The 44,390-nt window shown below is 35.2% G+C and carries 55 protein-coding genes and 1 tRNA gene (1 of these 56 only partly in view); 28 read left to right on the top strand and 28 right to left on the bottom strand.

Annotated features, from left to right (window positions below; all coding sequences use genetic code 11):
• Window positions 1-3: 3 nt before the first annotated feature.
• Window positions 4-76 (bottom strand) — tRNA-Asn (locus N3C60_04795).
• A gap of 188 nt (window positions 77-264) precedes the next feature.
• Here N3C60_04795 and N3C60_04790 point away from each other — a divergent pair.
• Both N3C60_04790 and N3C60_04785 read left to right on the top strand, forming a co-directional pair.
• Window positions 265-1,224 carry a lytic murein transglycosylase gene (locus N3C60_04790; protein ID MCX8084220.1) on the top strand — a complete coding sequence of 320 codons (960 nt, stop codon included), beginning with the start codon at window positions 265-267 and terminating at the stop codon, window positions 1,222-1,224.
• 6 nt (window positions 1,225-1,230) lie between these two features.
• On the top strand, window positions 1,231-1,995 hold the full coding sequence (locus N3C60_04785) for a DUF4384 domain-containing protein (protein ID MCX8084219.1): 765 nt from the start codon (window positions 1,231-1,233) through the stop codon (window positions 1,993-1,995).
• A gap of 1 nt (window position 1,996) precedes the next feature.
• Here N3C60_04785 and N3C60_04780 read toward each other — a convergent pair whose 3' ends face one another.
• The 8 genes from N3C60_04780 to N3C60_04745 form a co-directional block, all read right to left on the bottom strand.
• Complete coding sequence (locus tag N3C60_04780; GenBank protein ID MCX8084218.1) at window positions 1,997-2,356, bottom strand: gamma-glutamylcyclotransferase; 360 nt, start codon at window positions 2,354-2,356, stop codon at window positions 1,997-1,999.
• Window positions 2,343-2,780: a dUTP diphosphatase gene (gene dut, locus N3C60_04775; protein MCX8084217.1), complete on the bottom strand. Its 438-nt coding sequence runs from the start codon at window positions 2,778-2,780 to the stop codon at window positions 2,343-2,345. Before dut ends, N3C60_04780 begins: the two co-directional genes overlap by 14 nt.
• Window positions 2,780-3,208 (bottom strand): FKBP-type peptidyl-prolyl cis-trans isomerase, encoded by a 429-nt coding sequence (locus tag N3C60_04770; GenBank protein MCX8084216.1) that lies wholly within the window; start codon window positions 3,206-3,208, stop codon window positions 2,780-2,782. Before N3C60_04770 ends, dut begins: the two co-directional genes overlap by 1 nt.
• Before the next feature lie 81 nt (window positions 3,209-3,289).
• Window positions 3,290-3,871 carry an HAD family hydrolase gene (locus N3C60_04765; protein ID MCX8084215.1) on the bottom strand — a complete coding sequence of 194 codons (582 nt, stop codon included), beginning with the start codon at window positions 3,869-3,871 and terminating at the stop codon, window positions 3,290-3,292.
• A complete protein-coding gene (locus tag N3C60_04760) occupies window positions 3,846-4,724 on the bottom strand; it encodes a lysophospholipid acyltransferase family protein (GenBank protein MCX8084214.1) in 879 nt (292 codons plus the stop codon). The genes N3C60_04765 and N3C60_04760 overlap by 26 nt, the downstream gene beginning before the upstream one ends.
• The gene (locus N3C60_04755) at window positions 4,711-5,928 is read right to left on the bottom strand and encodes a 3-deoxy-D-manno-octulosonic acid transferase (protein MCX8084213.1); all 1,218 of its coding nucleotides are present in this window, start codon (window positions 5,926-5,928) and stop codon (window positions 4,711-4,713) included. Before N3C60_04755 ends, N3C60_04760 begins: the two co-directional genes overlap by 14 nt.
• Entirely contained in the window at window positions 5,909-6,541 is a 633-nt protein-coding gene (locus tag N3C60_04750; GenBank protein ID MCX8084212.1) for a lysophospholipid acyltransferase family protein, read from the bottom strand. Before N3C60_04750 ends, N3C60_04755 begins: the two co-directional genes overlap by 20 nt.
• Window positions 6,534-7,634: a DegT/DnrJ/EryC1/StrS family aminotransferase gene (locus N3C60_04745; protein MCX8084211.1), complete on the bottom strand. Its 1,101-nt coding sequence runs from the start codon at window positions 7,632-7,634 to the stop codon at window positions 6,534-6,536. Before N3C60_04745 ends, N3C60_04750 begins: the two co-directional genes overlap by 8 nt.
• Before the next feature lie 183 nt (window positions 7,635-7,817).
• Between N3C60_04745 and N3C60_04740 the strand changes: the two genes are divergently transcribed.
• The 13 genes from N3C60_04740 to N3C60_04680 all read left to right on the top strand — a co-directional run bounded on the left by N3C60_04740 (window position 7,818) and on the right by N3C60_04680 (window position 17,349).
• Window positions 7,818-8,216, top strand: coding sequence for an Rrf2 family transcriptional regulator (locus N3C60_04740; GenBank protein ID MCX8084210.1), 399 nt, complete (start codon window positions 7,818-7,820; stop codon window positions 8,214-8,216).
• 160 nt (window positions 8,217-8,376) lie between these two features.
• Entirely contained in the window at window positions 8,377-10,668 is a 2,292-nt protein-coding gene (locus N3C60_04735; GenBank protein ID MCX8084209.1) for a vitamin B12-dependent ribonucleotide reductase, read from the top strand.
• A 119-nt stretch (window positions 10,669-10,787) separates the two neighbouring features.
• The gene (locus tag N3C60_04730) at window positions 10,788-10,958 is read left to right on the top strand and encodes a 4Fe-4S binding protein (protein MCX8084208.1); all 171 of its coding nucleotides are present in this window, start codon (window positions 10,788-10,790) and stop codon (window positions 10,956-10,958) included.
• Between the two features lie 68 nt (window positions 10,959-11,026).
• Entirely contained in the window at window positions 11,027-11,674 is a 648-nt protein-coding gene (gene cysE / locus N3C60_04725; GenBank protein ID MCX8084207.1) for a serine O-acetyltransferase, read from the top strand.
• Entirely contained in the window at window positions 11,671-12,084 is a 414-nt protein-coding gene (locus N3C60_04720) for an RrF2 family transcriptional regulator (protein MCX8084206.1), read from the top strand. Before cysE ends, N3C60_04720 begins: the two co-directional genes overlap by 4 nt.
• A 2-nt stretch (window positions 12,085-12,086) precedes the next feature.
• On the top strand, window positions 12,087-13,244 hold the full coding sequence (locus N3C60_04715; GenBank protein MCX8084205.1) for a cysteine desulfurase: 1,158 nt from the start codon (window positions 12,087-12,089) through the stop codon (window positions 13,242-13,244).
• A gap of 5 nt (window positions 13,245-13,249) precedes the next feature.
• Entirely contained in the window at window positions 13,250-13,492 is a 243-nt protein-coding gene (locus N3C60_04710; protein ID MCX8084204.1) for a hypothetical protein, read from the top strand.
• Window positions 13,493-13,495: 3 nt separating this feature from the next.
• Complete coding sequence (locus N3C60_04705; GenBank protein MCX8084203.1) at window positions 13,496-14,149, top strand: endonuclease III; 654 nt, start codon at window positions 13,496-13,498, stop codon at window positions 14,147-14,149.
• Window positions 14,150-14,152: 3 nt separating this feature from the next.
• On the top strand, window positions 14,153-14,611 hold the full coding sequence (locus tag N3C60_04700; protein MCX8084202.1) for an Lrp/AsnC family transcriptional regulator: 459 nt from the start codon (window positions 14,153-14,155) through the stop codon (window positions 14,609-14,611).
• Window positions 14,612-15,391 carry a glycosyltransferase gene (locus N3C60_04695; protein MCX8084201.1) on the top strand — a complete coding sequence of 260 codons (780 nt, stop codon included), beginning with the start codon at window positions 14,612-14,614 and terminating at the stop codon, window positions 15,389-15,391. It abuts the gene before it with no gap.
• Window positions 15,392-15,434: 43 nt separating this feature from the next.
• On the top strand, window positions 15,435-16,055 hold the full coding sequence (locus tag N3C60_04690) for a cysteine hydrolase (protein ID MCX8084200.1): 621 nt from the start codon (window positions 15,435-15,437) through the stop codon (window positions 16,053-16,055).
• A gap of 14 nt (window positions 16,056-16,069) precedes the next feature.
• Window positions 16,070-16,570: a rubrerythrin family protein gene (locus N3C60_04685; protein MCX8084199.1), complete on the top strand. Its 501-nt coding sequence runs from the start codon at window positions 16,070-16,072 to the stop codon at window positions 16,568-16,570.
• 164 nt (window positions 16,571-16,734) lie between these two features.
• On the top strand, window positions 16,735-17,349 hold the full coding sequence (locus N3C60_04680; protein ID MCX8084198.1) for a DUF4405 domain-containing protein: 615 nt from the start codon (window positions 16,735-16,737) through the stop codon (window positions 17,347-17,349).
• 34 nt (window positions 17,350-17,383) lie between these two features.
• Here the strand turns inward: N3C60_04680 and N3C60_04675 are convergent, their stop codons facing one another.
• Complete coding sequence (locus N3C60_04675; protein ID MCX8084197.1) at window positions 17,384-18,478, bottom strand: branched-chain amino acid aminotransferase; 1,095 nt, start codon at window positions 18,476-18,478, stop codon at window positions 17,384-17,386.
• A 133-nt stretch (window positions 18,479-18,611) separates the two neighbouring features.
• On the opposite strand from N3C60_04675, the gene N3C60_04670 reads away from it, so the two are divergent.
• Complete coding sequence (locus N3C60_04670; GenBank protein MCX8084196.1) at window positions 18,612-18,863, top strand: zinc ribbon domain-containing protein; 252 nt, start codon at window positions 18,612-18,614, stop codon at window positions 18,861-18,863.
• A 32-nt stretch (window positions 18,864-18,895) separates the two neighbouring features.
• Here N3C60_04670 and N3C60_04665 read toward each other — a convergent pair whose 3' ends face one another.
• Window positions 18,896-19,888 (bottom strand): NAD(P)-dependent glycerol-3-phosphate dehydrogenase, encoded by a 993-nt coding sequence (locus N3C60_04665; protein MCX8084195.1) that lies wholly within the window; start codon window positions 19,886-19,888, stop codon window positions 18,896-18,898.
• A gap of 47 nt (window positions 19,889-19,935) precedes the next feature.
• On the opposite strand from N3C60_04665, the gene N3C60_04660 reads away from it, so the two are divergent.
• A complete protein-coding gene (locus N3C60_04660; GenBank protein MCX8084194.1) occupies window positions 19,936-20,217 on the top strand; it encodes a late competence development ComFB family protein in 282 nt (93 codons plus the stop codon).
• 16 nt (window positions 20,218-20,233) lie between these two features.
• Here the strand turns inward: N3C60_04660 and N3C60_04655 are convergent, their stop codons facing one another.
• Window positions 20,234-21,862 (bottom strand): bacteriohemerythrin, encoded by a 1,629-nt coding sequence (locus N3C60_04655; protein MCX8084193.1) that lies wholly within the window; start codon window positions 21,860-21,862, stop codon window positions 20,234-20,236.
• 123 nt (window positions 21,863-21,985) lie between these two features.
• Between N3C60_04655 and N3C60_04650 the strand changes: the two genes are divergently transcribed.
• Genes N3C60_04650 through N3C60_04630 form a run of 5 tightly spaced genes read left to right on the top strand, consistent with a single transcriptional unit; the run spans window position 21,986 to window position 26,056 of the window.
• Window positions 21,986-22,579 carry a sigma-70 family RNA polymerase sigma factor gene (locus N3C60_04650; protein MCX8084192.1) on the top strand — a complete coding sequence of 198 codons (594 nt, stop codon included), beginning with the start codon at window positions 21,986-21,988 and terminating at the stop codon, window positions 22,577-22,579.
• Entirely contained in the window at window positions 22,557-22,997 is a 441-nt protein-coding gene (locus N3C60_04645) for a zf-HC2 domain-containing protein (protein MCX8084191.1), read from the top strand. The genes N3C60_04650 and N3C60_04645 overlap by 23 nt, the downstream gene beginning before the upstream one ends.
• 8 nt (window positions 22,998-23,005) lie before the next feature.
• Window positions 23,006-23,725: a MucB/RseB C-terminal domain-containing protein gene (locus N3C60_04640; GenBank protein MCX8084190.1), complete on the top strand. Its 720-nt coding sequence runs from the start codon at window positions 23,006-23,008 to the stop codon at window positions 23,723-23,725.
• A gap of 14 nt (window positions 23,726-23,739) precedes the next feature.
• The gene (locus tag N3C60_04635) at window positions 23,740-25,110 is read left to right on the top strand and encodes a Do family serine endopeptidase (GenBank protein MCX8084189.1); all 1,371 of its coding nucleotides are present in this window, start codon (window positions 23,740-23,742) and stop codon (window positions 25,108-25,110) included.
• A gap of 37 nt (window positions 25,111-25,147) precedes the next feature.
• Window positions 25,148-26,056 (top strand): metal-dependent hydrolase, encoded by a 909-nt coding sequence (locus N3C60_04630; protein ID MCX8084188.1) that lies wholly within the window; start codon window positions 25,148-25,150, stop codon window positions 26,054-26,056.
• On the opposite strand, the gene N3C60_04625 is transcribed toward N3C60_04630, so the two are convergent.
• Together N3C60_04625 and N3C60_04620 are read right to left on the bottom strand one after the other, a co-directional pair.
• The gene (locus N3C60_04625; protein ID MCX8084187.1) at window positions 26,053-27,534 is read right to left on the bottom strand and encodes a DegQ family serine endoprotease; all 1,482 of its coding nucleotides are present in this window, start codon (window positions 27,532-27,534) and stop codon (window positions 26,053-26,055) included. The genes N3C60_04630 and N3C60_04625 overlap by 4 nt on opposite strands.
• A 13-nt stretch (window positions 27,535-27,547) precedes the next feature.
• A complete protein-coding gene (locus N3C60_04620) occupies window positions 27,548-27,958 on the bottom strand; it encodes an HIT family protein (protein ID MCX8084186.1) in 411 nt (136 codons plus the stop codon).
• Between the two features lie 141 nt (window positions 27,959-28,099).
• Between N3C60_04620 and secG the strand changes: the two genes are divergently transcribed.
• From secG to N3C60_04600, 4 genes are all read left to right on the top strand, one after another.
• On the top strand, window positions 28,100-28,420 hold the full coding sequence (gene secG, locus N3C60_04615) for a preprotein translocase subunit SecG (protein ID MCX8084185.1): 321 nt from the start codon (window positions 28,100-28,102) through the stop codon (window positions 28,418-28,420).
• Between the two features lie 114 nt (window positions 28,421-28,534).
• Window positions 28,535-30,043 (top strand): peptide-binding protein, encoded by a 1,509-nt coding sequence (locus N3C60_04610; GenBank protein MCX8084184.1) that lies wholly within the window; start codon window positions 28,535-28,537, stop codon window positions 30,041-30,043.
• Window positions 30,044-30,045: 2 nt separating this feature from the next.
• The gene (locus N3C60_04605; protein MCX8084183.1) at window positions 30,046-31,029 is read left to right on the top strand and encodes an ABC transporter permease; all 984 of its coding nucleotides are present in this window, start codon (window positions 30,046-30,048) and stop codon (window positions 31,027-31,029) included.
• A complete protein-coding gene (locus tag N3C60_04600) occupies window positions 31,013-31,825 on the top strand; it encodes an ABC transporter permease (protein ID MCX8084182.1) in 813 nt (270 codons plus the stop codon). Before N3C60_04605 ends, N3C60_04600 begins: the two co-directional genes overlap by 17 nt.
• A 3-nt stretch (window positions 31,826-31,828) precedes the next feature.
• Here the strand turns inward: N3C60_04600 and N3C60_04595 are convergent, their stop codons facing one another.
• The gene (locus N3C60_04595; protein ID MCX8084181.1) at window positions 31,829-32,434 is read right to left on the bottom strand and encodes an XRE family transcriptional regulator; all 606 of its coding nucleotides are present in this window, start codon (window positions 32,432-32,434) and stop codon (window positions 31,829-31,831) included.
• 176 nt (window positions 32,435-32,610) lie between these two features.
• On the opposite strand from N3C60_04595, the gene serA reads away from it, so the two are divergent.
• Entirely contained in the window at window positions 32,611-34,233 is a 1,623-nt protein-coding gene (gene serA / locus N3C60_04590) for a phosphoglycerate dehydrogenase (GenBank protein ID MCX8084180.1), read from the top strand.
• A 25-nt stretch (window positions 34,234-34,258) separates the two neighbouring features.
• Here serA and N3C60_04585 read toward each other — a convergent pair whose 3' ends face one another.
• The gene (locus tag N3C60_04585) at window positions 34,259-35,260 is read right to left on the bottom strand and encodes an inorganic phosphate transporter (GenBank protein ID MCX8084179.1); all 1,002 of its coding nucleotides are present in this window, start codon (window positions 35,258-35,260) and stop codon (window positions 34,259-34,261) included.
• A complete protein-coding gene (locus N3C60_04580; GenBank protein ID MCX8084178.1) occupies window positions 35,253-35,870 on the bottom strand; it encodes a DUF47 family protein in 618 nt (205 codons plus the stop codon). The genes N3C60_04585 and N3C60_04580 overlap by 8 nt, the downstream gene beginning before the upstream one ends.
• A 157-nt stretch (window positions 35,871-36,027) precedes the next feature.
• Here N3C60_04580 and N3C60_04575 point away from each other — a divergent pair, with 157 nt between their 5' ends.
• Window positions 36,028-36,939, top strand: coding sequence for a selenium metabolism-associated LysR family transcriptional regulator (locus tag N3C60_04575; protein ID MCX8084177.1), 912 nt, complete (start codon window positions 36,028-36,030; stop codon window positions 36,937-36,939).
• A gap of 24 nt (window positions 36,940-36,963) precedes the next feature.
• Here the strand turns inward: N3C60_04575 and N3C60_04570 are convergent, their stop codons facing one another.
• From N3C60_04570 to N3C60_04520, 11 genes are all read right to left on the bottom strand, one after another.
• A complete protein-coding gene (locus tag N3C60_04570) occupies window positions 36,964-37,080 on the bottom strand; it encodes a rubredoxin (GenBank protein MCX8084176.1) in 117 nt (38 codons plus the stop codon).
• Window positions 37,080-37,307 (bottom strand): NifU family protein, encoded by a 228-nt coding sequence (locus N3C60_04565; protein MCX8084175.1) that lies wholly within the window; start codon window positions 37,305-37,307, stop codon window positions 37,080-37,082. Before N3C60_04565 ends, N3C60_04570 begins: the two co-directional genes overlap by 1 nt.
• 14 nt (window positions 37,308-37,321) lie before the next feature.
• Window positions 37,322-37,762 carry a Fe-S cluster assembly scaffold protein NifU gene (nifU, locus tag N3C60_04560; protein MCX8084174.1) on the bottom strand — a complete coding sequence of 147 codons (441 nt, stop codon included), beginning with the start codon at window positions 37,760-37,762 and terminating at the stop codon, window positions 37,322-37,324.
• A 14-nt stretch (window positions 37,763-37,776) separates the two neighbouring features.
• On the bottom strand, window positions 37,777-38,961 hold the full coding sequence (locus tag N3C60_04555; GenBank protein MCX8084173.1) for a cysteine desulfurase: 1,185 nt from the start codon (window positions 38,959-38,961) through the stop codon (window positions 37,777-37,779).
• 76 nt (window positions 38,962-39,037) lie between these two features.
• Window positions 39,038-39,886, bottom strand: a complete 849-nt coding sequence (locus N3C60_04550) for a DUF4115 domain-containing protein (protein MCX8084172.1) — start codon at window positions 39,884-39,886, stop codon at window positions 39,038-39,040.
• A complete protein-coding gene (locus tag N3C60_04545) occupies window positions 39,883-40,623 on the bottom strand; it encodes a tetratricopeptide repeat protein (protein MCX8084171.1) in 741 nt (246 codons plus the stop codon). The genes N3C60_04550 and N3C60_04545 overlap by 4 nt, the downstream gene beginning before the upstream one ends.
• Entirely contained in the window at window positions 40,607-41,377 is a 771-nt protein-coding gene (locus N3C60_04540; protein MCX8084170.1) for a type III pantothenate kinase, read from the bottom strand. The genes N3C60_04545 and N3C60_04540 overlap by 17 nt, the downstream gene beginning before the upstream one ends.
• Entirely contained in the window at window positions 41,374-42,105 is a 732-nt protein-coding gene (locus tag N3C60_04535) for a biotin--[acetyl-CoA-carboxylase] ligase (protein ID MCX8084169.1), read from the bottom strand. Before N3C60_04535 ends, N3C60_04540 begins: the two co-directional genes overlap by 4 nt.
• Window positions 42,095-42,451 carry a response regulator gene (locus N3C60_04530; protein ID MCX8084168.1) on the bottom strand — a complete coding sequence of 119 codons (357 nt, stop codon included), beginning with the start codon at window positions 42,449-42,451 and terminating at the stop codon, window positions 42,095-42,097. The genes N3C60_04535 and N3C60_04530 overlap by 11 nt, the downstream gene beginning before the upstream one ends.
• 12 nt (window positions 42,452-42,463) lie before the next feature.
• Window positions 42,464-43,837 carry a GAF domain-containing protein gene (locus N3C60_04525; GenBank protein MCX8084167.1) on the bottom strand — a complete coding sequence of 458 codons (1,374 nt, stop codon included), beginning with the start codon at window positions 43,835-43,837 and terminating at the stop codon, window positions 42,464-42,466.
• 62 nt (window positions 43,838-43,899) lie between these two features.
• On the bottom strand, window positions 43,900-44,390 hold the 3' portion of the coding sequence (locus tag N3C60_04520) for a lactate utilization protein (protein MCX8084166.1). 154 nt of this gene lie beyond the right edge of the window; the window shows 491 of its 645 coding nt (coding positions 155-645); its start codon lies beyond the right edge, outside the window; its stop codon occupies window positions 43,900-43,902.

Genomic DNA, 44,390 nt, shown 5'->3' with positions numbered 1-44,390 from the left:
AAACTCCCCGAGACGGACTCGAACCGCCAACCTAGTGGTTAACAGCCACCCGCTCTGCCGATTGAGCTATCGGGGATCATCAACTGCGGACTGAACATATACCATATTTAAAAAAAATGTCAACAAAAATTTTCTTACTGGTACCCCTTGTTTACTAAATAACCAAAAATAAAAAAACATCATCCAAATACTGTATAAAACTATCGAAAAATGTTGCTTTTTTTATTTTCTTCCCTATAATGTATCAAAAAAGTGGTGAAATAGATGAAAATTATATTCATATTTTTCATAATATATCATATTTTTGCCGTACTAGCTATCGCAAATGACAATCTTACCAATAACTATATCGATAATTTAAGCAAAATAATAGAACAAAGATACTATATACCTTATGATTTTAGCAAAAAGATTCTCTCTTCTCTCAATATTGATAATAAAACCCTTGAAAAGATAGTGGCTCCCAAAGAAGCACTTATATGGGGTAAATACAAAGACATCTTCGTGACAGAAAAAAGGATAAACGATGCTAAAGCTTTTTTGAAAGAGCATTTAGACATATTAAGAAAAATAGAAAACGAATTTAAGGTGGACAAAGAGATAATAGTTGCCCTTGTAGCCATAGAATCTAATTTCGGCAAATATAAACCTGTTCACAATGTTGGTGATGCCCTTTTTACCCTCGCAAAAGAGTACCCTCCCCGAAGTAATTTTTTCACAAAAGAACTTATTCATTATATAATATTGCGTAGATTAGATAAAACATATGATAACAACAACATAAAAGGTTCTTATGCTGGTGCAATCGGCCTACCTCAATTCATGCCTTCAAGTATTCTAAGTTACGCTGTAGATTACGATAACGACTGTAAAATTGATCTTTTAAACAATTGGCCAGATACCTTTGCAAGTATAGCCAACTACTTAAAGAGTAATGGCTGGGAATTCAACGAGTTAATTGCAACTAAAGTAAGACCAGAACATGTTAAAACATTAGAAAACTTTGTAAATCAAAAACTTTCTCTGGATATTAAAACTCTCTCTTACCCAAGCCCCAAAAAAAATACCGCCTCCATAAAAAAATTCTCTTATGACAACAACACCTATGAACTGTGGATAACATACAAAAATTTTGATGTTATTAAAACATACAATCGCAGCGATAATTACGCATTATCAGCTACCCTAATAGTAGAAGCCCTTAAAAATGCAAACAAGGAGTAATAACCTATGCTAAAATACCTTGTCTTGATACTTTTGACAACAAGCCTATCCTTTGCAAGCGTCTCTTTCATAACAGAATCTAAAGGGATTTCTTGTATGACAAGTACATCAAAACCCGAGGAGACAGAATACAAGGCAATATTAGATGCTAAGAATGATGCAATAAATAATATTTTAAAACTACGCCCAGAGCTAATAAACTTTTTTAATTTTGAAAACTCAAGATTTGAATTGATATCAAAATCATCCAAATGGGATATAGAACCTGCCCAGATAAACAGTTGTATCAAAGTAAACACAAAAATAGCCATCTTTCCAACACCAAAAGACAATATAAAAGATGATACCCTGAACGTAACCATCATCCCTAACAGAGATAAGTATTTTTTAGGTAATGAAATCAAATTTTATATAAAAAGTTCCAAACCTTTCTACTCAAGAATATTTTATCGAGACAAGGAAAATAAATTATACCTAATCTTTCCCAACAAATACTCACTAAATAACCTCTTTGAAAGCGGAGTAATCCACGAGGTACCCTCTTCCGCCGACAAATTCAAATTAAGCTATGATAAAAACACCCCAAAAGAGCAATTTATATTCTTCATATCTCCTTCCCCTCTTAACACTCCTAATCTAACTGACTCCACAATACCGATAATAAACATTGACCCCAAGGAGCTTTTTAGTAAAATTGCTGATATTCAGATCAACAGCAAAGAGAAAATCTATGTAGAAGAACTCTACTATAAAAATATAGAGCTAAAATAGCTTAATACTCACCATTTTCTACCAATACACCTCTTTTCTCAGGGAAAAAATATATATATGCATCCATTTCCTTACCTGTATCCAAACGCACCTTTATCAATTCCCTGTAATAATAGTTTGGATGTTCTTCAAATTTATCCAGTTCATGAAGTATCTTTTCATTTACAAGATATACCTCACCTTTAATTGTAGAAACCTGCTCATCTTTTACAACATAGGGGATATTATCTTTGTACATAGCGTACTTTTCTACAGTTTCAGCTCTACCTAAGAATTTAGCATCCTTCATAAGGTAATTAAACTGCTTCCCCTTCTTTAATGTTCCATAAACAAACACCTTAGATCTTTTAGTTCGTACCACTGTGCCCAAAACCTCCAATACCTCTTTCTGTTTTATTTAAATCTTCTATAAGTTCAAAATCCACTCTCACCACCTCTGTAAAAACCATCTGTGCTAACCTATCACCTTTTTTGTACTCAAATGGCTCATTTCCAAAATTGGCCAATATCAAACAAACCTCACCCCTATAGTCTGAATCTATCGTCCCCGGTGAATTTAGAATAGTTATTCCATGCTTCAAAGCAAGCCCACTTCTGGGTCTTATCTGAGCCTCATAACCTTCAGGGATCTCAAGGAATAACCCTGTTTTAACAAGCTTGATTTCACTGGGATTTATAACTCCAGACTCGATAGACCTAACATCAACTCCAGATGAGCCGGTAGTAGCATACTCCGGTATTATGGCGTCTGTATCTAGTTTGATATTGACCACTATCCTTTTCACTACTGCTCTACAGCCACTATTTCAATGTTGTATTCAATAGTTTTACCAGCAAAAGGATGGTTAAAATCTATCACATAACCTTTTTCATTGATCTCTAACACAAACCCTCTAAACATGTTACCATTGTTATCTTTTAAATCAATAAACTTCGATGGCTGAATCTCACCCACTTCAGCTGGTAAAAGCTCTTTCGGTATAAGCAAAACATTTTCCTCAGACCATTCACCAAATAATTTATCTGGTGTCATTATGATTTTTTTCTTCTCACCTACTGTCATACCTATAAGGTTTTTCTCAATCTCTTCAGGCAGTTCACCACCACCTATCAAAAAAGATATGGGCTCATTGACTGGAGTAGCATCCAAAAGCTCACCATCAAGCCCTCTTGCTGTGTAACAGATTTTAATTTTTGAGCCGTTCTTGATCATAATATTATCCTTATGTTGTTAGTTCTGCACCGGGCAGACATATTGAAATTAAACCTTTACAACCTTTTTTGCAATATTTTTTTATTCATGAATAGAAAGAAGTCGTAAAACCCTTAATACAGCCATTAAAAGATTATCTTCAACAAAATCAGGCTGAATATTATGGTTTTGATATTTCTCAAGCTCACCTAATCCATAACCTGTTTTTACAAGTATTTTAATTGCCCCTATCCTTTCCCCCAGTTCAAGATCGGACCATTTGTCACCTATAACGAACATACTTCGTTGGTCGATATCAAAATCAGCAAGAGCCATCTTCACTAAACCCTCTTTGGGTTTCCTACAATCACAATCTATGCCATAAATGGGATGTTTTGTTTTTGGATAGTGGGGACAATAATAAATAGCGTCTATAAATGCACCCTTTTCCAACATCTTATCTTTTAGGTAGGTATGTAAACTAGTCACAAGTTCCTCAGAAAAATAATCCCTTGCAATTCCACCCTGATTGGTAATAACTATTGCATAGATACCCATCTCGTTTAAAAGTCTTAGTGACTGGGGAACAAAATCAAAAATTTTAAAACTATTTATGTGATTTATATAACCAGCCTCCTCATTAATCGTCCCATCTCTATCAATAAATACTGCAGGCCTGCCCATCTTCACTCTCCAGTACTCTTTTGAACCTCTTATTCATAGCCAACCATTGCTCTGGATATTTTTTTATTACATCTTCATAGACTTCATTAATACTTTTAGCAAGCTTTTTTGCACTTTCAATTTCAGATAACGATTTATCTGGGAAAAGAGCTGGATATATCTCCAACCTCCACCTATCCTTTTGTCTTAATAAAAATGCCATAACTATTACAGCATTACTTCGTACAGCATAAATAGGTATACCTGAAACAAATGTAGTCTTCAAACCAAAAAACTCAACAAAAAAAGAATTTTTCTCCAGCCCACCCTGATCCAACAGCGCCCCAACAGCCATGTTTTTTTTAAAAGCCCTTTGAATACTAATAAGAGCATTGAAATGATTGATATAATTTATTTTTTCACAATACCTTAGCGCTTCCACAATTTTATTAAGCTTTTCACTCCTCAAAGATTTACCCACAACAGTGATACTGTTTTTACTAATCATTGTGTATATTTTAGGTAGAAACTCCCAACTACCAATATGACCTGAAATCAGAAAGATATTTCTTTTTTCTTCAATCAAACGAAACAGCTCCCCCATATCAGGCAAATCCACATATTCCAAAAACCCCTCATCGATATCTCTCACTAAAAAGATCTCCAAAAACGAGATAAAATTGTTTTCAAATGTTTTTTTAGTAAGTCCTTCAGGTACTACTCCATCAAAAACCAGTGACAGATTTTTATGGGCTACCTGTCGTCTTTCCTTTGACAGATAATAAACCATCTTTCCTATATATTTTCCTAAAACCTTCAGTCTTTGCACACCCATCTTCTGAAAAAATGCCACTATATACTTAAGAAATAACATCCCTGATATCCTTAAACAATGGCTCCAATCTATTTTTAATTATATGTTCCACATCAGCTATAAACCTTTCAAAGTTTTCCAAATTATACTCTGTTTTATAATATCTAACAAGGTCATCCTTACCATACACATCCACCACCAGACCGTACATCTTGGCAAGATCATAAACCTCTTTGAAATTTTCCATATAAGGGCCAACTGATACAACTTTTTTAAACTGTATTGCCTCAAATATATTATGCCCACCGATCCTTACCAACGATCCTCCAATAAAAACCTTTAAAGATACATTGTACAAATATTCAAGGCAACCAAACCTATCAACTATAACAACATCCGACTCAGGGTTATAATTACTCAAGAAAGATACCTTCAACCCCTTTTTTACACAGATATCAACCACTTCATTTACCCTATTTAAATGTCTTGGAGCTATAACGACCTGATCAAAAAGATCGTCATCGAATGTTTCCATAAAACTATCCAAGATAATCTCTTCCTCATCTGCATGGGTACTGCCAGCAATCAAAATCCTTTTTCCGTTGGGGATGATATTTAGGTCGACAAAAGCACTCATATTCAGGTATTTAATATTACTTAATATATTAACCTTTGAAGAGTCTTCCAGGATCCTTACAAACCTATTTCTGTCCTCATCACTTTTTGCATATATCTTAGTGACTTTGTTGAGCAGTTTTTTAAAAACAAACTTAAAAAGAAGATATCTCCTAAAACTCTTATCAGATAGTCTCCCATTGATTATAAAAATAGGAACCTTTTTCGACACGACATTGATAAGATTTGGCCAGATTTCAGTATCCACTAAGATAAAAAGTCTACAATTTAACAGATCCAAAAGATGGGATATAGCCCATCTATTCTCAATAGGTAAAAGGAAAGCTACATCAGGATTTATTTCTTCCAGAGCTATTTTCTTTCCTGTAGCTGTAATAGTGGAGATTACAATAGCCATTTCTGGGTAATCTTTTTTCAAGAGTTTTACAAAACCCTTTATACTTCTAACTTCTCCAACACTTGCACAGTGGATCCACATAGAGTTTTTGAGATCTTTTTCTATCTTAATAAACCCGAATCTTTCAAAATAATCCTTATCTTCACCCCTTTTATAGGCAAATATGTACCCAAGAGGTAACGCTAAAGGGATAATTAAATGCAAACATAGGTTATAAATAAAACTTAGCATATCTCTCCGTCATATTAAGCATTTTGGCTTTAAGGGAATCTGTTTCAGCTTTTATCTTCGATTTATCGATATCTTTATCCGTGATATATGGGTCACCCAGAAAAAGGTCAATTTTAGCAAACGGTTTTGGAAAGAGAAAGTTATCCCAACTGGAAAATCGTAAAAATCTATCCACAGAAGCCACAACAGGTATTATAACACAATCAAACCTTTTAGCTATGTAGATCACACCCTTTTTTACATCAAACTTAGGTCCTTTAGGTCCATCAATGGTAATTATTATGTCAAAATCCTCTTTCAAGTACTTTTCTGCCTCCAGAATAGCCATAGCCCCTGCCCTTGATGATGAACCCCTTACAGAATCGAAACCGAAATACTTTATAATATTTGCTGCTATCTCCCCATCTCTGCTTCGGGAAACTATACCACAGGCTTTTGAGTATTTAGACATAGGGTAAAAAAGTGCTAATTGACCATGCCATATAGCAAAGATAACCCTCTCACCTCGAGCTTTTAAATCCTTATAGGTATCCAAACCATGAATCTCAAAGCGCACAGTTTTAATCAGCAACTTTATTATAACGACAAAAATATATATAAGAATCTTATTCATTTACAAGAGCTTTTTTTACTATTTCTCCTATAATAATTACCTCAGAATCATCAAGATATGGATTTATGGGCAGAGAAAACACTGTTTTAGCAAGCTTTTCACTTACAGGTAAATCCCCTTCTTTGTATCCAAGATACTTAAAGGCGTTTTGTAGATGTAAGGGCACAGGGTAATATATCGCTGTGGCTACTTCAGACTTCTTAAGAGCCTCCATTGCTAAATCACGCTTTGGACTTGTAATAGTATATTGATGATACACATGCACTGCACCTGTAGTTTCTTTTTGATACCCTACAGATGCTCCTATAGTTTTTTTGTAGAGTTGAGCTACTGATCTTCTCTCCTGATTAAAATTATCTATATACTTTAATTTGACTTTTAAGATAGCAGCTTGTAGATCGTCTAATCTGGAATTAAACCCTATCATTTCATGATAATACCTAACATATGAACCATGATTTCTCAAAGCTAACAATATCTTATATAACTGTTCATCATTTGTAGTAACCATCCCCCCATCACCATAACAACCTAAGTTTTTACTGGGGAAAAAACTGAAACAACCGATATCTCCTATATTGCCTGTTTGGATACCTTTGTATGTCGCCCCAAACGACTGGGCACAGTCCTCTATAATTTTCAAACCAAATTTTTTGGATATATCTATTATCTTGTCCATGTCACAAGGGTTACCAAAGAGATGAACAGGAATAATCGCTTTTGTCTTTGAAGTAATCTTTTCTTCTATTTTTTGAACATCGATGTTCATCGTCTCCTCATCTACATCCACAAAAACAGGTTTGCCACCACAATAAACAATAGCTTCGGCCGTAGCAATAAAAGTAAATGGTGTAGTTATAACCTCATCACCATCTTTTATACCAATCGCCTTTAAAGCCAGATGCAGTGCGTCTGTACCACTTGCCACACCTACAGCATACTTACACCCAAGATAAGCAGCAGCCTTCTCCTCAAACTCCTTTACATTAGGTCCCAAAATAAACTGAGTACTATTTAAACTCTTATCTATTTCAGCCTTAATCTCATCGCCAATAACCGCAAGTTCTCTTTTTATATCCAACATTGGGATCATACTTTAACCTCCACTTTTTTCAAATCTGATTTATTTAGCAAAAAAATGCACAAATAACAACTAATATTTATTTCTGCTTATCTGAATTGATGTTAAATCAAGACTCTTTTTATCCTAAAATTCTATTGACTTTCTTTTTGATTAAATTATATTAACTTCAAAATTTTTTAGTGGAGAAGCAACATGAAGATTACAAGGGCATCTGATTATGCCATCAGAGTAGTAACATTCTTTGCAAACGCACCCAAAGATAGATATTATATGAGAGGAGATCTCTCCAGTGAATGCTGTATACCTGACAGTTTTTTGGGTAAACTTTTACAACTATTAGTTAAAGCAGATATACTCCAATCAGAAAGGGGCAAAAAAGGTGGGTTTAAGCTAAAAAAAGCCCCAGATGAAATAAGCCTCTATGACATAATTGTGGCAATTGAAGGTGAAATAGAGATCAATGATTGTTTAGTCGATGACAACGTTTGCAATGTAACGTCAAGCTGTAAATTCCATAATATATTAGACCAGATCAGAAAAAACTTCATAACAGATCTAAAAAAATACAAAATCTCAGATATTTCGTTTTAACATATTGATAAATAAACACTTTAATAAAGCACTTTATATAACTACCCAACCACCTCCTATTTCTTTTTTAAGACAAATAGGTTAGAAATTTTAACTTGATAGTTTCAAATTATTAAATTATCATCCCCGAATCAGAGAAATTTTGGAGGATATCTATTATATGGAAAACATAAAAGAGATTTTGACAAAAGAACCTGGATTATCAAACAATGCCATAACAGTTCTTAAAAAAAGGTATCTAAAAAGGGACGCTGATGGCAATTTATTAGAAACCCCAAAAGAAATGTTCCAAAGAGTAGCTATAAATATCGCACAAGCCGACAAGTTTTATGATGAAAAAGCAAACATTGCAGAAACAGCCAAAAAATTCTACGATATGATGATCGAATTAAAATTTTTACCAAACTCCCCCACCCTGATGAATGCCGGTAAAGAATTACAGCAGCTCTCTGCATGTTTTGTTTTACCGGTAGAGGACTCTTTGGATAAAATATTTGAAGCTGTAAAATACACTGCACTCATACATAAATCTGGAGGAGGAACAGGATTTTCCTTTTCAAGACTTAGACCGAAAGATGATGTGGTAAAAACCACCAAAGGCGTTTCCAGTGGACCTATATCCTTTATATCTGTTTTTGATGCAGCCACAGAAGTTATTAAACAAGGCGGCACAAGGCGTGGTGCCAATATGGGTATACTACGTGTAGATCACCCAGATATTATGGATTTTATCTATGCTAAAAAGGATAAATCCAAATTAACAAACTTCAACCTCTCCGTTGGACTCACCGAAGAATTTATGAAAGCTGTAGAAGAAGGTAAAGATTTTGAGCTCATAAACCCACGAAACAAAAAAGTTGTAGGCAAACTCAATGCTAAGAAAGTTTTCGATGAAATGGTTCAATTAGCATGGGAAGGTGGCGATCCGGGGATCATATTCCTTGATAGGATAAATAAAGCAAATCCAACCCCTAAAGAAGGAGAAATAGAAAGTACCAATCCCTGCGGTGAACAACCTTTATTACCCTATGAATCTTGTAACTTAGGATCGATAAACGTAGCAAAATTTGTAAAGGATGGAAAAATTGACTGGGAAGAGTTAAAAGAAGTTATTCACACTAGTGTTCATTTTCTTGATAATGTAATAGACATGAACCGCTATCCTATCCCTGAAATTGAAAAGATGACTAAAAAAAATAGGAAAATAGGCCTTGGCATAATGGGCTGGGCCGATATGTTAGTGCTACTTAATATTCCATATAATAGTGAAGAAGCCATTGAGCTTGCTGAAAAACTTATGAAATTTATCAATGATGAATCTAAAATAGCTTCCTCAAAATTAGCAAAGATAAGAGGAAACTTCCCAAACTTTGAAGACAGTATATACCCTGCTATGGGTTTTAAGTATCTAAGAAACGCCACAACAACCACAATAGCCCCCACAGGAACTATTTCAATAATAGCTAATGCTTCAAGTGGTGTAGAACCATACTTTGCCATAGCTTTCTATAGAAATGTCATGGATAATACTAAACTTGTAGAGGTCAACCCATATTTCAGAAAAGTTATAAAAGATTATGGACTCTACAGTGACGAACTGATGGAAAAGATTGCAGAAAAAGGGATATTAAAAGATATACCTGAAATTCCTGAAAAAATAAAACGTATCTTTGTAACAGCCCACGAAATTAACCCTATATGGCATGTACGTATGCAGGCAGCTTTTCAAAAGTTTACCGATAACGCAGTAAGTAAAACAGTAAATTTCTCCCATGATGCCACTGTTGATGATGTTAGAAACGTATATTTACTTGCTTACAAACTCGGTTGTAAAGGAATTACTATATACAGGGATGGCTGCAGGGAAGATCAAGTCATAAATCTAGGCACAAAAACCGAATCTACAAGAGATCAAAAACCCACTGGAGAATACAAAGCTGTGTTTACCCCAAGACCACGTCCTAAAATCCTTTTCGGCAAAACAATAGAAATGATGACAGGATGTGGAAAGCTTTATGTTACCATAAACTCAGACGAAAATGGTGATCCCTTTGAAGTATTTACAAGCATGGGAAAAGCTGGTGGCTGTGCCCAAAGTCAATGCGAAGCCATCGGTAGATTGATCTCAATAGTATTTAGAAGTGGTGGCTCACCCGACATTATAATCAAACAACTAAAAGGTATCTCCTGCCACATGAAATTTGGTTTCGGTCCGAACCAAGTCCTAAGCTGTGCCGACGCAGTAGCAAAAGCAATAGAAAAAGCCATCAACAGCCCTGTAGAGATAAAATTAATAAAAGATGGCATAACTGTGGATAAGCTTTTAGAAGCAGCAGAAGAAAAAGAAGAGGTAGTTGTCAAAAACGGTGCCTGCCCTGAATGTGGCGGACCAATTCAATATTTAGAAGGGTGTGATGTTTGCCACTCCTGCGGTTATTCCCACTGTAGCTAAACGATGGACAACAATTCTAACACAATGTTAATAATAAAATATCTCTTCGGAATAAAATTTGTTATTGACAATACAAAGACATCTTATTATGACTATAAAATAAAATTAGGAGGTGCAAAATGGCACATTTTATAACTGAAGCCTGTACAAACTGTGGAGCTTGTGAAGATGAGTGCCCAGTAGGTGCTATCAGTGAAGCTGACAGCAAAAGGATAATTGATGCTGACACTTGCACTGACTGCGGAGCTTGTGTTGAAGTCTGTCCAGTAGACTGTATTGAAGCTCGCTAATACCAGAAAATTATGTGGGGCGATAGCCCCTAATATTTTAGATAAATTTACTACTCTGAGAGTATGATATGGGATTATTGAAAGATATAAAAGAGGATATCAATGCAATTTTTGAAAGAGATCCAGCAGCGAGGAGTACTTTAGAGATAATATTTTGTTACCCCGGGTTTCATGCAAGACAATTTCATCGTCTGGCTCACTGGCTTTGGAATAAAAAGCTGTTCTTTTTAGCAAGATTTGTATCCCATATCTCCCGTTTTCTTACAGGTATAGAAATACACCCGGGAGCTAAAATAGGTAAACGATTTTTCATAGATCATGGCATGGGTGTTGTAATCGGGGAAACAGCAGAAATAGGTGATGATGTCACCATATATCATGGTGTAACATTGGGTGGTGTATCCCTAAACAAAGGCAAAAGGCACCCAACCATAGGTAATGGTGTAGTAATAGGTTCTGGAGCAAAGGTTTTAGGACCTTTTAAGGTAGGTGATGGTGCTAAGATTGGTTCTAATTCTGTTGTTATCAAAGAGGTCCCAGAAAACGCAACCGTAGTAGGTATCCCTGGTAGAGTTGTAGCAGAATCTGGAAAAACCAGTGGTTTTGAACACGACAAGCTACCCGATCCAGTTGCTAAAGCCATATCATGTATTATAGATAGATTAGTAGTACTGGAAAAAGAGGTAGAAGAACTCCGAAAAAAGGAGGAAAAATGAAAGTCACAACTAAGAGTAGGTATGCCGTAAGAGCTATTTTTGCCATGATAGCCTTAGGAGCTGATAAAGAACCTGTTTCCATAAAGAAAATTGCTGATTTCGAAGGTATCTCTATAAAATACCTTGAACAGCTTTTTACTAAACTTAGAAGAAATAAGATAGTAAAATCTGTCAGAGGAACTTTAGGTGGGTACATGTTTGCAAAACCATTGGATCAGATAAATTTAAAGGATATCATATATGCCATGGATGGTCCAATAAAACCTGTAGATTGTATAGATACCTCCGGCTGTGAAAAATCCTCCATCTGCGCTGTAAACTGGGTTTGGTTTGGTCTTAAAAAAGATATTGACACTTATTTAGAAAGAATTACATTACAAAAGATGAAAAATATACATTTTGGAGCATAAAGATGTCCATATACTTCGATAATAGTGCAACAACAAAAATAGATCCTAAAGTATTTGAAGCAATGACCCCATATTTTAAAGAAAAGTTTGCAAATCCTTCGAGCATCCACGTTGAAGGAAGATTAATAAGGGAAGATGTGGAAAAAGCAAGAGAAGTAGTGGCTAAAACCATCAGTGCCTTACCTGAAGAGATAATTTTTTGTGGAAGTGGAACAGAATCTGACAACATCGCCATAAAAGGGATAGCCTTAGGTTTACAGAACAAGGGCAAACATATCATCACATCCAATATTGAACACAAAGCAGTACTCGAATCCTGTAAATATCTCGAAAAACTTGGATTTGAAATTACCTACCTGCCAGTGAGAAACAATGGTATCATAGACTTAGATGATTTCAAAAATGCCCTACGAAAAGATACGATACTCGTATCTATAATGCTTGCTAACAACGAAATAGGCACAATCCAGCCTATCAAAGAGATAGGCCACCTCTCAACCAAATATGGTTTTATCTTTCATACTGATGCTGTTCAAGCTGTTGGGAAAATGAATGTGGATGTGTCTGAATTAGGGGTCCACCTTTTGAGTTTCTCTGGCCATAAAATCTATGCCCCCAAAGGTATCGGAGTACTCTATATAGATAAGGAGTTGAAAAACATAATAGAGCCTATTATTCATGGAGGCCATCAAGAAGATGGCATAAGATCAGGTACAGAAAATGTCCCTTACATAATTGGAATAGCAAAAGCATGCGAAATTATACAACAGAATTTAGAAAAGGATATCGACTATATAACCTCCATAAGAAACAGATTTGAAGAAAAAGTTCTCAACGAAATACCTGATGTTTATGTAAACGGTGACACAAAAAACAGAGTTTGCAGCATCTCAAATATCACATTCAAACATATCGAAGCTGAAGCCCTTATGGTTTATGCTTCTGAGGTTTGCTGCTCTACAGGGTCAGCATGTTCCTCTGGTGGCATGGATGCTTCCCATGTATTAAAAGCTATAAACGTTGACCCAGTGGATATCCATGGAGCCATAAGGTTTAGTTTTGGTAGATTCAATACAATAGAAGAGGTAGATAAAGCTGTAGAAATATTAAAGGTCAGTACCCAGAAGTTAAGGGAGATGTCCCCCCTTTATAGAAAATAGAGGTTATGGGAAAAACTATCCTAAAAGATTTAGAACTTCTTTGCTCCCAGCTGGGGATTACATTGAGATATGAAAAAACATCAGCAAGGGGTGGATTGTGTAGGGTTGACGACAAGTTCTATATAATTATAGACAAAAAAGCCAAAGATGATTACAAAGCTTTCGTTATTGCAAAGTCATTAAAACAGTTTGATCTAAGCCAAATCCACCTAAAACCAAAAATAAGAGAATTTTTGGAAGAGTATTAAAAATTGGAAGAAATAGATAAGATCTTTCATATATTAGAGGTATCTTATAGAAATTTTAATACCCCATCTGTATCCCAAATATCTCAATTCATCCAAAACAATCCCTATGCAGTTTTAATAAGCACTATAATCTCCCTGAGAACAAAAGATGCTGTAACCTTAGAAGCATCAAAGAAAATCTTATCTAAAGCCAAAACACCCTACGAGATGGTAAAACTTTCAAAAGAAGAGATAGAACAATGCATCTATCCTGCTGGTTTTTATAGAAAAAAGAGTGATTTAATTATAAATATCTCCCGTCATCTGATAGAAAAATATAACGGTACTGTCCCAGATAGCTTAGAAGAATTACTTTCGATCAAAGGGGTTGGCAGAAAAACTGCAAACTTAGTCTTAGTGGAAGGATACGGGATCCCAGCCATATGTGTGGATACCCATGTTCACAGAATCATGAACAGAATGGGCTTTGTGAATACCAGATCCCCCCAAAAAACAGAAGAGGAACTAAGAAAAAAATTACCTAAAAAATACTGGATTAAATGGAACGAGTATCTCGTTGCCTATGGACAGAATATATGCAAACCTATCTTACCCATTTGTTCTTCTTGCAAACTCGACCCTTTTTGTGCTAAAAAAGATGTAACCAAAAGGAGGTAGGAAATGGCTAATATGATCGATGATGTAGATCGAAAATTACTCAACTTATTGATTAACAACGCAAGGATCTCTTATGCAGATATGGCAAAGGAGGTAGACCTCTCATCACCTTCCGTAATAGATAGAGTAAAAAAGTTAGAAAATGCAGGGATCATTAAAAGTTATTCAGCTAATGTCAATTATAAAGCAATTGGATACGATATTCTTGCTTTCATAGGGATCTCCCTAGATAGTGCCCAAAGTATTTCAGATTTTGAAAAAAATATATCAACTTTTGATGATGATATTATAGAATGCCATCATGTAACTGGTGATTTCACCATGATAGCAAAGGTGATTACAAAAAACACAGACTCCCTATCAAACCTTATAAAAAAGATTAGAAATATAAAAGGTGTTCAAAAAACCAACACAATTTTAGTCTTTTCCACCATAATGGACAGAAAAAAACCGATTCAGTAGATGCAGAAAGATATATTCTTTTCTGTGGTAATCCCTGTTTATAACAGAGTATCCCTGTTAAAAAACACATTAGAATCTGTTTTTTTACAAACGTATAAACACTATGAAATTATCGTAATTGATGATGGATCAAATATCGATCTTGCCTATTACTTAAAACCATACTTATACCGTATAAGATATATAAAATATAATAAAAATAGAGGTGTTAGCTATGCAAGAAATGTAGGTATAAACAATGCTAAATATGAGTATATCGCATTTTTAGACTCCGATGATATCTGGCTACCTAATAAACTATCATTACAAGCATCATACCTAACAAAAACTGGGTATTTAGTATGCCATACAGATGAATACTGGTACAAAAAAGATAGATTTATCAACCCAAAGGAAAAACATCAAAGGTATGGTGGACATATCTTTAAATATATTTTAGATTTCTGTAGAATAAGTCCCTCTTCAGCTGTCATCCATAAAACTGTTTTCAACAAAGTGGGGCTATTTGATGAAACCTTGCCTATATGCGAAGATTATGATATGTGGCTTAGGATTGCAAACAAATTCGAAATAGGCTATCTCCCTATTAAAACTATCATTAAAATTACTCATACTGAGCCCCAACTCAGTCTTACCACACCCCATATTGAGTATTATCGGCTTATCTCACTATGTAAGATATTAAAAAAATACATTATACCCAATTCTCTAAAAAAACATGCTATAATTGAATTAGAAAGAAAATTCGATATAGTAAAAAATGGTATAAAAAGTTCTTGACTTTTTTGTATGAAATTATAATAATTTGAAATTAGGAGGAACTATGAAAAAGATATTTTTGTTTTTGGGAATATTTCTTTTAATTTCAATATTATCTTATGCTGCAGATATTATTGAAGAGTGGGATTGGGTTGTACCACCTCAGACACCAAGTTTACAGAAGTTTGTGGTAGATAATGAAACTGCTCTTTTAATACTCGATATCGAAGAACTCACCTGTAACAAAGAAAGAAGACCAAGATGTCTGGATACCGTTCCCATCATCTCTAACCTACTCAAGAAAGCAAGAGATAACAATATCTTTGTTGCATACTCTCTCACCCCTAATGGTAAACCAGATACCATACTCAAAGAGGTTTCCCCCCTCGGCACAGAACCGGTAGTAAACTCAACAGTAAACAAGTTTTTAAATACAAATCTTGATAATATCCTAAAAGCAAAGGGGATAAAAAAGCTTATCATAACAGGTACAGCTGCAAACGGTGCAGTTTTATTCACAGCCACTGAAGCCTCTCAAAGAGGCTATAAAATCATAGTTCCTGTGGATTGTTTGTCTGCAGACCTCTTCGCTGAACAGGCTGTGGTACACACACTGATTAATGGACCTGGAACTAGAAACAACATAATACTCACAAGAAGTACACTAATAGAGTATAAACAATAAAAAGGAGGCAAAAGATGTCTGAAACAAAAACCAATTTAAAGGAAGCATTCTCTGGCGAAAGTCAAGCGTTTCAAAAATACTCTGCATTTGCTAAAAAGGCTGAAAAAGAAGGGTTTAAAAATGTTGCGAAACTTTTTAGAACTACTGCTGAAGCAGAAAGAATTCATGCAGAGGGTCATCTCAATGCGTTGGATATGGTGGGCTCCACAGCAGAAAATCTAAAAGCAGCTATCGAAGGGGAAACATATGAATATAAAGAGATGTACCCACCAATGCTGGATAAAGCAAACAGTGAAGGTCACAAAGCAAAAGTGATGTTTAATTTTGCCCTAAAAGCTGAAGAGGTACATGCTAAATTATACCAGAAAGCATTAGAAGCTGTAGAATCAGGTAAAGATATCGAAGCCACAGACTTTTATCTCTGTCCTGTTTGTGGTTATATAGAGTTTGATTCTGCTCCAGCCAAATGCCCGATCTGCGGAGTTTCTGGAGATAAATTTACCAAAGTTGCTTAGAAAAAAATGGGGGATTGTATCCCCCGTTTACCTCATAAATGCCTAAATTGTGCAAATTTTGCCTATTTTATTTGAAAAATACTTATACGATCTTATTAATTCTACAAGTGATTATGGCATAAACTTTGGTTAACATCAATCAAAAATTTAAAGAGGTATGTTATATGTTTAGAAAAACTATATCATTTTTAGCTTTTTGGTCGTTCTTAGCTTTATCTATTACAGGGATAGTTCTGTTTATAATCCCCCAAGGAAGAATAGCATATTGGGCAGACCTACACATTCTTGGGCTTGACAAAACCCAATGGGGCAACCTTCACATAACTTTTTCAGCCCTTTTTCTCATCACAGGCTCTCTTCATATCTATCTAAACTGGAAAGCACTTTTATATTATTTAAAAAATAAGGCCCAAATGATCACATTTGCCACTCCACCATTTCTCTCCGCTACGGTCATTTTTCTGCTGTTTTTTATTGGGACTTATTATGAAGTATCACCTTTTAAAGATCTTATAAAATTAGGGGACACCATTAAAGAAAGCTGGAAAGATAAAGTAGGTGAACCACCATATCCCCATGCAGAGCTTTCTAAAATAGGGCAACTAGCAAAAAAAGAAGGGATGGAAAAAGAGATAATCATTCAGATTTTAAAAGATAATAACATAATATTTAATGAAAATGATAATCTCCTAACAATAGCAAGAAAAAATAACACCACCCCATCCAAACTATTTGAATTCATAGAATCAAAGTATACTGAATACGAAACTAAAAAATAAAAAGGGAGGAATTTATCCCCCTTTTCCTGATTTATCAACCTTTAAAAACCCTTTCAACCTTTCTTAACCAGCCTTCTGGAGCTTTTTGTCTACCATATTGTATATCCGTGTATGTTTTATATATCTTTTTAGTCATCTCCCCTATCTCGCCTGTTCCCACCTTTAAAACAGTTCCATCTTCAAATACATACTCACCTACAGGTGAAACAACTGCAGCAGTACCAAACCCACCTGCCTCTACAATTTCTCCAGATTTTATACCATCAATAAACTCTTCAAGACTTATCTTTTTCTGAACAACTTTAAACCCCAAAGTGGGCAGCAACTCTATCATACTCATAGATGTAATAGACTTCAATATAGTATCAGTAAACTCAGGTATATATACTGTACCATCCTTTGTAATATGAAAATGGTTCATAGCACCAGCTTCTTCCAAATATCTGTTTGAAGCATCAAGATATAAGACCTGACTGGCACCAAATTTTTTTGCAAACTGACCTGCTCTTAAAGAAGCTGCATAATTACCGGCTGCCTTGGCAGCACCAGTACCCCCTGAAACCGCCCTGTGAAATTTCTGAGTAATAAGTAATCTAATGGGCTTTGTAAAACCTGTTGGGTAGTATGGGCCACTTGGAGATAAAATTACCATATACCTATAGCTCTCACTAGGATGAACCCCCAGAGAATCGGAGGTACCAAACATGAAAGGTCTTATGTACAAAGAAGCACCCTCTTGTATTGGAAACCAATTTCTATCGACATCTATCAAAGCGTGTATAGCTTTTATCTGAAATTCCACATCCACCTGTGGCATACATAAAACTTCGGCCGAGAAATTAGCTCTTTCGGCATTTTTGTCCAACCTAAAGGTATAGATTTCCCCATCAGGATGCATAAAAGCCTTTGCACCTTCAAAATACGCTTGACCGTAATGTAGAACAATTGCTCCTGGAGCGATATTTATATCTGAATAAGGGCAAATTTTTATATTGTACCATTCATGACCATCAAAATCCATCATAAACATATGATCAGTCCTCAGCTGACCAAAAGGTAATGGCTGTTCGGGTTTGAATGGCTCTAATCTTCTTTTTGATCTTGCTTTTAAACAATAGGATATCTCCATACTTCACCTCAGTTCATAGTTTGATGCATATTATTTTTTAGTCTCTACTTTGTCAAGTAAAATTATCCCCCCTTTACATTTTGAAAATTTTATATATATTTAAATTCCAAAACACAAAAAGGAGGTATGATTTATGCCCATTTATGAATACAAATGTTCAAAATGTGAGCATATCTTTGAGTTATTAGAGCCAACCTTCAGCGACACTGCTGAAAAAAAATGTGTAAAATGTGGCTCTTCTGCTGAAAGGATAATGTCACTTACAAGCTTTCATCTCAAAGGTAGTGGCTGGTATAAGACAGATTACGCATCAAAAAATAACTGTAGTGCAAAGGAATCTTCTACATCTTGCAGCAATTGTCCTGCCTCAAACGTAGAAAACTAAAACGATATATAAGGGTGGGTATCCACCCTTCCTTAAGAAACACTCTCCTCCTTTAAAGGTCTATTCATAAGATCTATAACAGATTCCTTCGGATCTTTACCCTCATAGATAATCCTATACACCTCAGTGACAATAGGCATATCTACATCCAACTCCCTTGACAGATCGTAAGCTGCCTTTGCTGTAGATACCCCTTCAGCTACCATTTTCATATGTCCCTGAATCTCTGCAATAGTCTTGCCCGAAGCTATTTCAAGCCCCACCTGCCTATTCCTGCTAAGGTCACCAGTACATGTTAAAACCAAATCCCCCATACCGCTCAAACCCATAAAAGTTTCAAGCATAGCTCCCATTTTTAGCCCCATTCTCGTAATTTCAGCAAGCCCCCTTGTAATTAACCCAGCTCTTGCATTATTACCAAAGGAAAGACCATCCGAAATCCCAACTGCAATTGCTATTACATTCTTTAAAGCACCACCAAGCTCCAAACCCTTTAGATCCTTAGAGCGATACACTCTGAAGTACTTGTTGGAAAAAGATTTTTGCCAAAAAAAGGCATCATCCTCGTACATGGAGGCAACACTGACAGCTGTAGGCTTCTTTAAGATAACCTCTCTTGCAAAGGAGGGACCTGATAATATTGATAACCTTGCATCAATATTCTCTCTAAAAATATCCACCACCAATTTCCCTGTTCCGATCTCAATCCCCTTTGTAGCAATAATAATATTTTTACCCTTAAGACCATGGTCAAATCTTTTTATACTCCCTCTTGTAAATTGTGTTGGAACTACCCAAACAATATTATTGTAGGAATCATCGAAATTATCAAAATGCATTGCTTTTAAGTTTCTATTCAATTTTATTTCTGGGAAAAAGATTGAATTGATATTCTTATTATTTATCGAATCAACGATCTCAATCTCACGCACAAACAACACAACCTCATGACCATTGTCCACTAACAAATTGGCTAAAGCCGTACCCCACGAACCACCTCCTATAACTGCTATTTTCTCTTGCATTTTTCATCTCCTTATGTATAAGAGTATAAAAAAATATAAGGTGAAATATGGTAAAAATCAATCAATATGATATAGAACAACTAAAAAATGTCAACGAAAAAAGAGTCTGGGATCTGCTGGCAGATTACATCGACATGGATGAAACTTTCTGCACATGCAGTATCTGTATCCTCGATGTAGCAGCCATAGTGTTAAATTCGATTCCACCCCATTATCAGACCTATGAAGAGTCAATTGAAGAAGCGAAAAAGAAAGTAACAGACGAACTTATCATCGAAAAGATAAAGTTAGCAATCGAAAGAGTCAAAAAGTACCCCCACCATTTATGATGGGGATACAAAGTAGTTAATTTATTTTAGCTCCTATCTGTTTAAAATATTTTCCATACTTCATATCATCGCCCATTATATGTTTTACAACCCAGTCTTTAAGAAACTGTAACAGATTAACACTAACCACATCTTTACCAGCTTCAAAATCCTTAATCACTTTAACAACCTGATTGACAAGATCCTTGTGGATCCTTATATGTTCATCTTTATCCGGAAAGTTAAACCTTTTAAAAGCATCCTCTTCAGATTGGAAATGATAGACAGTATAATTAGCAAGTTCTTTAAGAATTTCACCTAAAACAGCTTTGCTTCTACCCTCATTTATTGCCCTATAAAACTTATTTAATAATCTTACCAACTCCTTGTGTTGATCATCAAACTTTTTAATCCCTGTTTCAATCTTAGAACTCCACGTTATCAACTCATCAACCTTTCCAATGTTAAACTCTTTAAGCTCATGATCCAACTCCTGAGAAATCGATTTAAGCGTGTCTCCAGCTTTTATAAATTCTTGGGAAGAATGCAGTAATCCTCCCAGTTTTTCAGAAATATTTACAACACTTTTAGAGATATCAGCAACAGCCATACTTTCTTCTTCCATCGATTTTAAAACCCCATCCATGAGACTAACTATATTCTTTATATTTTCATTTATATGTCCAAAACTGGCAATGGTGGTATCCGTTGCCTCTACTCCCACATCTATTTTTTTTACACTTTCCCCAATTATTTTACCAATATTTTTCATCTCGAGATTTAACCCGGATATGACTGTTTTTATTTCTTTAGTAGAATCAGTGGTCTTTAAAGAAAGCTTTCTAACCTCATCAGCAACTACTGCAAACCCCCTACCAGATTCTCCAGCTCGTGCAGCCTCTATTGCAGCATTAAGAGCCAAAAGGTTTGTTTGATCAGCAATATCATTTATAGTTATAGTAAATTTTTCTATCTGTTCATATTTTTTTATAAAATCCGTAATATTCTTATTAAGGGAGATAATGGCATTGGCAATCTCACTAATTGTCTCCTTAAGTGTATGAGTATTATTCATTCCATCTTCGACTACCTTAGAAAGCTCTATAGTGTTATCAAGTGTATGTTTACAACTCTCAACAATATTCTCACTGGTAGCTGTAAGCTCCTCAGCAGCAGAAGAAACACTCTGGGAATTATCTTCGATAACCTTTAATTCCTTTACAACAAAAGTCTGTGATTTTTTTAGCTCATCTGCAGCATTGTTTAAAGCAACGATATTTTGTTTTGTTGTCTTCAAGGCATGTCCAGATTTTTCCAACACTTCATTAATATAAAAGATCAATCTCCCCAACAATCCTGGAGAATCATCAATCCTCAAAGAGAAATCACCCTTAGCAATCTTCATTAGCTTTTCATTTATGGAATTCATTTTTGCATAAAATGTTTTATAAACCACAAAAAATGTTATCAACAAACCAATTGGAACCAACAAAATGATTAAGACATTTACAAAATAGAGCTTAGAAACTATAGATTCCAAGAGATTCTTATCGGCATTTTTTAATTCATTGAGCAGATAGATATCATAGCCACTAAACACAATTGCAAGCAAACCATTGGTAATCAGAAAAATCATTAGCACTTTTTCAAAAGCAATTCTCTTCATCTACACACCCCATCTTTTTTATGGTTTAATTATAACAAAAACGATAAATCATGTAAACAGTAATTATAATCGGACACATCAAAATAATCTTGAACTTTTTAAATTTATATCTATCATAACAACATGGAGAATACAATGGGTGATCAAACAATTGTAGATGCTATTTTAAATGGTGACTCTGATGCTTTTGAATTTTTAATACTGAAATACCAGAGGCAGCTCTATGGTACTATTTTAAATTTAGTCAAAGATGAAGACTTGGCTCAGGATATTTTACAAGAAACATTTTTAAAAGCTTACGAAAACTTACATACTCTGAGGAATAAGGAGCAATTTTACTCCTGGCTTAAAAAAATTGCGATCAATGCATCACTTATGAAACTGGAAAAGGGTAAAAGATACGTTGATATGTACGATGAAGAGCAGGAAGAAGATGATTACTTCTTTAATATTCAAACTGACGATACCAATCCTGAAAAAGAACTTTTGGATGAGGAGTTAAGAAGGTATGTAAGACGATTTGTTGATTCACTACCTTCTAAACTAAAAAATGTTATCATACTCAGAGAAGTGGAGGATTTAAGCTACGAAGAGATCGCTGAAATATTAAAAATTCCGATAGGTACTGTTAGGTCCAGACTTTTTAATGCAAGACAGATAATAAAAGAAAGGTTGATAAAACAAGGATTGGCTGATGGATTGTACAAAGTATCATAGAAACATTAATGCTTTTTTAGACAACGAGCTAAGTGAAGTTGAAGAGTTTTACCTTCTTAAACATCTAAGAATATGTGAAAACTGTAAAATATATTTGAACAATATCTCAAAGTTAAAAACACATATAAAAGAGAGCTATACAAACAAAAGCTCACCAAATATAGATCTATCAAAGTCTATTATGCACCAAATAAAGCACAAACAATCAGCCAATAAAACAAAAAAGAGAAAAAATACCCTTGTTAAAGTTGCTTTGCTTGCCGCCATATTTTTATCCTACGTTTTAATAAACAACATCTCATTATCTAAAAACAAAAACACTTATACTTTCAAAGAAGAAGAGAAATTATTGCTTGAACACCTTGAAAAGTCAAACAATACAAAGGTTATCAGTGTTGCCTATTCTATGGAGAGATAAATACAACGATGCGTTTGATAGCCCTTCTTTTTTTCATATTATTCACAAATAATATTTTTGCAAACTCCATATTTATAAAACTAGCGGTCAATCCAACCTCTTACATAACCTTAACCTTTAACAACGTCGATGAAATATCTTTCACAGATAGCAGAATTAAGTTTATTGCAAAATCCATTAGAGAACCTTTCTTAGATCTCAACAGCATATCGAGAGACTATTACAATATTTCCATCAAAGATGGTTTTAAACAGGATAATAAGGTCCTAAAACAGATAGAGATGGTACCCATCAATAAAGACAGATTCCCCCAGATCATAAACATGTATGGTAATTTGATAGTACGAAGAGAGGTTTACGATAACAACAATAAGCTTCTATATTCATACGGTTACACTGAAAAAATTCCAGACATGCAACCAACGAAAAGGGATCTAAAGGAAATAAGCTTAGAAAAAGAACAGATCTACTATAAAGGATTTCAGGGGAAATTAATAAAAAAACTTGAAGATGGAACAATTCACTATATATTTAATGACGGACTTAATAAGTTCTCCCTTTTCGTTAAGAAAACAGACCAAGAGATACAGATAAATAAAACAATACTTTATGGTAATTATGTGTTGTCTAAAAAAATAGACGGTATCCAGTACACAGTAATAGGAACGATCCCCTTTGAAGAGATGGAAAACTTTATAACATATATTACAGTTAAAGATAAAAAATAATTCGGAGGAAGATTATGTACAAAATAACCAAAACAGCTTTATACGTGTTAATTACGATTATTTTTTTTAATGTATCATTGTATGCAAAATCTCTTCCCCAGATAACAGATGTAGTCAAAATAACAAAAGAAAGTGTAGTTAATATCAACACTACCCAAACGATCAAAAGAAAAATACCTAACTTCAATTTCCCATTTGGGTTTAACCCCTTTGGGGATTTTGACCCCTTTGGCAGTCAGGAACATTACCAGGAATACAAATCAAGAGCTCTCGGCTCAGGTTTTATTATATCCCCTGATGGTTATATAGTTACTAACAATCATGTTGTAGAAAAAGCCGATGAAATAAATGTAAAGCTCCACAATGGTAAAGAGTATAAAGCTAAAAAGGTAGGCAGGGACCCACTAACTGATCTTGCTTTATTAAAAATAGATGTAGAAAAACCTGACTTAAAACCACTGCCTTTAGGGGATTCAGATAGCCTCGAAGTGGGTGAATGGGTTGTAGCAATTGGCAACCCTTTTGGTCTTGAATCCTCTTATACAGTAGGGATAATAAGTGCCAAAGGTAGAGATCTGGGTGAAAGCCCTTATGATAACTTCCTACAAACCGATGCCTCCATCAATCCGGGTAATTCCGGAGGTCCACTAGTAAATTTAAAAGGTGAAGTAATTGGTATAAATACAGCCATTATAGCATCTGGGCAAGGACTAGGTTTTGCTGTTCCTGTCAATACCCTTAAGAACCTTTTACCCCAACTAAAAACTGGTGTTGTAAAGAGGGGGCTCTTAGGTGTTCAACACCTTGAAGAACTCAAACCAGAGATGATAAAGGAATTAAAGCTTAATACCTCACATGGGGTAATCATAAATGGGATTTTACAAGGTGAACCGGCAGACTTGGCTGGTATAAAAGTAGGGGATATAATAATAGCAATTGACGGTAAACCGATGAAAACACCCAAAGATGTAGTCAATTACATAGGGAACTCTTTGCCAGGAAAAGTGGTTACCATTGACCTTATTAGGATTAGCGTTGACGGAAAGGTAGAAAATCTAAAGATAAACGTTAAGTTAGCAGAGAGGAAGGATCTGACATTTGATGAAAGAGAAGCCCAACCAATTTCCGTTTCTAACCTTACAGATGATGAAAAAAAGAACTTAAAACTGGATTATGGTGTAAAGGTCACAGATGTTAAAACTAATACTAACATCTACAAAGCTGGTATAAGAAAGGGAGATATAGTCTTGAGTATAAACAACCAGGTTATCCGTAATGAAGATGATTTCTTTGACATCTATGGAAAGATCGAAAAAGGTAAGTATGTTGTCATGAGATTATATTCAAAGAAGGGCATTAAAACCATCGGTTTTATAAAGGAGTAAAAATGGGGGAGATTTTTCTCCCCTGAAATATAAAGGTATGGATCCAGTTACCCATTTTTGTTCAGGTATTGTAGGAAGAAACTACCTCACAAATAGAAGAGATTTAAAAAGTGCTATAGTATATGGGCTAGTAAGCATGAGCCCTGATCTTGACAATTTTGTTGGGTTATTCTCCACCCCTTTTATGTACCTTCTTCATCACAGAGGCTTTACCCATTCATTCGTGGGGGGCTTTTTGCTATCTCTGCTCCTCCTGCTTTTGGCAAAAACAATAAGATACAATGATGTTAATCTTCTCAAAAATTTCTACATTCTTATTCTGATACATATCTTCCTTGATGTGATGACAAATTATGGAACCCAGATCTTTTTACCATTTAGCAATACAAGAGTTGGTCTTGATGCCATGTTCATAATAGATCCAATTTTTTTAATATTGATAATCACTTTATATTTCATGGGCAAAAAAAATCAAAAATCAGCCTTGATAGCCTTCTCCTTGATCTTCCTGTATCCTTTTTCATCATATATTATAAAAACTATTTATGAGACTTACCTTAACCGCATCGAAAAAAGTTATACAGTAACCACAGCTCCTTTTTCTCCTCTTTTCTGGAAAGTAATTAAAACAGAGGATTATTCCATAAAGATGAAGCTTACATTTAATGGTAAATCCTATGAATATGAAAAGGTTACAGAAAATATTTTAAATCTTCTTAAACATGATGAAAATTTAAAGATATTTAAATGGTTTTTAAAATACCCTTATATGAAAAGAAATGGTAGCAAATATGAAATTGCAGATCTAAGATTTGAAATACCTTTCAGACATAACCCCTTTGTTCTGATTATAGAAGAAGACCGCAATAGGATAAAATACTACTTTAGAAATTATGAAAAAGAGATCCCCCTTATCATAGAGGGACCCCGTAAGATATCTTACTAACGCAACCTTACAGCAATAAAGAAAGTATCCCCTTCCCTTTCAACCATCAGATTTATTATGGCTCCTTTTGGGAAAGACTTCATCACTACGGAAAACTCTTTTATATTTCTAATTTGCTTCCTATTTATTGATATAATCAAATCACCTTCAGCAATCCCTACAGTTTCCCCGAGAGAATTGGTTACAACATCTACTACTATCACACCGTTTTTATGATTGAACTGATCAGCTTCCTCTGGCTGCAAATTCCTCACTTTTATACCTAAACGTTCATCTTTGTATTCCTGCATCGACTCTTTAGCGATAGTCTCATCATCTGGCATTTTCTCAGTAATTATTTTTACAGTAAACTCTTTGCTGTCACGAATAACAGTACACTTAATTTCGCTTCCTATTTTACTATTTACAACAATCTTTTGTAAGTCAGAAGATGTTATTATCTTTTCATTGTTACATTTTATTATTACATCACCCTCCTGCAGACCAGCTTTTTTTGCAGGGGAATTAGGGTAAACTTTATTAATAACCACACCATGATCTATCTTAACCCCCATCGATTTCGCTAATTCTGGTGTCATATCCTGTATACCAACCCCAATCCAACTCCTATCCACTTTCCCTTTGTTTATGATCTGTTCTATGATAGGCTTTGCCATATTAGCTGGTATGGCAAAGCCTATACCTTGACCTGATGCTATTATCGCCGTGTTTATGCCTATAACATCTCCATAAATATTCAAAAGAGGTCCACCAGAATTACCAGGATTTATAGATGCATCTGTCTGTATAAAATCCTCATACGTTTCAATCCCCAAACCACTCCTACCAGTAGCACTGATAACACCCACTGTTAGAGTACCATTCAAACCAAAAGGGTTCCCCACTGCTATAGCCCACTGACCTATCCTAAGCTTCGAACTATCCCCAAATTTAAGAGGCTTTAAATCTTTTGCATCTATCTTAATAACTGCAACATCAGTTTTAGGATCAGAACCAACGACAGTTGCTTTAAAAGTTCTTTTATCAGAGAGTTTTACACTTATGGAGTCGGCATTTTTGACAACATGATCGTTGGTCACTATATACCCGTTTTCTGTTATAATAAAACCTGACCCCAGACTTGTACTTTTATACTCCCTCTGCTTTGGGGTACCAAAAAAGTCCTTGAAAAAATCTCGAAACAATGGGTTATCACCAAATGGAAAATCGAATCTCGGATTAACCTTTACCCTTTGCTCAGTATAGATATTTACTACAGATGGCAATGCAATCTCTGCAACTTTTTCAAAGGACTCTTGAACACTAAGTATCTGTTCAGAAGGCTTTATAGGTGATACTGAAGAAGTATTCTGATCCAAAGTAACCGTTTCTTTTTTAGAGGTAAAATCCTTTGTAAGACTTTTTAGATCTATGCCAGCAAACTTCAAACCAAAAAAAATACCTATAACAATAATCAAAACCAATATTATTTTTTTCACTATATCTCTCCTATCATATATTTTGTTTTATCTTATCAGCTATATCTAATTTTTCGTTATCATCTTTGTAAGTTAAGCTTCTAGGTGTAAACTTCAAACTATCGTCCTTAAAACGTGGTATAAGATGGATATGGGAATGGAATACCTCTTGACCAGCAGATTTTTCATTGTTTTGAATGATATTTATACCATCAGCTCTAAGTCCCTCTTTTATCCCCTTTGAAATCTTTACTAAAACTGGATAAATCTTTTGAGCAAAAGCCATATCAGTATCAAAAATATTGACAAAATGCTGTTTTGGTATCACAAGGGTGTGACCTAAGTTTACAGGTCTAATATCGAGTATCGCAATAAAATCCTCATCCTCATAAACTTTGATAGAGGAGATTTCACCTGCAATAATTTTACAAAAAATACAATCCATAGCCACCTCCATTGAAGATTAAGAAACTATAGCATATAAGCTTTCTTTTTTCAACATTTAATGATCCACCTTTTCTTATTGACATCCCAGTTGAAATGTATTTATAATAAAGTTCAAATATAAACAAAGGAGCAGAATTCGATGTACGCAATTGTGTTAGGCTTTCATGTATTTATAAGTGTATTGTTAATATTAGCTATTTTAATACAATCAGGTAAAGGTTCCAGTTTAAAGGAGGCTTTTGGTGGAGGCTCCTCTGACATGTTTGGGCCTGGTACCCCAGAAAACATCATGTCAAAGATCACCACAGTTTTGGTGATAATATTTTTTACCACATCCATCACCCTTACCATTATGTCAACCTCTGGCAAAACTGGTAGTTCTGTGATAAACAAACTGCCCAATCAACCCATACAAAATCAACAACAAAACAAACCGATAGTACCAATGCAAAGCAAATAGCAAATAATGTTACAAAAAATACTTTCTTTATTGTTACTAATTTTAGTTATAGGATGTAAAGACGACCCTCAAAAGATTAAAAGAAAAGCTACATCTTCCAAATTTGGAGATGTCATGATTGAGGGGAGTATTGGAGAGCCAAGTAATCTTATCCCCATTTTAGCAACAGACTCTTCATCCCATTCAGTGGCTTCACTTATTTACAATGGGTTGTTAAAGTATGATAAAAATCTAAATTTAGTTGGCGATCTGGCCTATAAATGGGATTTATCTGAAAATAAAAAAACAATAACATTCTATCTACGACAAGGTGTTAAATGGCATGATGGAAAGGAATTTACATCTGAGGATGTAAAGTTTACCTATGAAACCATAGTGGATAACAATACCCCTACAGCTTACGACTCTGATTTCAGGATTATAGACAGAGTTGAAACCCCTGATAAATACACCGTAAAAGTACATTACAAGATCCCCTATGCACCCGCACTATCAAGCTGGACTGTAGCCATTCTACCATCCCATAGACTTAAAAGCACTCCCATAACAAAATCTGAACTCCAAAGAGCACCTATTGGTACAGGGCCATACAAATTCAAAGAATGGAAATCTGGACACTCAATAACACTTGAAGCCTACGATCAATACTATGAAGGAAGACCAAATCTCGATAGATACACCATGAAGATAATACCTGATACTGCCACTATGTTTTTAGAGCTTTTAAACAAGAATTTAGACATGATGGGCATGTCACCACTTCAGTTTGCAAAACAAACAAGCAATCCCAGATTTGTTGAAAGCTTCAATAAATACACCTACTTATCAAACTCTTATACATACATAGGTTACAATCTAAGAAATCCCCTTTTTCAAGACAAAAGAGTAAGACAAGCTCTCTCCTATGCAACCCCCAAAGAGGATATCATAAAAGGTGTGCTCTTTGGACTTGGTGAAGCAGCATATAGCCCTTTTAAACCAGGGACAATATGGTACACAGATAACTTAACAAAGTATAATTTCGATCTTTATAAAGCAAAATCATTATTAAAAGAAGCCGGCTTTGAGGATAGAAATGGAGATGGTATCTTAGAAAAAGATGGTAAGCCTTTTAGCTTTGTAATTATGACAAATCAGGGGAATACTACAAGAAGCTCCATCGCTGAAATTCTACAACAAACCTGGAAAAAGTTAGGTATAAAAGTAGAAATTAGGATCTTAGAATGGGCGACCTTTATAAACGAATATATAAACAAAAGAACGTTTGATGCTGTCATACTCGGTTGGACCATACCTATGGAACCAGATCCATACGATGTTTGGCATTCCTCCCGTTGTAATGGCAAAAACCTTAATTTCATCTGTTATCAAAACAAAAAAATTGATGAACTCATTGAAAAAGGTAGATTAGAATTTGATGTTAATAAGCGGAAGGAGATCTACCATGAGATATCCAGAATACTCGCTGAAGATCAGCCCTATACGTTTCTTTATTATCCTAAGGCATTGATAGCAGTACATAAGCGATTTAAAAATATTGAGGAAGCACCTGCTGGGATTATGCACAACTTCATAGACTGGTATGTGGAAAAAGAAGAAAGAAAGTATAATTTGACTAAATAGCTATGTTAACATATATACTTAAAAGATGTTTGGGTATGATACCGATGATCATCGGGATCACACTAATATCCTTTTTAGTGGTTAATCTTGCACCCGGAGACCCTGCTCAGTTTCTTTCTTCCATGAACCCAAAGATTTCAGAAACGGCTTACCAAAAATTTATAAAAATGTACCAACTTGACAAACCTATATTAGAAAGGTACTGGATTTGGTTAAAAAAGATGATACTCTTTGATTTTGGTAACTCTTTTGCTTCGGATCAAAAACCTGTTCTTGATAAGATCTTAGAAAAGATCCCTGTAACACTATATTTAAATATAGCATCCATGATGCTTATTATTTTATTATCAATTCCTCTGGGTGTTTTCGCTGCTGTATATAAAAACTCTTTTTTTGACAAACTTACCACCCTGTTCGTATATGTTGGGTTTGCTATTCCCACATTCTGGTTAGCACTCTTATCTGCTTATTATTTTGGTGTAATCAAAGGTTGGCTACCAATCTCAGGTCTAACCTCTTACGACTTTGATAGTCTCAGCTTCCCGGAAAAGATCCTTGATATCATCTGGCACTCAACACTCCCTGTTGTCATTTCAGTTTTTGGTGGAATAGCTGGCTTCAGTAGATTTGTAAAAAGTAGTATGCTTGACGTATTAAACGAAGATTACATCATAGCTGCCTACGCCAGAGGATTACCAAAAAAGAGCGTGATATTCAAACATGCCCTAAGGAATGCACTTTTACCAGCTATAACCATTCTGGGGCTATCTATTCCAGGTCTGATAGGGGGTAGTGTTATATTTGAGTCGATCTTCTCAATTCCAGGTATGGGACAGCTCTTTTATCAAGCTGTTATGATGAGGGATTATCCGGTAATAATGGGTATACTTGTAATAGGTGCATTTCTAACTTTGCTTGGAAACCTTATAGCCGATATCTGCTATGCAATAGCTGACCCGAGAATCAGGTATGGCAAAAAAGAATAAACTATTCCTCTTTGGTATATCGATAATTCTATTTTTCGCACTTGTAGCTCTTTTGGCTCCTATCATTGCGCCTTACGATCCCACAGAGATCAATCTCACCAATATTTTAAATCCACCCTCTTCAAAGAATTTATTTGGTACTGATGAATTAGGCAGGGATGTATTCAGCAGAGTAGTATATGGCACAAGAATATCATTATCAGTGGGTTTTATATCAGTGGGAATATCTGTGATTATTGGTACAGCTATAGGTTTAATCTCTGGCTTTTTTAAAGGATGGGTGGATGTGATACTGATGAGGATAGTAGATATAGCTCTTTGTTTCCCAACCTTCTTCTTAATACTGGCCGTTATTGCTTTTTTAAAACCCTCAATATATAATATAATGATGGTTATAGGGATCACAAGCTGGATGGGAGTTGCAAGAATGGTGAGGGCAGAAACATGGAGTATAACAGAAAGAGATTATATAATTGCCGCAAAAGTATCTGGTCTTAAAAAAAGAGTCATAATATTTAAACATATCTTACCAAACGTTGTCTCCCCTGTATTAGTATCAGCAACCTTAGGGGTAGCCAGCTCCATACTTGTGGAGTCTGCACTCAGCTTTTTAGGTTTGGGGGTTCAACCCCCTACACCATCATGGGGGAATATAATAACCTCCGGAAAGGACAATATCATGTTTGCGTGGTGGCTTTCCCTTTTTCCAGGGTTATGCATTTTATTAGCAGTACTAGGATTTAATTTAACAGGCGAGGGTCTCAGGGATATATTAGATCCCAAAACAGATCAATAGCGATTAATCTTCCTTTTTCTTCATCTGATTGATAATAGATTTTATATCTACAGATTTCATTCTGATGCTCAATATCTTAGCATCTTTTTCGTGGAGAGCTTCAGCATAATGGGGTATCTTTGAGCTGAAAGAGATGGAATCACCTTCCTCTAAAATAACAACATCGTTATTGAGATACATCCTTATCCCACCATCAAGAATATACATAAACTCATATCCATCATGACTAAAAAGCTTTTTCTCTCTCGGTTCTGGCTTTATTGTAACAATAAAAGATTCAAAAATATCATTGTTTTTAATATGAGCTAACTCCTCGTAAATATAACCGTGCTTGGCACCCTCTCGATAAGCGACTTTTCTTTCATCCTTTTTTACCAAGTAGTATTCCTTAAAATCAAGATCTTCCTCAAAAAAGTAAACCATCTTAACATTTAAAACTTTAGCAATCTTAGCAAGAGTTGAAATAGGTGGAGTTACTACATTATTTTCTATCTGGGAAATAAGTGCTTTAGAAAAACCTGTAAAATTAGCCACATCCTGTAAAGTCAAATTTTTAAGATGCCTGAGCCTTTTTATCCTTTCCCCTATATTTATATTAAAATCTTCCATAGCTACCTCTATCAAATATTTAGTTCAGTATTACTTGATTTTTTTAAATTGTCAAGAACTTTCATTATCATTTTTTAAAATAAAAATATAACACCGTATTATGATATTAAAGATTTTTTTTAGGTTGAAATAATAAAAAAGTTGATTTAAAAACTGTAAAAAAAATAGGAGTCGTTATGTCCAAATTTAAGATATTAATAACAGATCATATCGCTGATGAAGGTATCTCTATCCTAAAATCAGATCCCAATATTGAGGTAGACATAAGACCAGGTATAAAAAACAACGAACTAAAAGGAATAATCGGAGAATATGATGCAGTAATAACAAGAAGTGGTACCACAGTAACTGCTGACCTTATAGAGAACCCCGGCAGATTAAAAATCATAGGTAGAGCTGGTGTAGGCCTTGATAACGTTGATATTGAAGCCGCTAGTAGAAAAGGTATCATCGTAATGAATGCACCCACAGGTAATACCCTTGCTGCTACAGAACTTACGATGGGTATGATGTTAGCGGCTGCCAGAAAAATTCCCCTTGCAAATCAGTCCTTAAAATCAGGAGAATGGGACAGAAAAAAATTCATGGGTATTCAGCTTTACAACAAAGTCTTAGGCATTGTTGGGTTAGGGAGGATCGGAAGTAATGTGGCTATACGAGCTAAAAGTTTTGGTATGAAAGTCATAGCTTATGATCCATATATAAAAAAATCTAAAGCTGACTCCTTGGGGGTAAAACTTTATGATAATTTAGACCAACTCATAAAAGAAGTGGATATCATAACCTTTCACACTCCTCTTACAAAAGAAACCTACAATATGATAACAAAAGAACAGATAATGAAAATGAAAGATGGTGTTATCATAATAAACTGTGCAAGAGGTGGTATAGTTAACGAAAACGACCTTTATGAGGCAGTTAAGTCTGGTAAGGTTTTTGCTGCAGGTATTGACGTATTTGAAGAAGAACCCCCTGTAGACAATAAACTTCTAACCCTCGACAATATCTTTGTTACTCCACATATAGGAGCCAACACCCATGAAGGGCAAAAGGGTGTAGCAGTAATCATAGCTGAAAATGTGCTCAATGCACTATACGGTAAATCCTATATGAATGCCGTTAATATACCATTTATGAAATCACAACTTTCAGAAGAGCTCCAAAGATACTTTGAGCTTGTGGAACAGATGGGAAAATTAGGAGCCCAAATTGTCAAAGGTAGAATAGAATCTGTTACTTTTACACTTGTTGGAAAAAGATTCGAAGAAGATGTATGTGAGAGAACATTTGATACCCCCTTTAGTTATCAGCCATTTACCATTGCGGGTATTAAAGGGCTGTTAGAGGTAAGCTTGAAGGAAACTGTATCATACATAAGCTCCTCTTACCTTGCAAAAGATAGAAATATAGAAGTTATGGAACAAAAACTATCATCTTATGACAAATTTAATGATCTTATAGTAATAAAAATAAAAACGGATAAAGAGGAAAAGATCATAGGCGGAACTGTATTTAATGATAATAAAGGTAGGGTAATCTTCATCGACAACTTTTATTTTGATGTCATACCAACTGGTACGTTCTTATATTTTAACAACTACGATAGGCCAGGTGTTATCGGAAAAGTAGGTACAATATTAGGCAACAGACAGATAAATATAGCTGGCTTCGAGCTTTCAAGACAGAAGCAAGGGGAAGCAATAGCCTTTGTCTCAGTGGATAACCCAATACCAAAGGACGTATTAGAAGAGATCCTAAAAATAGACGGCATGATAGATGCAAAAGTCATAGATCTATAATTAGGCTGGCCTAAGCCAGCCTTCTTTATGCAGGTAAAAATTGGGTAATAAGCACATATATTATAGCAGCTACCAATGCTGAGGCTGGTATCGTAATCACCCAAGCAGAAACGATCCTTTGGGCCACTATCCAGTTAACTGCTGTTAGTCTTTTGGATAGTCCCACACCCAATATTGAAGACGTTATAACATGGGTTGTACTCACAGGCATACCAATAGAAGCTGCACCCAATATCACAGCTGCAGAAGATGTTTCCGCAGCAAAACCATGAACAGGCTGGAGTTTAACAAAATCCTTGCCCAATGTTTTAATTATACGCCATCCACCAGCAGCAGTTCCAAGTGCCATAGCTAAAGCAGCAGATCCCTTAACCCATGTGGGAACAACAAATGTATCAAGAGTTCCATAGCTAACAAGAGCCATAGTCATTATACCCATAGTCTTCTGGGCATCCGCTGTTCCATGGGAAAAAGCCATAAAACTCGCAGACAATATTTGTAAAAACCTAAAATTTCTATTTAAAACATGAGGATTTTTTTTATGAAAAAGGCGAAAAATAATAACCATAAAAAAGAAACCGAAAAATGCTCCAATAATTGGGGAGATTATTAGGGATAAAATAATCTTCTTCAATCCACCCCACAAAAGAGCATTAAAACCAGCATGGGCGATAACGGAACCCATAATACCACCGATAAGGGCATGGGATGATGAGGATGGTATACCATAATACCAGGTTATTAAGTTCCAAGTTATAGCACCCACTAATCCCGCCAATATAACTGTCTGGGTAATAGTTGAGGCATCCACTATCCCTTTACCAATGGTTGTGGCAACTTTTGTGGATATTATAGCTCCCAAGAAATTTAATCCTGCCGCCATAACAATGGCAGCTTTTACTGATAAAGCCCTCGTGGATACACATGTGGCAATAGCATTGGCCGTGTCATGAAACCCATTTATATAATCGAATGTAAGAGCAGTTAACAATACTAATATTAAAAGTATAAACGAGATATCAAGCATGTTTTACCACCACAGTTTCGATTATGTTCGCTGCATCCTCACACTTATCTGTAACTTTCTCTAAAGTTTCGTAAATCTCTTTCCACTTTATAAGCCTGATTGGATCCTTTTCATCGCTAAAAAGCTTGCCGAGGGATTCCCTCAAAACCCTATCAGCTTCATTTTCTAATTCGTTTATTTCCACAAAGGACTCATTAACCTCTTCATGTTTCTTATCCATTTTTCTCACAGCCTTATCCAGTGCCTGACATGATTTAAGAATAATAAAAGCAAAAGATTTACATTCAAACGTTATAGTGTCCACCTTATAAAGGGCTAATCTCTGAGCAGAAGCATCTATAAGATCAAGGATATCATCGAGTGCTGCAGCCAAATCATATATATCCTCTCTGTCGATAGGTGTAATAAAAGTCTTATTGAGCTTTTGTATTATTTCATGAGTTTTTTTATCCCCCTCATGCTCAACCTCTTTTATTCTCTTTTGAAAATGTTCAATCTCCGCAAAATTCTCTGTTAACTCCTTCAATAAATGCGCCCCTTCAATCAATAACTTTGTCATATCCTGAAAAAGCAAGAAAAACTTCTCTTCCTTAGGTATCAACCCAAACATAAAACCTCCATATGTTTTTAATTTTTTTAACATTTCTTTTAACAATTTTCTACATTTTTTTTACAAACATCGTTATAGCCACAAAAGCGTTATATTTCAGTATTGATTTTTTCTATGATTTATAATAAGGTTAAATAAAGTATAATAAGGAGATCGTATGGACTTTAAACAGATAGAAGCTTTTGTGTATGTCGCTAAATACAAATCATTTTCGAGGGCTGCAGAAAAGATGTTACTCAGCCAACCTACAGTTTCCACACATATAAACACCCTTGAAGAGGAATTAGGTATAAAACTTTTTGATAGGTTGTCTAGGGAAGTAGTTTTGACAGAATCTGGACAGGTCTTTTATGACTATGCAGTGGATATGATCGACCTTAGGGAACGATCCATCGAAGCAATAAAAGAGTTTTTAAACGAAATAAGTGGTAACATAAAGATAGGTTCTAGCACAATAATAGCGGAGTTTATACTACCATCAATAATAAAAGAGTTTAACAATAAATACCCAAAAACCTTTTTTACCATGGATATAGCGAGCTCGCAGATGATCATTCAAAGGTTAGTCGATGGTATCTTAGATCTTGCCATAGTCGCAAGAAAAATACCCAAAAAGGATTTAGAATACAAAACAATCCTCAAGGACAGAATTGTATTAGCTGTAAATAAAGAGCACCCTTTCTATTCCCGAAATAATGTTTTTTTAGATGAAATTATAAATGAAAAGTTTGTTATCCGAGAAGTTGGTTCTGGAACAAGGGCTGCGGTCGAATATGCCCTTAAATCAAAGGGGTACGATTTTGAAAGTCTAAATGCAACAGCTATCATGTCTTCAACCCATGGGATCATACACTCCGTTAAAAATGGTTTAGGTATAGCCTTTGTCAGCGAACTGGCTCTAATCAAAGATGTTTGCAGCAACGACATCAGAGGCATACCTATAGTGGATCTGGTTGTTGAAAAAGATATCTTTTTAGCTTACAACAAAAGAAAAACTAGTAAAAAACTTATAAAAAGTTTCCTCGAACTTATACAAAACTACAATTTTAACAGCTCATTAACAAGATAAAGGCGGTGCATCCGCCCTTATCACCTATTGAGGTTTTATCTTTTTAAAATTGGTCTCGTCAGCTCCACATACTGGACACTTCTTGGGTGGTTTTTCTCCTGTATGAACATACTCACATACGATACACTTAAATTTTTCCATTATAGAGATACCACCTCTTTTATCTCTGGGATCTCATTTTTTAGTCTCATCTCTATACCGTGTTTCAATGTCATTGTACTAAAAGGGCAGCTACCACATGCACCTGTGAGCTGAACCTTTACAACACCATCATCTGTTACACCCAAAAGCTCAACATCACCACCATCAGCCTGCAATGTCGGGCGTACCTTTTTTAAAACCTCTTCTACTCTTTCTTTTAAAGTCATCTTTACCTCCTATGCTAACTTTTCACCCTATTTTTAATCTTAGCTTTCATCTCATCAACTATCGAAGGATCCTTACCTATTCTGGTATAATAGTCTTTTAAAGCAGCCTCTATAGCTTCCTCTGCCATGACAGAGCAATGTATCTTCGCAGGAGGTAAACCATCCAACGCCTCAACAATAGCACTATTGGTTAGCTCCAATACCTCTTCGACAGTTTTACCCTTAAGCAGCTCTGTAGCCATAGAACTAGATGCTATAGCAGCTCCACATCCAAAAGTCTTAAACTTGACATCTTGTATAACACCATTTTCATCTATTTTGAAAAAAAGTTTCATAACATCGCCACAGGCAGGATTACCCACTTCACCTACACCATTGGCATCTTCAATCTCCCCCATATTTCTAGGGTTCATAAAATGGTCCATAACTTTTTCACTGTATGGTCCTTTTACCATTTTTTCCTCCAGATCTACTGTTTTTTATAGTATGGTGACATCTCACAAAGTCTATTAACTATCTCTGGCGTCACCCTAATTACCTCATCAACTTCATTTTCCTCAGTCCATCTTGACATTGAAAATGTGATAGAACCTGCACATATATCGTTTGGAACTCCGATGGCAGTTAACACATGGGATGCTGCTAACTCTTCTTCATCCTCAGCAAGGATATTTGAAGAACAAGCCGAACCACTCGCAGCACAGATCCCTTTGAGGGAATACCACAACAGTAGCGACTCCCCCTCTATATACTCTATCCAGAAACTGACATGCCCTGGCAACCTATCCTTTTCATCACCAGTAATATGTAAGAAACTAAACATACCCTTTAATTCATTAATCAGCTTATCCCTTAGCTTGATCATCTTTGCAGTATATTCAGACATCACCTCTTTTGCAATCCTTGCTGCTTCACCAAGACCAACTATTGCTGGCACATTTTCTGTACCACTTCTATAACCATTTTCTTGAAACCCACCATCAAAAAGTGGAGATAGATGAACCCCTTTTTTCACATATAATGCGCCTGCACCCTTTGGACCATAAAAATTCTGACCAGCTATGCTCAGGAGATCACAGTTAAACCGCTTAACATCAATAGGAACATGACCTGCTGAAGCCACAGCATCCACATGAAAAAGTACCCCTCTTTCTTTACAGATACTACCTATGGTTTCCACATCCTGTATAACTCCTATCTCTGGATTTGCATGCATTATAGATACTAACAGTGTATCATCAGAAATCGATCTTCTTAAATCATCCAGGTTTACCTTACCAAAATTATCAACCTTTATCTTTGTGACCCTATATCCATTGTTTAAAAGCTTAACACAAACATTTTGAACAGAAAAATGTTCAATCTCAGATATGATAATATGGTTTTTACCCTCATACTTGAAACTGTTTGCCACACCCTTAATGGCAAGGTTATTGGATTCTGTACCACAGGAGGTGAAAATAATTTCATCAACATCAGCATTTAAAAGGGAAGCCACCTGTTCCCTAGCCTCACCTATTGCCAAGTAAGATTCCCTACCTAATGGATAGAAATGGGCACTGGGGTTACCATACTTCTCGGTGATAAATGGTAGCATCTTATCGACTACACGCTTATCAGGCTTTGTTCCAGCAACATTATCTAAATATATCATCAAAAGGCCCCCGTTTTTATACCATTTTTGTCTTAATAATATACACTCTAATGAGTAAAATTCAAGCTAAAAATTATCATTTTTTTGTATAGGTAAGCTTACCATTATTTACAGTGAAATAAAGATTTTTTACTGACTCCTTAGGTTTGCCCAAACCAGCTATTGTTTGTCCTTCATAGTTGATAGCAATAGCAGAAGCATCACCGATATTTATTATGAAAAACTCTTTAAAACTAAACTCTTTCACATAACCAGGTTTAGCTATAAAATCAAGTTCAGTTTGATTATCAATTCTCACATTCACCCAACAGATATTGTAAAAGGTAAGCTTAATTGTTTTAGCAAGAACTTTATTATCAGATTTGTTATCTTTTGATAAATCGATACTTTCAAGTTGAGCAAGTACATTACTGTTATCCATTACAGAATTATCAGAAACACTGGTTTTGTTATCACTACGGTTATCTAAAACTCTATTATCAATATCTTTTGTAATATTTATTGTGACACTGTTATCATCGGTTTCTGGCTTTTTTACCACAAAGAAATATGCTGAAGCAACCAGCAAAAAAAGAATCGAGATACCTAAATATAGATAAATCCTTTTTTTCAATTGATCCTTATCCACCTCTTTATTGACCTCTTTATATACCTCTTCATCCCCTTGAGTAGTACCAGGTTGAAACATAGATTTCTTACATTCAAGATGGAACAACTCCATCATCTCCTGTTCAGATAAACCCAGATATCTAATATAACTTTTTGTAAAGCCATAGCAGTGAACGTAAGATGGCAAGAGCAGGTAACCCCCCTTTTCAATGGCTTCAAGATAAGTTATAGAGATCCTCAGATCTTTAGCAGCCTTTTGAAGTTCTATCCCCAATTCTTCTCTTTTAGCTCTCAAAATCTCACCAAGCCTACTCATCTTAGACCTATCTCTTTGAGTAATTCAATGGACTCTTTGGCTTCTTTTGAATTTGGCTCTGAAGTAATGATCTCCTTTAATAGAGGGATAGATTTATTACTTTGATTAGTTGAAAAATAAAGCTTTGCAAGTTGAAGTTTTGCATTATTGAAAGTTGGGTTAAGAGATATCACCTGACTATATAAATTTGCAGCCTCATCAAATCTTTTCTGCTGAACATAGAGATCTGCAAGTACCATATAGGTACTTAATACCCTCGGGTTAGCTTCTATAGACCTTTTAAAATAGTACTCAGCTTCTTTGTAATTTCTGATCTGCATATAGGCAGATGCAATATTATAAAAAATCACCTCAGGTGTAGGATACTTTGGATCTTCTCCTATTTTTTTCCAAATATCGATTGCTCTTAACGTTTCATTTCTTGTGGCATAGATAGTTGCAAGTAGGTTTAGGTATTCTAGTTCATTGGGCTTTAGCTCTATTGCACGTTTTATATAGCGTTCTGCATCTGATACTCTATTCTTTTTAATATAAAATGTTGAAATCGCATAATATACACGATCATCATCAGGATTTATGGCTAATGCCTTTTCAAACTCAACAATAGACAGATAGTCGGTCTCAGAACCTAAATATGCAAGCCCCATTCTGTAATGGGATTCTGCAAGCTCCTTATCCTTTGTACTGCAGCCCAAAAGGAGGACAATTAAAATAAAAACATTAAGAATTCTTTTCATATATCACCCTCAAACCATTTAGAGTAAGATTTGGATCATATCGCTTTAAAAATTTTGATTCACCCATAAAAACCGACCCAAGCCCTCCCGTAGCAATTATACAAGGATCAATCCCCCTAAAACGCTCATCAATAATCCTCTGTATGATCCCATCCACAAGGGAAAGATATCCAAAGAAAATACCAGATTTTATAGAACTTATTGTATTTGTACCTATTACCTTATCACATTTTTCTATCTCCACCTCGGGAAGCTTGGCTGTCTTTTGATGTAGAATAGTAGCAGAAAGCCTTACACCGGGACAAATCACACCACCGATATACTCACCATTTTCATTGATCACGTCAAAAGTTGTTGCAGTACCGAAATCAACAATAATAGCTGGATATCGATAATGTTTTAAGACTGCTGCTGCATTTACTATTCTATCCGAACCCACTTCCTTAGGATTTTCAAGCTTTATTGGAACACCCGTTTTGAGACCAGGGCCAACAACTAAGGCATCTTTATTGAGATACTTTTTAGCAAACTTGGTAAAAGTATAGACCAGTTGTGGCACAACAGAGGATATTATTACACCTCTAATATTGGTTGGCTCTATGTTACTGTTTTTTAAAAGTAACATGATAATAGCAGCATATTCATCAGTTGTTTTGTGGTAGTCAGTGGCTAACCTAGAGTTGAAAACAAGCTCCTCCTTGTAAAACACACCAATCACTATATTAGTATTACCTATATCCACTGCAAAGATCATAAATAAACATCTCCAAATAGCAAATATTTTTTTTCACCGGCTTCATCGATTACAAAAAGCTCACCTGCCCTATTTATTCCGATCTCAGTAAACTCCTTTTTCTCACCACCATAATGAATTCTAATCTTTTTGCCCACACAATAGCTATATTTACACCATTTTTCTATAATATCAATACTATTTTTAATGAGTTGATCATAAAAAGATTCAAAACTCAACAAAATAGATCCAAACACCTCATCAAGATTATAGACAGTACCTTTAGAAAGATAAAGAGATGTCGCCAAATTGCTAAGCTCATCTGGAAAATAACGTTGATTCACATTGACACCTATACCTACCACAACCTTTTCCAAGTTATTACCTGAAAACTTGGTTTCTATCAATATACCCCCAACCTTTTTTCCATTTATCACTATATCATTGGGCCACTTAAGAAAAGCCTCACAGTATCCCCTTAACGCTTCACAAACAGAATACCCAGATACAATATTCAACGGTAGTAGATTCTCTATTTCCAGCGGTGGTAAAACGAGACTAAAAAAAAGATTGTCTTCCTGCGATAACCAAACTCGTCCACTTCTCCCCTTCCCCCTTCTTTGTTTTTTTGCAAGAATGACAGAATAAAAAGGGTAATTACCACCCAAAGCTTCTGAATTTGTGGAATCTATTTCATCAAACAGAAATAGCCTTTTAAATAAATTACATCTGGGTAACTCAAAATACATTAAGCATAGACTCAATCTGTTTGATAACTGGTGTGATGTCCGATGATTTGGTTATTTTTACTGTATTACCATACTCAGATAAATCTGGCAGATCATCTGGATTGGCAGTATAGATGATGATGGGAACAGCAGATTTAGCATTTCTTATACTCCTTAAAACATCGATCCCACTTACCTTAGGCATCCTAATATCAAGGATAACAATATCTACATACTCCTCAGAAAAAGAAACCAGGGCTTCATCCCCATCCACCGCGGTGATAACATTATACCCTCTATCCCATAGTTCGTCACTCAATAACAATCTTATATTAGGATCATCATCCACAACCAAAACTGTTTTCAATCTCTTCCTCCATTACTCATATAATCTTTTTTCTATAAAAAAGTTCACAATATTTATATCAAGCTTATTATTTTCTGCCTCTTTTTTTATTATATCAAGGGCAATATCCGTTGGTACAGCCTTTTTATAGGGCCTATCTTTAGCTGTTAGAGCATCGTATATATCTGCTATAGCCATAATCCTCCCATAAAAATGTATTTCATCCCCTTTCAAACCAAAAGGGTAACCACTACCATCAAGCTTTTCATGATGCATACATGCAATCCTGGGCACATCCTTTAGCTCCTTTGTCCAAGGTATTGCAGAAAGATAAATGTATGTATACAAAACATGCTTCTCCATCTCTTGTCGCTCTTCATCGGTAAGGGATCCTCTTTTAACGCTTAGGGCTACAAATTCATCCTCTTCTATGAGGGGTACTTTTTGGCCATCATCAACTTCAAAATGAACATCTTTTAGCATATCCAGTATATGCGCCACATCACCCTCCAACACTGTGGGCTCGTTTGCCTTACATATAAGCTCGAAAGAGTTTTCAGGTATAATACCATTATCTATTGTCTTTAAATACTTAATCTTATATTTAATCTTTTCCAGTTTATCTTTGGATATCTTTTTTGCTTTTTGCAAGATATGTTCCCTTACACCTATCTTACCAAAATCGTGCAACAGACATGCATATTTAAGCATAGTATACTGGTCACTATCCATGTTAAAATCTGGGAAAATATCCTTTGCCTTAGACATCTCAGTAGCTATCTTCAGAGTAAGGTTGGTAACCCTTTCTGTGTGACCCCTTGTAATGGGATCCCTTGATTCGATTGCCTGAATACTCGCTTTTATAAAACCTTCCCACATATTTTCAATTTCATTATATAAGAGACTGTTTTCCAAAGATATCCCCACAATACCAGCCAACGTATTAGATATCAGTTCGTCGTTTTCAGTAAAATAGAAAGGCTCAGATTTTTTATTTATAAGTTGAATTACACCTATTAGATCACCTTTCCTGTTAGTAAGGGGGATGGTAATCATCGATTTTGTTTTGTACCCAGAAAATCTATCGAAGTCACTATTAAAACGATAAGGTAAAGACGGATCTAACTGATAAGCATCCTTGATGTTCAAAATAGTCTTGTTTACACCCACATAACCAGCTATACTTCTCTCATCAAGGGGTATAGAAAACTCTCTAAAAGGGATTTCCAAAGAATCGTTTTGGGTATACTTAAACACCAATGTTTTTTCCTGATCGTTATACAAAAAGATACTACCAGCATCAGCATTTAACAACCTCCTCACCCTCTTTAGAGCAACATCCATAAACTGATGAAGTTCTTTTATACTGAAGAGTTCATAAACTATCTCTATAAACTGTTGTGCCATAGATCCTCTAAATATTTTGCTATACCATATTATAACATATTTTTTGTATAAAACGATAAAAATTAAAAACCAAGATGCTCACCTATTATAATCACCTCTATATCCGAAGGAATAGGTTTCTTTTCGATTATTGATATTACCCTACATATCCTCTGAGGTGAATCACAATCCACACAATAGCCCAATTTAGCACATGGGGTATTTACACCTAACCTTTTAGCATTCATGGGCGATGCAATTCTTTTTATCCTTTTAATCCCATCATCTACACACTTTACAATCTTATTTATACCCACAATCAAGAGTGCTTTTTTTGGGCCAAAGAGCATTGCGTTTACCCTATTACCAACACCATCTATATTCACCAGCTTTCCATCTTCTGTTATAGCATTCGATGAAGTGATAAATAGATCACAAGTCTGTTGTCTCTTTCTGATATCATTCTTCTCTTCCGGAGAAATATCCGGCAAGTTATGATTTAAAATAACCTTGTTCTTACAAACATCCCTCTCCAAAATCTTAAGGTCTCTTAATACAGTCATAGACCCACCTA

This window comes from Calditerrivibrio sp. (assembly GCA_026415135.1).
In the GTDB taxonomy this organism is placed as follows: Bacteria; Chrysiogenota; Deferribacteres; order Deferribacterales; family Calditerrivibrionaceae; genus Calditerrivibrio.
Note: the sequence above shows the minus strand (reverse complement) of the source record. Positions and strands in the feature narration are given on the sequence as shown.

Excerpts from the sequence above, each read along its gene's own strand:
- N3C60_04790 (MCX8084220.1), top strand. The coding sequence starts at position 265 with ATGAAAATTATATTCATATTTTTCATAATATATCATATTTTTGCCGTA.
- N3C60_04785 (MCX8084219.1), top strand. The coding sequence starts at position 1,231 with ATGCTAAAATACCTTGTCTTGATACTTTTGACAACAAGCCTATCCTTT.
- N3C60_04770 (MCX8084216.1), bottom strand. The coding sequence starts at position 3,208 with ATGATCAAGAACGGCTCAAAAATTAAAATCTGTTACACAGCAAGAGGG.
- N3C60_04765 (MCX8084215.1), bottom strand. The coding sequence starts at position 3,871 with ATGGGCAGGCCTGCAGTATTTATTGATAGAGATGGGACGATTAATGAG.
- N3C60_04760 (MCX8084214.1), bottom strand. The coding sequence starts at position 4,724 with ATGTTATTTCTTAAGTATATAGTGGCATTTTTTCAGAAGATGGGTGTG.
- N3C60_04755 (MCX8084213.1), bottom strand. The coding sequence starts at position 5,928 with ATGCTAAGTTTTATTTATAACCTATGTTTGCATTTAATTATCCCTTTA.
- N3C60_04750 (MCX8084212.1), bottom strand. The coding sequence starts at position 6,541 with ATGAATAAGATTCTTATATATATTTTTGTCGTTATAATAAAGTTGCTG.
- N3C60_04745 (MCX8084211.1), bottom strand. The coding sequence starts at position 7,634 with ATGATCCCAATGTTGGATATAAAAAGAGAACTTGCGGTTATTGGCGAT.
- N3C60_04740 (MCX8084210.1), top strand. The coding sequence starts at position 7,818 with ATGAAGATTACAAGGGCATCTGATTATGCCATCAGAGTAGTAACATTC.
- N3C60_04735 (MCX8084209.1), top strand. The coding sequence starts at position 8,377 with ATGGAAAACATAAAAGAGATTTTGACAAAAGAACCTGGATTATCAAAC.
- N3C60_04730 (MCX8084208.1), top strand. The coding sequence starts at position 10,788 with ATGGCACATTTTATAACTGAAGCCTGTACAAACTGTGGAGCTTGTGAA.
- cysE (MCX8084207.1), top strand. The coding sequence starts at position 11,027 with ATGGGATTATTGAAAGATATAAAAGAGGATATCAATGCAATTTTTGAA.
- N3C60_04720 (MCX8084206.1), top strand. The coding sequence starts at position 11,671 with ATGAAAGTCACAACTAAGAGTAGGTATGCCGTAAGAGCTATTTTTGCC.
- N3C60_04715 (MCX8084205.1), top strand. The coding sequence starts at position 12,087 with ATGTCCATATACTTCGATAATAGTGCAACAACAAAAATAGATCCTAAA.
- N3C60_04710 (MCX8084204.1), top strand. The coding sequence starts at position 13,250 with ATGGGAAAAACTATCCTAAAAGATTTAGAACTTCTTTGCTCCCAGCTG.
- N3C60_04700 (MCX8084202.1), top strand. The coding sequence starts at position 14,153 with ATGGCTAATATGATCGATGATGTAGATCGAAAATTACTCAACTTATTG.
- N3C60_04695 (MCX8084201.1), top strand. The coding sequence starts at position 14,612 with ATGCAGAAAGATATATTCTTTTCTGTGGTAATCCCTGTTTATAACAGA.
- N3C60_04690 (MCX8084200.1), top strand. The coding sequence starts at position 15,435 with ATGAAAAAGATATTTTTGTTTTTGGGAATATTTCTTTTAATTTCAATA.
- N3C60_04685 (MCX8084199.1), top strand. The coding sequence starts at position 16,070 with ATGTCTGAAACAAAAACCAATTTAAAGGAAGCATTCTCTGGCGAAAGT.
- N3C60_04680 (MCX8084198.1), top strand. The coding sequence starts at position 16,735 with ATGTTTAGAAAAACTATATCATTTTTAGCTTTTTGGTCGTTCTTAGCT.
- N3C60_04675 (MCX8084197.1), bottom strand. The coding sequence starts at position 18,478 with ATGGAGATATCCTATTGTTTAAAAGCAAGATCAAAAAGAAGATTAGAG.
- N3C60_04670 (MCX8084196.1), top strand. The coding sequence starts at position 18,612 with ATGCCCATTTATGAATACAAATGTTCAAAATGTGAGCATATCTTTGAG.
- N3C60_04665 (MCX8084195.1), bottom strand. The coding sequence starts at position 19,888 with ATGCAAGAGAAAATAGCAGTTATAGGAGGTGGTTCGTGGGGTACGGCT.
- N3C60_04660 (MCX8084194.1), top strand. The coding sequence starts at position 19,936 with ATGGTAAAAATCAATCAATATGATATAGAACAACTAAAAAATGTCAAC.
- N3C60_04655 (MCX8084193.1), bottom strand. The coding sequence starts at position 21,862 with ATGAAGAGAATTGCTTTTGAAAAAGTGCTAATGATTTTTCTGATTACC.
- N3C60_04650 (MCX8084192.1), top strand. The coding sequence starts at position 21,986 with ATGGAGAATACAATGGGTGATCAAACAATTGTAGATGCTATTTTAAAT.
- N3C60_04645 (MCX8084191.1), top strand. The coding sequence starts at position 22,557 with ATGGATTGTACAAAGTATCATAGAAACATTAATGCTTTTTTAGACAAC.
- N3C60_04640 (MCX8084190.1), top strand. The coding sequence starts at position 23,006 with ATGCGTTTGATAGCCCTTCTTTTTTTCATATTATTCACAAATAATATT.
- N3C60_04635 (MCX8084189.1), top strand. The coding sequence starts at position 23,740 with ATGTACAAAATAACCAAAACAGCTTTATACGTGTTAATTACGATTATT.
- N3C60_04630 (MCX8084188.1), top strand. The coding sequence starts at position 25,148 with ATGGATCCAGTTACCCATTTTTGTTCAGGTATTGTAGGAAGAAACTAC.
- N3C60_04620 (MCX8084186.1), bottom strand. The coding sequence starts at position 27,958 with ATGGATTGTATTTTTTGTAAAATTATTGCAGGTGAAATCTCCTCTATC.
- secG (MCX8084185.1), top strand. The coding sequence starts at position 28,100 with ATGTACGCAATTGTGTTAGGCTTTCATGTATTTATAAGTGTATTGTTA.
- N3C60_04610 (MCX8084184.1), top strand. The coding sequence starts at position 28,535 with ATGATTGAGGGGAGTATTGGAGAGCCAAGTAATCTTATCCCCATTTTA.
- N3C60_04605 (MCX8084183.1), top strand. The coding sequence starts at position 30,046 with ATGTTAACATATATACTTAAAAGATGTTTGGGTATGATACCGATGATC.
- N3C60_04600 (MCX8084182.1), top strand. The coding sequence starts at position 31,013 with ATGGCAAAAAAGAATAAACTATTCCTCTTTGGTATATCGATAATTCTA.
- N3C60_04595 (MCX8084181.1), bottom strand. The coding sequence starts at position 32,434 with ATGGAAGATTTTAATATAAATATAGGGGAAAGGATAAAAAGGCTCAGG.
- serA (MCX8084180.1), top strand. The coding sequence starts at position 32,611 with ATGTCCAAATTTAAGATATTAATAACAGATCATATCGCTGATGAAGGT.
- N3C60_04585 (MCX8084179.1), bottom strand. The coding sequence starts at position 35,260 with ATGCTTGATATCTCGTTTATACTTTTAATATTAGTATTGTTAACTGCT.
- N3C60_04580 (MCX8084178.1), bottom strand. The coding sequence starts at position 35,870 with ATGTTTGGGTTGATACCTAAGGAAGAGAAGTTTTTCTTGCTTTTTCAG.
- N3C60_04575 (MCX8084177.1), top strand. The coding sequence starts at position 36,028 with ATGGACTTTAAACAGATAGAAGCTTTTGTGTATGTCGCTAAATACAAA.
- N3C60_04570 (MCX8084176.1), bottom strand. The coding sequence starts at position 37,080 with ATGGAAAAATTTAAGTGTATCGTATGTGAGTATGTTCATACAGGAGAA.
- N3C60_04565 (MCX8084175.1), bottom strand. The coding sequence starts at position 37,307 with ATGACTTTAAAAGAAAGAGTAGAAGAGGTTTTAAAAAAGGTACGCCCG.
- nifU (MCX8084174.1), bottom strand. The coding sequence starts at position 37,762 with ATGGTAAAAGGACCATACAGTGAAAAAGTTATGGACCATTTTATGAAC.
- N3C60_04555 (MCX8084173.1), bottom strand. The coding sequence starts at position 38,961 with ATGATATATTTAGATAATGTTGCTGGAACAAAGCCTGATAAGCGTGTA.
- N3C60_04550 (MCX8084172.1), bottom strand. The coding sequence starts at position 39,886 with ATGAGTAGGCTTGGTGAGATTTTGAGAGCTAAAAGAGAAGAATTGGGG.
- N3C60_04545 (MCX8084171.1), bottom strand. The coding sequence starts at position 40,623 with ATGAAAAGAATTCTTAATGTTTTTATTTTAATTGTCCTCCTTTTGGGC.
- N3C60_04540 (MCX8084170.1), bottom strand. The coding sequence starts at position 41,377 with ATGATCTTTGCAGTGGATATAGGTAATACTAATATAGTGATTGGTGTG.
- N3C60_04535 (MCX8084169.1), bottom strand. The coding sequence starts at position 42,105 with ATGTATTTTGAGTTACCCAGATGTAATTTATTTAAAAGGCTATTTCTG.
- N3C60_04525 (MCX8084167.1), bottom strand. The coding sequence starts at position 43,837 with ATGGCACAACAGTTTATAGAGATAGTTTATGAACTCTTCAGTATAAAA.